Consider the following 57671-nt stretch of genomic DNA (forward strand, 5'->3'; position numbering starts at 1 on the left):
AGCAGGACGATAAGCAAAATGTCGCTCAGGGCGTGGGAGCAGCGACCCGCTACGCGAAAGTCCTGGACGTCGGCAAAATGGTGGTGCAAGTTCATCTGACGAAGGTACCATCCCAGCCAAAATCACCCTATTTGGTGCGGTAGCCCTAATTGCAGGTTTACCGCCACCGCTACGCTACCGGCACCCTCGACGCCTCCTTCACCCGGCTCCCCGGCCAGGATCCCAACGGGAACGTGCACAAGGCCGCAGCCACTTACGGCGTCCGGCTCCACGCCGGCACCAACCAGACGACGCGCATCGATACCAGCCGCTACGGCCCGGCATCCATCACCCCGTTCCCCACGACTATCCTGGCCATCAACCCCTACGCGCGCCTCGACCGGAAGTGGGTGGGCCTGGGCTACGGTCTTATGCTTGGCAACCTCGGCTACCACCGGGTCAGCTTCGGAGACGAGCAGAGCGACTTCGATTTGCAGGCTTCCCTGCGCCTGGGCCGCCGCGAAACGGTGTACGCCCTGGCCGAATACAACTACCTGGGCTACGGCTCGGCCAACCCCCAGCACCGGTTGGGCTTGGGCACCGGCTTCGGGGGCACGCGCTGGCAGGTGCTGGCCGGGGCCGCCACCGCCAAAGAATACGAAATACTGCCGACTCAGAGCCGCTGGTCGGGCTTTATAGAAGCGCAGGGGCAGTTTTCGGAACGCTGGCAGGCCAGTACGTTCTTCACCCTGGGCAACCCCAACCAGCAACAGGCGGGGATACGGCTGGGCTACCGGATTCCACGCCCCCGCAAGTAGGCTTTGGGTGGATGCTCGCCCCCGCTGCCAGGGGCGCGGGCTACGACTGATCTCCAGCACTTACTCTATTGGCTGGGTAGTCGCCAGGTACTGAGCGTGGCCGGGGCCTTCCAGTCGAGGACGTTGTAGGGGGCGACTGGGCGGCCGCCAGCCGGGCCAGCAGCAGCCCAAGCAACAGAAGTAGCGGAAGAAGTGGGGGAGTAGCGCGAAGCGTTGGCTTCGCGGGTGGGTGAACGGAGAGGTAAGGGCATCTTGCTTTTGCTGTGGGTGGCTTGGAATCTCCGCTTGGGTCACGTTGTATTTTTTAATTATATAGTTATATTGCCAAGGAAAACGAGAAAATCCGATGCAATAACTTTTACACTATTTATTCACAATTAAAAATATCAATATAATTTTTCCATGAATAGAATTATTAAAATCCATTTTCATCCAAATATTAAAATAATTAATTAAAAAATACAATCACCTTGTTTAACAAAACCCGAAACATACTCAAAAATTAAATTCACTAAACAAAAATCTAATGAAAAAACCCCTTCTTTCTATTACAGCACTTCTTTATGCTTTCGCATTGAAAGCTCAAACTGTAAATGATGTTCCATTAAAAGATATTGATGTCGAATATGTACAAATCGTTGGAACTTCTAAACTATTAAGCACAAAATTAACTATTGAGATTGATTTTGGGCAAAAGACAAAATTCTTTTCATCAGGAAAAGAAACAATAGTAAAAGATGCAGATGGCAAACCCGTAGACTTTAACTCAATGATTGACGCATTGAATTTCATGTCTAAAAACGGGTACAACTTTGTAAACGCATATACAATCACAGTAGCCAATCAAAATGTATATCATTATCTAATGAGAAATAAGAAGAGTAAATCTGAGTAAAAACATTAATAGTATATTTAGATTAAATAGCCATAAAAAATAGAAAACCTTTTACACTCCCCACCAAAAAGCCCCACCCGAAGCATGCAGCTTCCGGCGGGGCTTTTCGCTGTTAACGGGCCTGAGGTGCCGGGGGCAGCGCCCGGTTTTTTCGGGGCTGGCCGGCGGTTCTACCGCTTCGGGGAAGAGGCTTCCTGCGAAGCGGTAGAGATGCTTCGACTGCGGCTATGCCTTCGCTCAGCATGACCGTTTCTTTGTGACCGGCCGGGGCTAGATGTGCTCGGGCAGCAGGATGGAATCTTCGAAGTTGCCCAGGATGGCTTTTTCGCCTTCCGTGACGGCTTCCACCAGCAGGGCCCCGCCTACGAAGGCGCCCTTCCAGGATTCGCCCAGGCCGCCGAATACTTCCTCCCGGTCGCCGCGGGAACGGAGCTTGTTGAGGCCCACTTTGAAGGCGCGCACTTCCTTGGCGGTGCGGGCGGCCCACTTGGCGTCGTCGGAGGCCAGGGCGGCTACCAGGGCGCCGTTGCTGATGTTCATTTCGCCCACCAACTCCTCCACGCGGTCTACGAGCACGATGCTGTCGATGGGGCCAAAGGGCTCCTTGAAGTACAGTTCGCTCTGGCGCGGCAGGTTTACCAGGGCCCGGGGGGCGCGGTAGGCGCTGCGGTCCTGGCCGGGCAGGAACAGGCTGTCGTCTAATTTACCCTCGTAGATGGGCGTAGCGCCGGTTTTGAGCGCGTCGGCGTAGAGGCGGTCGAGGTCTTCGGCCTGGGCCCGGTTGATGACGGGCCCGAAAGCCAGGTCGGGCAGCTTATCGTCGGCCGAATCCACGAGCGTGGGGTTGCCCACTTTCAGGCCCTTGATGGTGTTCCAGTAGGTTTCCACGAACTGCGGGAACAGGCGGCGCTCCACCACGAAGCGCACGTAGGCCGTGCAGCGCTGCTTGCCGTAATCGTAGCCCTTCTTGAGCTGCTCGGCGAGGCCGTCCCAGTCGCTGTAATCCCAGATGCCGTAGGTGTTCACGCCTTCCATTTCCAGCATGTAGCGCTTGTCGTTCTGGGCCAGCGCGTCGGCGATGTTGCGGCCGTTGTAGCGGCCACCCACGAAGCTGAGGCAGTCTACGGCGTCGTTGCGCACCAGCACGTCGCTGAGCTCCCCGCCCGAGCCGCTGACCAGCGTCACGGGCAGGCCGCAGCGGCGGGCAATGGCGAAGGTCAGGCTCAGGGAAATGAAGCCGCCGTCGGTGGGGGTTTTGGCAATTACGGCGTTGCCGCACAGCGCCTGCACCAGCACCGCGTGCAGCAGCACCGACATGGGGTAATTCCAGGAGGCAATATTGCTCACCAGGCCCAGCGGCTTGCGCTTCCCGAGCATGCTCTCGATGTTGTCCACGTACCACTGCACGCCGTCGATGGCGCGGTCGATGTCGGTGAAGCCCAGCTTGTAGGTTTTGCCGATTTCCCATATCAGCAGCTTGCCCACCAGCTCCACGTGGGACTGTAGCTGATCGAGGCAGTCCTGGACGCGGCGCTTACGCTCCTCGAGGTCGACGGCGGCCCAGGCGGCGGCTTCTTTTTTGGCGGCCTGTACGGCGCGCAGGGCCGTGGCGTGGTCGAGCATGGGCAGCCAGCCGAGCTGGGTACCATCGATGGGCGAGATGAACTCGCGGGGCTTGCCGGGCTCCTGCCAGCGGCCTTCCATCAGGTTGAGGAAGCCGTTGCCATCGGCCGTAAAAATTTCGGGGGCGGCGGTTTTCGTCTGTTGCAGCAGGAAGCCAAACTCCACCTGCGGGGAAATCATTTTTGCCATGAGGAAAGAAAGTGTAGGGTTTCGGAGCGCGGCAACTGCGGCCCCAGGGAGAACGTGCGCGTCAAGGTAAGCGCTCCGGGCGATTTGCCCGCACGCGGACCAACAACAAACTGGAATTTCTACGGGTTTTAGTTGGACTACGCCGTTTCCGATAACAGTCTGGCTACCAGTTCCGGCGAGCCGATAAATAAGGGGCTGCGCTGGTGAAAATCTACGGGTTCCAGATCGAGCACCGGCCCCTCCCCCGTCTCGGCCCGGCCCCCGGCCTGCTCGATAAGGAAGGCCAGCGGGAAGTTCTCATACAGCAGGCGCAGTTTGCCGGCCGCGTTTTTGGCCGTGGGCGGGTACAGATAAATGCCGCCCGTGAACAGATTGCGGTGGTAGTCGGCCACCAGCGAGCCCACGTAGCGCCCGCTCATGCGCTGCTGCTTGCACTGGAGCAGGAAGTCGCGCACGTACTGCGGGTAGTCGAACCAGTGGCCCTCGTTGCAGCTGAACACCGGTCCGGTGGCCGGAATCGTGATGCGGGGGTGGGAAAGAAAAAATTCACCCAGCGAGTTTTCGTAGGTGAAGCCCGCCACCCCGTGGCCGGTGGTGTACACGAGCATCGTGCTGGAACCATACAGAATGTAGCCCGCCGCCACCTGCGCCCGCCCGCCCTGCAGAAAATCGGCCCGCGTGGCCGGCCCGCCCACCGCCGACACGCGCCGGTAGATGCTGAAGATGGTGCCGATGCTCACGTTCACATCGATGTTGCTGGAGCCGTCTAAAGGGTCCATGGCCACCACGTACTTGCCCTGCACGTTGCCCGTCTGGATGAGGTCGTCCTCTTCCTCGCTGAGGATGGCGCAGGCCTCGCCCCCGTTGGTAAGGGTCCGGATGAAGCGGATGTTGGCTTCCACATCGAGGCGCTGTTGCTGCTCGCCCTGCACGTTGTGCTGGCCCATGCTGCCGATAATGCTCGACAGACCGGCCCGGTTCACGTCGCGGTGCACGATTTTGCCGGCCAGGGCCAGGTCGCGCAGCAGCTGGCTCAGCTCGCCGGTAGCGAAACCGAACTCGGCCTGCTTGCGCATGATGTAGCGGTCGAGGGTGGTGCCCACCGGCTGGGCCAGGGTGTTTTCAGTGGAAAGGTTCATACAAGGAAACGGGTACGGGAAGCCTGATGGGTTAGCTGTTGTAGTGGCACCTAAGGAAGCGTGCACGCTTCGGGCTGGCGGTTCACCTCACGCCCCGGCCCCCTCTCCTCGGGGAGAGGGGGAGCCTTTTCCGGAGCTCTTGGCTGGCAGCCGTTGGGTATTGCCTTGCCTTAGGTGAAAAATCCATCCGCTATCGGCCGACAGCTACGTCTTCTGGCTTCCCCTCTCCCCGGGGAGAGGGGGCCGGGGGGGGTGAGGTGAATCGTCAGCCCGAAGCGGTAGAGCCGCTTCGGCTGCGCTCAGCATGACCCGTTCTTTGGCATATCACACTCCCCGAAATTCCCTATCACACCCCTTCATCGAGGCGGATTTTTTCCATGCGGGGGGCGAAGGCCTGCATCAGGGCCCAGGCCAGCAGGTAGGCCCCGCCGCAGATCCAGAACATGATGTAGTAAGCGTGGTCGAGCTGGCCGATGCTTTCGTAGTACACAAACATGCGCTTCTGCACCAGGGCCGAGAGCAGGATGCCGCCCAGGCCGCCGGCCATGCCGCCGATACCCGTGACGGAGGCCACGGCGCGGTTCGGGAACATATCCGAGACGGTAGTGAAGATGTTGGCGCTCCAGGCCTGGTGGGCGGCGGCGGCAATGCCAATCACGAGCACGGCCAGCCACATATTAATCTGGCCGAGCTGCTGGGCAAACACAATCGGGAATACGCAGAAGGCAATCAGCAGCATGCTGATTTTGCGGGCCCGGAAGGGCAGCATGCCGTTTTTGATGAGCTGGAGCGGAATCCAGCCCCCGCCCACGCTGCCGATGCTCGACAGAATGTAGACCACGGCCACGGGCAGCGCAATCTGGGTGCCGGTGAGGCCGTATTGCTTGTTGAGGAAGTCGGGCAACCAGAACAGGTAGAACCACCAGATGGGGTCGGTGAGGAACTTGCCAAACACGAAGGCGTAGGTCTGCCGGTAGCTCAGCAGCTTGAACCACGATACTTTGGGCTGCACTTCGAGGCCGGCCGTGGCCGGGTCTTCATCCTGGGTGATGTAGTCGAACTCCGATTTGGTGAGCCGGGCGTGGCGGGCGGGCACCTCGTACACCACCATCCAGAGGGCCAGCCACACAAACCCCAGGGCTCCGGTAATCACAAAGGCCCACTTCCAGCCGATGGATTCGGCAATAAACGGCACGGTGAGCGGGGCAATAATGGCCCCTACATTGGAGCCCGAATTGAAGATGCCCGTGGCCAGGGCCCGCTCCTTCTGCGGAAACCACTCGGCGGTGGTTTTGATGGCGGCCGGAAAGTTGCCGGCCTCCGTGATGCCCAGGGCGGCCCGCGCCACCGAAAAGCCCAGGGTGCTGCTCACAAACGCGTGCCCGATGGCGGCCAGGCTCCACAGCAACGTCGACAGCGCGTACCCGATTTTAGTGCCCAGCTTATCAATGAGCCGGCCCGCCCCCAGCATACCAATCGAGTAGGCCACTTTGAAGGCAATTTCGATGTCGGCGTAGTCGCCGGCGTTCCAGTTGAAGACCTTTTCGAGGTAGGGCTTGAGCAGGGAAATAACGGCCCGGTCGAGGTAGTTGACGGTGGTAGCGAAGAATACCAGCGAGCAAATCGTCCAGCGGTAGCGGCCCATGGTGGTGGCCGCCGACCCAGGTGGCGATATAGCGGAAGCAGTCTGTGACATGGCGCAAGCGGGAATTCGGGGGTGGGAAATACGAGGTTTGTCATCCTGAGCAGCGCGAAGGATCCTATCACGTCTGAACAACCGCTTTAATGGATTGAGCGAACGTGAAAGGTCCTTCGCGCTGCTCAGGATGACAAGGCAGGCGGCACGAACGTGAGCAGCTCGGCGGTGAGCTGGCGCAGGTGAGCGGGGTCGTCGTTTTTGAAGAGCTGGGAGCCCATGCCCACCACGTTCACGCCCGCCCCGAACCACTCTTTCAGACTGGCCTCGGTGGGCTCCACGCCGCCCGTCACCATCAGGGGCACGGTGGGCATGGGGCCGCGCAGGCTCCGGATGAAGCCCGGCCCCAGCACGTTGCCGGGGAATATTTTCACGATGGCCGCGCCCAGCTGGGTGGCCTCGTACACCTCGCGCACCGTCATGCAGCCGGGCAGCCAGGGCGCGCCGTGGCGGCCACACACCTCGGCCACCTCGGCAGTCAGGCAGGGCTGCACCACGAAGTCGGCCCCGGCGGCCAGGAACCGCTCAGCATCGGCAGCCGTGTAAATGGTACCGATACCCAGCAGCATCTCGGGGCAATTCGCGCGCACGAACCGCACCAGCTCCTCGAACACGCCCAGCGCCTGCGCCCCCCGGTTGGTGAACTCGAACACGCGCAAACCGCCCGCGTAGCAGGCCTGCACCACCCGGCGGGCGTACGCGGCCTCGGCGTGGTAGAACACCGGCACCACGGGGTAGCGCAGCACGGTTTCGAGAACATGGTCAGCGGAGAAACGGGGCATTTTGTTGGTTTTTGGTGAGTGGTTTTTGGTTTTTGGTGAGTGGTTTGGGGGGGGTGGTCGAACGGACCAAAAACCGAAAACCACCCACCAAAAACCAGTACCCTACCGCAGCAGCCGGCCGGTGGTGTTGCCGGCCACAATGTGGTGGACTTCGGCGGGCGTTACCACGTTGATGTCGCCCGAAATGGTGTGCTTGAGGGCCGAGGCGGCGGTAGCGAAGGTCAGGGCTTCGGGCACCGTGGGCAGGTGGAGCCGCCCGTAGATGAAGCCCGAAATGAAGGCGTCGCCCCCGCCGATGCGGTCCACCACGGGGTTGATGTCGAAGAACCCGGTTTCGTGGTAGTGCCCTTCGGCGTAGGCCAAGCCCTTGATGCGCTCATGGGAGGCGCTTTGGGTGGCCCGGCGGGTGGCAATTACCTGCCTGATGTTCGGGAAGCGGGCCATCAGCTGCTCGCTCATCGAGACGAAGCTGTTTTCGGCGCCGGCTTCGGGTTTGATGCCGAACAGGTCCTCGGCGTCGCCCTCGGTGCAGACCACCAGGTCGCAACCGGCCACCAGCTCGGGCATCACGTCCTGGGCGCGCTGGCCGTATTGCCACAGGTTGCGGCGGTAGTTTACGTCGGCTGAAACCGTGAGGCCCCGGCGGCGGGCGGCGGCAATGGCCTCGCGGGTGGCCTGGGCCGCCGAGGCCGAAATGGCGGGCGTAATACCGGTCCAGTGCAGCCATTGGGCATCTTTTAGAATTTCATCCCACTTAAACCACTCGGGTTGCAGGTTGGCGAAAGCCGAGTCGTAGCGGTCGTACACGATGCGGCTGGCCCGTAGCGAGGCCCCCACTTCGAGGAAGTACAGGCCCAGCCGCTCGCCCCGGAACACGCAGTGGCGCATGTCCACGCCGTGGCCCCGGAAGTGCTGGGCGGCGGCCTGGCCCACGGCGTTATCGGGGAAGCAGCCCACGTGCGCGGCCGGCACGCCCAAATGGGCCAGGGCCGCCCCCACGTTGGCGTCGCCCCCGCCGTAGGTTACGTCCAGGGAGCTGGCCTGCGACATCCGGTAGTGGAGCGGCGGCGACAACCGCATCATGATTTCACCAAACGTGACGACTTGTTTCATTGGTGGGGTTTGGGGCGGGAGGGGTKGGGTTGATGAGAAGCTAAGTCTAGTGCTAGCTCCCCTCCTTGGAAAGGAGGGGCTGGGGGTGGTTGATGTTGCCAGAACTGGTTCCAGCGCTGGTTCTTAAGAGGCTGTTCAACGATTGTCAACCACCCCCAGCCCCTCCTCATCTGAGGAGGGGAGCTGACGTTGCACTACACCGCTTCCGCGGCTTCCTTCACGTTTACTTTCTCGAAGCCGAAATAGGCCTTGGCATTGTAGTAGCAGATGTTCTGGATGATGCCGCCGAGCAGTTCCAGGTCGTCGGGCAGCTCACCGTTTTCCACATCGGTGCCGAACAGGTTGCAGAGCACGCGGCGGAAATACTCGTGGCGCGGGTACGAGAGGAAGCTGCGCGAGTCGGTGAGCATGCCCACGAACCGGCTCAGCAGGCCCATGTTGCTCAGGGCGTTGAGCTGCTTTTCCATGCCGTCCTTCTGGTCGAGGAACCACCAGCCGGAGCCGTACTGCACCTTGCCGGCCACCGAGCCGTCGTTGAAGTTGCCCGCCATCGTGGCCAGCAGTTCGTTGTCGGCGGGGTTGAGGTTGTAGAGGATAGTTTTGGCCAGCTTGTCCTGCTCGTCGAGGCGGTTGAGGAAGCGCGAGAGGGCGCGACCCTGGGCGAAGTCGCCGATGGAGTCCCAGCCCGTATCGGGGCCGAGCTGGCGCAGCATGCGGGCGTTGTTGTTGCGCAGCGCCCCAAGGTGGTACTGCTGGGTCCAGCCCTTCTCCCAGTCCATTTCGGCCAGCAGCACCAGCAGCGCCGATTTGAGCGTGAGAACCTCTTCGCTTGTCAGCTGCTGCCCGCCGCGCACCCGGGCAAACAGCGCCTGTACCTGGGCCGGGGTATAGTCGGCGGCGTAGAGCTGTTCCAGACCGTGGTCGGATAGGCGGCAGCCAAGGGCGGCGAAGTAGTCGTGGCGGGTGCGCAGGGCCGTTTCCAGGTCGGCGTAGGTGCGGATGTCGACGGCGGCGGCTTTGCCCAGCTTATCGAGGTAGGCGTTGTAAGTGGCAGCGTCTTCCACGGCCATGGCCTTATCGGGGCGGAAGGTGGGCAGCACCTGCACCGCGCAGCCGCTGGCAGCCAGGGCGCGGTGGTGCTCCAGCGAGTCGAGGGGGTCGTCGGTGGTGCAGAGCGTGCGCACGTTCATTTTGCGCAGCAGGCTTTGCACCGAGTATTCGGGCGTACGCAGCAGGGCGTTACAGTGGTCGTAGATGCGGCGGGCGCTTTCGGCATTCAGCAGCTCCGTGATGCCGAAGTAGCGCTGCAATTCCAGGTGGGTCCAGTGGTAGAGCGGGTTGCGCACGGTCTGGGGCACGGTGGCGGCCCACTGCTCGAACTTTTCCCAGTCGGAAGCCTCGCCGGTGATGTAGTGCTCGGGGATGCCGTTGGCGCGCATGGCCCGCCACTTGTAATGGTCGCCGGCGAGCCAGATTTGGGTGAGGTTATCGAACTGCCGGTCCTGGGCAATCTGGTCGGGCGGCAGGTGATTGTGGTAGTCGATAATGGGCATGGGCGCGGCGTACTGGTGGTACAGCGTGCGGGCCGTGGCCGTCTGGAGCAGGAAATCCTCGTCGAGGAAGGGCTTCATCATCAGCAGCGGATTTGAAAGGGTAGCCTCCCCGCAACAAGGCGGCAGGTGGGTAAAGGTATCAGGTTCAGCCCCCGCAAGACACGGCTTTTGGCGCTGAAATCCCGGTTTTTCTACGCAAACGTTTCCGGTAAACGCGGCCCGTACCCAACTTGTGCCTGCTCCCGGCTCCTTCCGCTACCCGCCCAGCTTCCGCCCCAGCCACAGCAGCGCGCTCAGCACCAGACTCACCACCACCATCGACACGATGGGCGCATAGAACCGGAAGCCCGGCCGCTCCACCCGAATATCACCCGGCAGCCGCCCGAACCAGCCCAGCAGGTTCCCGCCGCCCAGCCACAGCAGCGCCCCCAGCAGCATCAGGCCCAGGCCGACAAGGAAAAGGGTTTTACCGAGGTGAGGGGGCATAGTACTTTCCGTTAGCTCGTTTTACATCCATTCGAAGAACCGTTGCCACCAATTGAGAACTGGGTCTATACCTACCTGCTTGCCAGTATATTCCAGATTATATACCACTTCAGGCACGTATACATAACCGTGATTCGCCAGCAAACGGACTATAGTGGCTAATAGCAGCGGTGCTATTAGCTCTTCGTCCGCTAAAGCCACCAATTCCCCAAAATTACTGAAGCGTAAGACCTGATTTACAGAATTTTCATCTGGACCGGGTAGCAAAACCTGACTATGGAAAGGAGCATCTTGTATTGCACTGCCAGTTTCTACTGGTAGCTGCAGACCCGTTTCCATTTGCAGGACCGCTACAGTAAGCTGTAGCTTTCTAAGCTTAGGAAGATAGTCGAACCCAGTTGGATACTCCCAGTTCTTGGCAGTATCAAGTTGTTCCAACAGGCGCTGAAGCTGTTCATTGTTCATAATCACCCCTTATTATCAAACACCGGCTCAATCCGGCCATCGGCGCCGATTTGCAGCACGGCTTCGTAGCGGTTGCCGGTTTTGCTGGAGATGAAGCCGCGGATGACGCCGGTTTTGCCCTTGCGCAGGAGCTGGTTCATCTGGGTGTCGGTGAGGGTTTTGCCGCCCCAGGCGAAGGGCACGCGGAACTGGCAGTCCTCGCGGAAGCGGGAGCAGCCCCAGGCGCTGCTGCCGCGCAGCATCTGGCCCAGGCGGCACACGGGGCAGGGTATCTGGCCGGGGTTGGTGGCGGTGGTGGGCTTGCTTTCGGCGGCCCGGGCCAGTTCCAGGGTGCGGGCGGGCGTGAGCAGGATGGCCGCGTCGAACTTGTTGCCGTCGTCGTCCAGAAAACCCTTCATCACCTGGGTCCGGCCTTTTTTGAGCAGGTCACCGGCTTGCTTATCGGTGATTTTCTTACCCGCAAACTCCGTCGGCAGCCGGAACTGGCAGCCTTCCTTCCAGCGCGAGCAGCCAAACGCCGCCTTGCCCCGCAGCACGTGCCCGGAGTTGCAGACGGGACAAGGGCCTAAGCCCTCTTTAGTTGTTGGTTGTTGGTTGTTAGTTGTCAGGCGAGCGGGCGCGGCTTTGCCCGCCGGGGCTCCCCCTCTCCCCGAGGAGAGGGGGCTGGGGGGTGAGGTACCAGCCACGGTACTGATGGCGCGGCCGGAGCCGTCCTGCTTCACCTCCTGCACCATTTCGCGCACCAGCTGCTTGAGCTCCCCCAGAAACTGCGCCTGATCCAGCTCCCCGCCCTCAATCTGGCGCAGCTTCTTCTCCCACTGCCCCGTCAGCTCCGCCGACTTTAGGGTGGGATTGCGGATGAGGCCGATGAGCTCGACGCCCGTTGGCGTGGGCACGATTTTCTTTTTGTCGCGGATGATGTAGCCGCGCTTGAACAGGGTTTCGATGATGGCGGCGCGGGTACTCGGGCGGCCGATGCCGTTCTCCTTCATGGCCAGGCGCAGCTCGTCGTCGTCCACGTTGCGGCCGGCGGTTTCCATGCCGCGCAGCAGCATGGCCTCGGTGTAGTCGCGCGGGGCCTGGGTTTGCTTGGCATCGAGGCGGGGCTTATGGGGGCCGGATTCGTCCTTCACGAAGGCCGGCAGCACGGTACCCACCACGTCGTCATCGTCGTTGTTCGTTGCTCGTTTTTCGTTGTTCGTAACCGTTTGCTTCTCCGGGTCGCCGTAGACTTCGCGCCAGCCGGGGCTGAGAATCTGCCGGCCCCGGACCCGGAATATGAGGCCCGCCACGTCGGCCGTTACGGTGGTGTTCGACACCTCGCAATCGGGATAAAACGCGGCCAGGAAGCGGCGCACGATGATGTCGTACACCCGCTGCTCGTTGCCGCCCAGGCCGTTGGCGCTGGCTCCGGTCGGGATGATGGCGTGGTGGTCGGTGACTTTGTTGTTGTTGAACACCTTGGCGCTCTTGCGGATTTTGGCGGCCAGCAGCGGGGCCGTGAGGGTCGCGTACCCGCCCAGGCCGCGCAGAATACCGGCAATTTTGGGGTACTGGTCGTCGGGCAGAAACGTGGTATCCACGCGGGGGTAACTCACCACTTTCTTCTCGTAAAGGCCCTGCACGGTTTTGAGCGTGTCCTCGGCCGAGAGGCCCAGCTGGTTGTTGCACTGCACCTGCAAGGAGGTCAAATCGAACAGCGCGGGCGGACTTTCCAGGGCCTTTTTGATGATGACGCTGGTGACCGTGAGCGGCTGGCCGGTCACGCGGGCCAGGGCTTCGTCGGCTTCCTGCTGGGTCACAAAGTAGCCGCGGGCCTTGAGGCGGGCCTTTTCGTCGGGTTCGTCGTCGTCCTTGCCCGGCTTCACTACCGCTACGTGGCTGAACATCGTACTCCGGTACTCGGCCCGCAGCACCCAGTAGGGCTCGGGCCGGAAGTTCTGGATTTCGTGGTAACGGTCCACCAGCAGCGCCAGCGTGGGCGTCTGCACCCGCCCGATGCTGAGCACCTGGCGCTGGCCGGGCGCATACTTGAGTGTGAACAGCCGGGTGGCGTTCAAACCCAGCAACCAGTCGCCCACGGCCCGGCTTTTACCGGCCTGGTAAAGCGAGTCGAACTCGGAACCCTCGCGCAGGTTCTGGAAGCCCTGGCGGATGGCTTCCTCGGTGAGGGAGGAAATCCAGAGGCGTTTGGTGGGCTTGCGGTACTTGGCCTCCAGCAGCACCCAGCGCTGAATCACCTCCCCTTCCTGGCCCGCGTCGCCGCAGTTGATTACCTCGTCGGCGGCGGCCAGCAGGCGCTTGATTACCCCGAACTGGCGCACCACGCCATCGTCACGGAGCATGAGCTTGATGCCGAACTGCTCGGGCAGCATGGGTAAATCGTGGATGCTCCAGCGCTTCCACTCGGGGCGGTAGTCCTCGGGCTCGCGCAGCTGGCAGAAGTGGCCAAACGTCCAGGTGACCTGGTAGCCGTTGCCCTCGTAGTAACCGTCCATCCGGCGGTCGGCCCCGAGGACCTGGGCAATTTCACGGGCTACGCTGGGCTTTTCGGCAATGCAAACAATCATCGCGGATTTTGCGGATTAATCATGATTTCGCGGATTTCGGTCGGCCGCGCGGAATCAACAAAGATAGGCCGGGAAAAGATCGGGTGGAGTTCGTGTAACGGAGCAAGGTGGCTTCCTTGGTTGGTTCGCTTACCTTCGCTTGGTCTTCACGCACCACGCTATGCTCAACTCGCTTCGCATTCAGAACTTCAAATCCTGGCAGGATACCGGCGACATTCAGTTCGGCAGCATCACCGGCTTCTTCGGCACCAACTCCTCGGGCAAAACCAGCATCCTGCAATTCCTGCTGATGCTCAAGCAGACCGTGGAGTCGTCGGACCGGGCGCAGATTTTGAATTTGGGAGATGAGCGGTCTTATGTGGAGTTAGGTACTATGCATGATATTCTCCATAATCATGATGAATCAGAGAATATAAGATTTGCCTTGGGATGGCAGGAAGAGGCAGGTTCAGAAGACTATAAAAAATACCATTTTTCACAAAACACACCTTACGTATTTTCAGCTAATATCAAGACACGAAGCAATAACATATACCTAGAAGAATTTTTCTATAAAATACATGATTTGACATACAGAATATACAGAGAAAATACCAATTATCGAATGATTGTCACCAACAGAAATTATAAGTCATTCTCCGAACAGATGATTGGCAAAATTGACAAGTTTTACTATGCCCCATTCCTTAGTAACGATTATTTCGTAGAAGTCGAACCCCAATTAGCAACTGCTTACACATCATTTAACTGGTTTTTTGGGTCAATATTCTATTTAGGCCCTTTGCGGGCAAATCCAAAACGTTTATACGTATGGGGCGGAAGTAATACTGATGATGTTGGAAAAGAAGGGGAGAAAACAATAGCCGCGATTCTAGCGTCAAAAAACCAAAATAAAGGAACATCTGATAATATTTTAGATCTCGAACAACACGTAGCCTACTGGCTCAAAGAGCTCGGACTGATTCACTCCTTCGAAGTACGCCCAATTGCGCCTAATCGCAAGGAATACGAGGTGCGCATCAAGCGCACCGCTGAATCGGCTGAGGTGTTTTTGACGGATGTGGGCTTTGGGGTTTCGCAGTTGCTGCCGGTGCTGGTGCTGCTGTTTTACGTGCCGGAGGGCTCGACTATCATTCTGGAGCAGCCGGAGATTCATTTGCACCCGGCCGTGCAGGCGGGGCTGGCCGACGTGTTTATCGACGCCATCAAGCGGCGCAACGTGCAGATTATCCTGGAAAGCCACAGCGAGCATCTGTTGCAGCGGTTGCAACGGCGGCTGGCCGAAGAAGCATTGCCCACCGACCAGGTGAAGCTCTATTTCACCGATTTCGTGGGGGCCGCTTCCACCCTCACTCCGCTCGACCTGGACGAGTACGGCAATATCCGCAACTGGCCCAAAAACTTCTTCGGCGATACCATGGGCGAAGCCGCCGCCATGATGGAAGCCGAGATGAAGCGTAAAATGCAATCCTAAGCAGCTGATGCATTTTCTGATCGACACTAACGTACCGCTCGTCGCCAACGGCGCGTCAGCCGCCGGTCCCAGGTGCGTACTGGCAGCCGTGGAGCGGCTTAGGCAATTGCAGCAGCACGAGATTCTGGTGCTGGACGATTCGTTTCTGATTCTTCGGGAATACCAAAACAAGCTCAGCCCCAGCGGCCAGCCCGGCGTGGGCGATGCCTTCCTGCAATGGGTATTGCGCAACCGCGCAAATCCCCAGCACTGCGAATCCGTGCAACTGGAACCTGACGCAGAAAGAGGCTTCGCCGCCTTTCCCGACGACCCTGAACTGGCCGACTTCGACCCCTCTGACCGTAAGTTCGTGGCAACATCGCTCACCCACCCGGCCCGGCCAGTCATCGTGAATGCCACCGATACCGACTGGCATCACCACCGGGAACCGCTGGCGCGCAGCGGCATCCAACTGGAGTTCATCTGTCCGGAGGAAATGGTCCGTCTGCGGTAAGCCTGTAGCGTCCCGGGCCTTCATGCCGCGCTCATGCGGGCCGGTGTAGGTTGGGGCATCGTTTCACTTTTGCTGTTCCGATTATGAAAAAGCTACTGCGGCCCGCCGCCGCCCTGTGGCTGCTGGTTTCCGCCGCCGAGGCCGGTCCGCGCCATCTTTAATTCCGGCAATTTCTGCGCCGCCCACCCCATCCTGCTGCCCACCGTGGAAGTGGATGCGGTCCATCCGGCCCATTCCCCCGCCCTTCGCGCACTCCCCTCCCGCGCCACACCGCCCCGGCCGCGCGACACTAGCCGCGTCCGTACTCAGCCACTCCCCTCTTCACGCAAAAATCCCCCGACTGCACGCAGTCGGGGGATTTTTTGTGGTTGATTCGCCCGCTAAGCGGAGCCCGCCAAGGTCAGTTTACAGCTTGATCGTCTTCCGGGAAACCACCTGCCCGTTTACGGTTACGGCCGCCAGGTAGAGGCCGGCGGGCAGGCCCGCGCCATCGACGGCCACCGAGTGCGTGCCGGCGCGGTAGGTTTGGTTGCTCACCACGGTGCGCACTTTGCGGCCGGTTTCGGTGAACAGCTCCACGCTCACGGTGGCGGCGCTTTTCACCTCGAAGGCCACGTCGAAGCTGCTCTCGAAGGGTACCGGGCTCAGGCGCACTTCGGGGGTGGGCTGGCTGGTTCCGCCGCGCACGCCCAGGGCAATGCCGAAGTCGGTCAGCGTCAGGAATTCGGCCATGATGGGCGTGAGGGCGGTATTGTCGAGCAGGCCCCGGCCGCTAATTTTGGCGGCGTAGGTGCCCGTATTGTCATCGGCGCCTACCCACACATCCTGGGGCGTGTGGTTGCCGGGCGTGGCCCCGCCTTTGGTGCCGTTGCCGTTGGTGAGCGGGTTGGAACCGTAGGCCACCACGATGCGCTTAGCCGTGGCCGAAGCCGGGGCGGGGTACATTTTGCCCTGGAAATCGGCCAGCACATACTCGGGGTACCAGCCGTTTTTGCCGCCGTCGCCGCGTACGATGCCGGTGGGCGTGGCGTAACCCGCCTCCGCAGCCACCGACTTGGTAATCTGGCCCGAGTAGGTGCGGATTTTGGTGCCGTTCTTCTGGGCGTCGGCCTCGTCGTGGAGGCCCGTGATGGTGAAACCACCGCACTCGTGGTCGGAAGTCGTCATCAGCAGGGTGCGCTGGGTGGCATCGGCCATCAGGGCGCGGCCCTCGGCCAGGGCGTAATCGAAGGCCATTACCTCCTTAATCATGTAGTCGGAGGCGTAGATGTTGCTGGTGCGGGGCGTGCTGGGGGTAGCCCCGTAGTTGGCCTCGCCGCCGCCCTGGTAGGCGGGCTTGTCGGCGTCTACGGTGTACACGTTGTTGCTGGGGCCGGCCACCACCGTAATGCCGCCGGTGTTGGCGTGCTCCAGGTGGTCGATGCGGCCGGCTTCCACAATCAGGAAGAAGCCCTTGGTGCCGCTCTTGGCCTTGAGCACCTCAATGGCCGCCTTGGTCATGTCGGCCAGCGAAGGTTCCCAGGCGGCCGAGGTCTGGCGGTCCTGCTCGAAGCTGGCGTGGGAGGCGTTGAACAGGCCCAGCAGCTTCTTGCCGTTCGGTCCGAAGTCGGTGGCTTTGAGGTTGAGCAGGGCGTCGCGGCTGTTCACGAAGGCGTAGCCCCGGTTGTCCACGGCGTACTTCACCAGGTCCACGTCATCGGCCCGCCGGCCGCCCCCGATGGTGGCGGGCTTGCCGGTGGCGGGGTTGGTAATGGGGTTGCCGGCGGCGTCCTTCACCGTGGCGTAGGCGCTGACGGTATTCTTGGGCAGGAAGTGGCGGGCTCCCCCGCCCAGAATTACGTCCAGCTCCACGCCTACTTTGGGCGTGGGCAGCTGCCAGTCGCGGTTGGCCTGGTAGCGGAACGAGGCCGTGGGACTGGCGTTGAAAATCCCCTCGTACTCCGCCTGGGTGGAGGCAATGTACTGGGCCGCGATGTAGTCCTCCAGGTCGCGGTACCAGATGTGGCTGGCGAAGGCGGCCGGGGTGGCGTGGGTGATGCGGGCCGTGCTCACGATGCCTACCGCGTAGCCCTGCTTCTTGGCCGCTTCCAGAATGGTTTCAATGGACTGCCCGTTGGTGGGGTCCAGCGAAATCACCTCGTTGTCCTGCTTGCCGCGCTTGCCGCAGGCGTACACCGAAGCCCCGGGGGCCGAGTCGGTAATCCAGGAGTTGAGCGAGTGGGTGGTAACGGTGGCGTTGTACTTCATCTTGTCCAGGCTCAGCACCTGGAAGTTGGCATCGGTGTTGAAGCGCTTGCCATCCTGGCCCTGGCCCATAGCCATGCGGGCGGCCGTTTTGGGGGCCAGCCCAAAGCCGTCGCCGATGTAGAGGATAACGTTGCTGTTCTGCTGGGCCCGGGCCGGCAGGGCGGCGGCGGCGCTGAGCAGGGTGCAGGTGGCGAGTAAAAATCTTGCTTTCATGGGGAAAGGGGGTAAAGGAGATGAGGTGCGTTGGCAGGTGGATTATCCGGCCGTAAAAGTGGGGCGCTCATGTGACCCCAACATCACCCCAACATCACGCCTGCATTATAGAAATCCTGTTTTTGGCCTATCCGGTAACACAATGATTACAAACCGGCTACCCGCCCCCACCCTACCTTTGCCAGCAACTTTCCGCCGGTTTTCGCCCCCGGCTTCCGCGCCCTTATCCTCCTCGTATGCCTGCCTTCGTCGCCGCCCGCCACTCGTTCCGCCTGCTGTTCTTACTCCTTCTATTCAGCTATGCCCCCAAGCTGCACGCCGGCGGGCCGCGCCGCTTCGCGTTGCCCGCCGGCCAGTCGCCGGTGGCGGTGCTCACGGCCGGCCGCCAGACCTACCTCGTCACGGAACAAGGCGTGTTCCAGTGCCGGGGCCGCCAGTTGGTACCGCGCTACCAGAGTGCCGTGCCCATCCGCTGCGCCCTGGCCACCGACTCGGTACTCTGGCTGGGCACCGACCAGGGCCTGCGCGGCCTGAACCCGCGCACCGGCCGCAGCCGCCCCGCCCTGCTGCCCGCCCCCATCGCCCAAGCCCCCATCACCACCCTGTTCCAGGGTCCCGACGGGGCGCTGTGGACCGGCGTGCCCGGCTACGGCGCCTACCGCCAGCCGGCGGGCGGCGCGTGGGAGGCCGCGCTCAGCATCCCGACCGTGAATGCCGGCCTAAGCACAGTGGCCGACAGCGCCGTCTGGCTGGCCACCAACATCGGGCTCTACCGCCAGCAGCACGGCCAGTGGACGCGCTACAACGAAGAAGGCGTGGGCAACCACGACATTCCCGACAACATAGTGGAACGGCTGCTGCCCGATAATGCCGGCAACCTGTGGGTGTTGATGTCGGAAGGCATCAGCGTGTTTCCCGGCGCCGACCAGGAAGAGGGCGCGGAGCTGCCCACGGTGCGCTTTATCGGGCGGGCGGGCAACGCGGTGTACGGCGTGGCCCAGCTGCCGGGGCAGGGCCACGTCTTCGCCACGGGCATGGGCCTGCTGCTGCTGCCCAGCCAGTCCGCCGACGCGCTGGCCAGCCTGGCAACGCCCGCCACCGACCGCGTAGAAAGCCCGCAGCGCCTCGTGCCCCTGCGGCTGGCCCGCACCCCGGCCACGCCTACGCTACTTCAGGTGGACGCCCGCCGGCGAATCTGGCTCGCCGGCCCCGAGGCCCTCACGGTCTGGAACGGCAAGCAGTTCCGCCAGGCCGTGCGCGCGGCGGCACAGTAATTTGCTAAACCCAAGCCGTGCGGCAGGATATTCTTGTACAAGTATTATTCAGAAAGTAAAAATACTTGTACAACCTGGGCAGCTGAGTTGTACAAGTATTTTTACTTTCTGAACAATACTTGTACAACCCCGAACCGGGCGCTTGCGCCGGAAACGCCTGCTCTGCTCTGCTCTGCTCTGCTCACTGGGGCGTCAATTAACTGAGCGTGTAAATGCGCATTCAAACCTACGCAAGCAGCCCCCGCCGGTAACAGATGGTTCTGCTACCAGCGGGGGCTGCTTGGGTGATGCCCAGGAATAGATAGGCTATTCTTTGGGCGAACCGGAGGTGGGGCGGGGCATTTCGTACTCGCCGACCCGCCCGAATTTGCGCTCGTGCTGGATGCCTTCGTCCTCGCCGTAGGGGTGGCCGCCGAAACCGTGGCGCATCATGGCAATGGCCTTGGCCCAGGTGGGGTCCTGGTCGCGGGAGGCAAAGAGCTGCATCACCGACTGGGCAATAACGGGGATGGGCACCTCCATGCGCAGGGCGTCGGCTACCAGCCAGTTCACCTCGCCGGTGTCCTCGATGTAGCTGGGTACGTCGAAGCTCTCGTGCTGCTCGTCGTACATCTTTTTCATGAGTTCCACCAGCCAGGAGCGTACCACCGAGCCGTTGTTCCAGAGGCCCAGAATGGCGCTGATATCGAGCTTATCGCGGAAGTGGGTGAGCATGCCCATGCCCTCACCAATGGCCTGGAGCATGCCGAACTCGATGCCGTTGTGCACCAGCTTCACGTAGTGGCCCGAGCCGGCGGGGCCGGTGTGCAAAAAGCCCTCGGGCACGGAGGTTTCCACGAAAAAGTCCTTGAGCTGACGCACGGCCGCCTCCTCACCGCCCACCATGTAGCAGGCGCCCGTGCGCGCGCCGGCGGGGCCGCCGCTGGTACCGCAGTCGAGAAAGTAGATGCCCTGTTGCTTCAGCCGTTCGGCCCGCCGGATGGAGTCGCCCCAGTAGGAGTTGCCCCCGTCCACGATAATGTCGCCCTCCTCGAAATGGGGCAGCAGCTGGTCGATAAGGCCATCGACGGCGGCCCCGGCCGGAATATAGAGGAACACCTTGCGCGGGCGCTCCAGCCCTTTGGCCAGCTCCTCGATGGTCATCACGACGTGCAGGTTGTCGGCTTCCAGGTCGGGCCGGGGGCGGATGTCCATGCCCACTACGGGGTAGCCTTTTTCGGCGGCCTGCTGGGCCAGGCCCGCGCCCATTTTGCCAAGGCCGATAACGCCAATTTGAGTCTTTTTCATCGGTGAATGAGGGAAGTAGTGAATGTATAAACGGTCATTCCGACGAAGGAGGAATCTGGATCAAAAAGTTGAACGACACCGTCCGATGCTGTTACCCCAGATTCCTCCTTCGTCGGAATGGCAAACAGCTTACCGCCGGGTGGCAATAACGCGGGCGGGGGCGCCGTCGGCCCCTTCAATTTTGAGGGGCAGGCAAATCATATCGTACTCGCCCGGCTCGGCGTGTTGCAGGGCCAGGCCCTCGATAACGCTGATGCCGGCTTCGAGCAGGATGTGGTGGGTGTCGGCGGGGCCGACGGAGAGGTAGTCCACGCCCACGCACACCACGCCCTGGTCGCGGAGCCAGGTGGCGGCGTCGGCCCGTACCCGCACGAAGTCGGGGTTGAAGGGTTCGGTGGCCCACTGGCGGCGGGAGTTGCGGGTTTTGAACAGCACCCGGCTGCCTTTCTCAAGCTTCAGGTGCTCGATTTCAGCCTGCGTGATAAACTGCGGGTCCTGGATTTCCACCACCAGCGCCGGCCCGATAAGCGTGGTCAGGTCGAGGGTGGTCACGTCGGCGCCGTTGGCCAGGAAATGCAGGGGCGCATCGACGTGGGTGGCCGTGTGCACACTCAGGCTCATTTCCGTCACGTTGGCCGCGTCGCCGGCGGCAATGCTGAGCGTTTTTTTGATGCGAACCGGCGCGTTATCGGGCCAGTAGGCCATGCCATCGAAAATCGTCGTCGTGATATCAAGCCAGTTCATAGTTAGGGATTAGGGATTAGGGATTAGAAAGCGAACGTCATTCCGAGCGCAGCCGAGGAATCTCGCGTGCTGACGTTGAATTGGTAACCATGATGGTAGCATTACTCTGGCAACATCAGCACGCGAGATTCCTCGACTACGGCTGCGCCTGCGCTCGGAATGACGTTCTTTCTTCACTGACAATGCACTGCCCCCCCGCCCCTCACTCCCCGCGGGGCTGCATGAGTTTGGCGATGAGGCCGGTCCAGCCGGTTTGGTGGCTGGCCCCGAGGCCCGCGCCGGTGTCGCCGTGGAAGTATTCGTAGAAGAGCAGATTGTCGCAGAAGTGCGGGTCGGTCTGGAGCTGTTTGCAGTTGCCGAAGGCGGGGCGCTGGCCGTTCTCATCGCGCAGAAACAGGCGGGTGAGGCGTTCGGTCAGGGCTTCGGAAATTGCCAGCAGGGTGCAGTAGGTTCCCGAGCCGGTGGGGTATTCCACCTCGAAATCGGGGCCGTAGTAGTGATAAAACCGCTGCAACGACTCCACGATGAGGAAGTTCATGGGCATCCAGACGGGGCCACGCCAGTTGCTGTTGCCCCCGAACAGGGAGGTGGTCGATTCGCCCGGCTCATAATCAACCACCGCATTCACCCCGTCTTCGGTGCTGAACACGAACGGGTGCTCGCGGTGGTAGCGCGAAAGGGCCCGCACGCCGTGGTCGGAGAGGAATTCGGCCTCGTCGAGCATGCGGTACAGCAGCCGCTTCATGCGGTGGCCGCGCAGCAGACTCAGCAGGTGGGTCTGGCCCTTGCCCGGCTCCTGCCAGCGGCTGACCAGGGCGGCCAGCTCGGGGCGGTTATCCAGGAACCAGTTGAGCCGGTACACGAACTGGGGCACGTCCTGGAGGGTGGCCTCATCGAGCACCTCTACCGCAAACAGCGGAATCAGGCCCACCATGGACCGGATGCGCAGCGGGAAGCGGCCGTGCTCGGGCGTGTTGAGCACGTCGTAGTAGAAGCCGTCCTCCTCGTCCCACATGTCAATCTTCTGGTCGGCCATGTTGGTCATGGCCTGGGCGATGTAGAGGAAGTGCTCGAAGAATTTGCTGGCCAGGTCCTGGTACACGGGGTTGGTGCGGCTCAGCTCCAGGGCCATGCGCATCATGTTGAGGGCGAACATGGCCATCCAGGCCGTGCCGTCGGCCTGCTCAATGTAGCCGCCGGTGGGCAGCGGGGCGCTCCGGTCGAACACGCCAATGTTGTCGAGGCCCAGGAAACCGCCCTCGAACACGTTGCGGTTGTCGCGGTCCTTGCGGTTCACCCACCAGGTAAAGTTGAGCAGCAGGCGGTGGAAAACGCTTTCCAGAAAGGCCGTGTCGCCCGGGCCGCCGCGCTGCTTCTGGTCCATCTTGTACACCCGCCAGGTGGCGTAGGCGTGCACCGGCGGGTTCACGTCGTCGAGCTTCCACTCGTAGGCCGGCAGCTGACCGTTGGGGTGCATGTACCAATCGCGGCACAGCAGCCGGAGCTGACTCTTGGCGAATTCAGCGTCCAACATAGCCAGCGGGATGCAGTGGAAGGCCAGGTCCCAGGCCGCGTACCAGGGGTATTCCCACTTGTCGGGCATCGAGATGATGTCGGCGTTGTTGAGGTGCTGCCAGCCGTGGTTGCGGCCCGACTGGCGACGGGCGGGCGGGGCCGGCAGGGCCGGGTCGCCGCGCAGCCACTGGGCCACGTCGTAGTAGTAAAACTGCTTGCTCCAGAGCATGCCGGCAAAGGCCTGGCGCTGCACGAGGCGGGCATCGGGGTTTTCGAGGTCCTTTTGCAGGTCCTGGTAGTAGGCATCGGCTTCCTGCTGGCGCAGCTCCAGCAGCCCGGCAAACTCCTCAAACGGGTTAGCCAGGCCCGGCGCGGCCAGGCGCAGGCGCACTGTGCGGCTTTCGCCGGCCGGAATGCTCAGCTGGTAGTGCACGGCCACCTTGGTGCCGATGTGGGTCGGGTTTATGGCCTGCGGCTGACCGTGAAGCAGGTAGTTGTTGATGCCGTCTTTGCAGTACGGCGTGGCGTTGGGAGCCTGGTAGAGGGTTTCGGCGTTGGTTTCGTTGTCGCAGAACAGCAGGTTGGGGTCCTGGCCGGCGGGCTGCTCGTAGTAGAGCTGCAAAGCGGGCAGACTGGCGTGGTCGAGGGCCACGGCCGCGCCTTCGGCCGGGCATAAGGTCGGGCGGTACTCCTCGTAGCCCCAGGCCCAGGTGTTGCGAAACCAGAGCTGGGGCAGCACGTGCAACGGTGCCTCCTGGGGGCCGCGGTTATGAACGGTGAGTTGGAGCAGCAGGTCGTCGGGGCCGGCTTTGGCGTACTCGATGAAGATATCGAAGTAGCGGTCTTCCTTGAAAATGCAGGTATCGGCCAGCTCGAATTCTGGCTTATCACGGCCCCGGCGGGCATTTTCCTGCACCAGCCAGTCGTAGGGAAACGCGTGCTGCGGATACTTGTAAAGCATCCGCATGTAGCTATGGGTGGGCGTGTTGTCGAGGTAGTAGTAGAGCTCCTTCACGTCCTCGCCGTGGTTGCCCTCCGGCCCCGCCAGGCCGAACAGGCGCTCCTTCAGAATCGGGTCCTGCCCGTTCCAGAAGGCCGGGGCCAGGCACAGCAGCTGCTTTTCGTCGCAGATGCCACCAATGGCTTCCTCGCCCCAGCGGTAGGCGTAGCTGCGGGCCATCTCGTGGGTGGTGTAGCGCCAGGGCTGCCCATCGGCCGAGTAGTCCTCGCGCACCGTGCCCCACTGCCGGTCCGACACGTAGGGCCCGAACCGGTGCCAGGCCGCCTTCCCGTCCCGCAATTCCTGCTGCCGCTGCTGCTCCTGGTTCATTCGTTGGATGGTGTTGGGTAGTGGGCGTCAGTTGTCAGTTGTCAGTTGTTAGTTGTTGGTTGTTGGTTGTCCGTTGTCAGTTGTTGCTTGTCCGTTGTCAGGGAGAACCAACAACTGACAACGGACAACTAAACGCCTCAGCCATTATCCGCAAAACCCGGATACAGGGTCATGCCGCCGTCGGCGAAGATGCTGGTGCCGGTCACGTAATCGGCTTCGTCGGAGGCGAGCCAGACGGCTACTTTGCCGATGTCGGAGGGCTGGCCGATGCGGCCGTAGGGAATGAGCGTGAGCAGGTCGCGCTCCTCCTCGGGCGTGTCGCGGGCCGTCAGGTTGATGGGGGTGGCAATGGCCCCGGGCGCAATGCTGTTGATGCGGATTTTGTGGGGTGCCAGCTCCTGGGCCATGCTTTTCATCAGCAGCATAATGCCGCCCTTGCTGGTGGCGTAGTTCACGTGGCCGGCCCACGGAATGACTTCGTGCACCGAGCTCATGCAGATGATTTTGCCCAGGGCCGCCGAAATTTCGGGCTCGGGGCCGCGGCGCAGAAACTCGCGGGCCGCCTCGCGGGCGCACAGAAACTGGCCGGTCAGGTTCACGTCAATCACCTTCTGCCACTGGGCCAGGGTCATGTCCACGAACTTGGCATCGACCTGAATACCGGAGTTGTTGACCAGGATGTGCAGGGTGCCGAACTGCTCCCGGATGTGGTCGAACATGCGCAGCACGTCTTCTTCCTTACTCACATCGGCCTGAAACGGAATGGCTTTGCCGCCGGCTTCGGTAATTTCCTTCACCACGGCCGCCGCTTCGTCGGCACTGTGGGCGTAGTTGACGATAACGCTGGCGCCTTCGGCCGCCATGGCCTTGGCCACGCCCGCCCCGATGCCGGAGCTGCCGCCCGTGATGAGGGCAATTTGGTTCTTGAGTCGTTGGGCGGATGCGGGGGTAGCCATATGCAAAGGGAAAAGTAGTTCCCTAAGCTAGACTGTCCTTTCCGCCCTTTGGTTACATGAACGTTTGGTGAAGCACTGGCTGTCAGCCGGTAAGCGAGCAAAATAGCCCGAATTATTATTAACCCCTCGTCTCACGGCCGGTAAGGGGAGGGATGCAGGGGGTAGTCTGTCATTMCGGCAATMCGCTTGATGCGCGGATTGTCGGAATGACAGACTACCCCCTACTCCACCGTGAGCACGATTTTGCCGTTGGCGTGGCCGGTTTCGCTGTAGCGGTGGGCGGCGGCGGTTTCGGCTAAAGGGAAGGTTTTGTCGATGATGACGCGCAGGGTGCCGGCTTGCAGCCAAGCCGAAATCAGGGCCAGGTCGGTGCCACGCTCCTTGGCCAGAAACACGTGGGCCGATTTAGTGGAGAAGGCCGCTGCCAGCTTGTCGGTGAGCACGGTGGCCGGGTCGGGGGTGGTGCTCACGTAGCGGCCGTTGCGGCGCAGGGCCTGCTGGCTGGCCACGAAGCTGCTCTTGCCCACGGCATCGAAAATCACGTCGTACTGGCTCAGATTGAGGGCGTAGTCGTGCTCGTCGTAGTTGATAACGTGGTCGGCCCCCAGGCTGCGCACCAGCTCCAGGTTTTCGGGGCCGCAGGTGCCGGTTACCTCGCCCGCGCCCAGGGCCTTGGCTATCTGCACGGCAAACGAGCCCACCCCGCCCGAAGCGCCGTTGATCAGCACCCGGTCGCCGGAGAGCAGCTGGCCGTGGTGGTGCAGGGCCTGCAAGGCCGTGAGGGCGGCCAGGGGCACGGCTCCGGCCTGTTCGAAGCTCAGGTTTTCGGGAATGAAGGCTGCCACCGGCTCAGCCAGCAGGGCGTATTCGGCGTTGGCCCCGCCGGTACCGTCGTTGGGCATCCCGTACACCCGGTCGCCCACCCTGAAGCGCGTGACGTTGCTGCCCACGGCGGCCACCTCCCCGGCCACGTCGCGGCCCGGAATTTTGGGAAACTTCTGGCCCGTCATGAGTTTGAGGTCGCCCTGGCGCACTTTCCAGTCGATGGGGTTGACGCTGCTGGCCCGCACGCGCACCAGAATCTGGTGGGCCTTGGGCGTGGGCGTGGGCTGCTGGCCATAGCGCAATACGTCGGCCGAACCGTACTCTTCAAAATAAATGGCGTTCATCAGCTAGGGTGTAGGGAAAGGTCACTTCTGAATTTCTTACGCAAACCACGGGGGGCGGCGTTGCCCAAAAACGGCTTTTCGGCCCTCCGGGGGCTACAAAAAAACCACCGCACCCAACGGGCACGGCGGTTCCACACATCGAAAGCGCACTCCCCTCAGACTACGCCCGATGATGCCGGGAAAGACAGATGCCTAGTCTGCCTGCTGGTTTTGCCGGGCCACCCGTTGCTCCCCTTTGCGGGGCTTTTCCGGTTCCGACTGCTCATCGGTCAGTTCGGGTTTGCCGGCCGTCAGGCTGGACTGGTCAGTTTCCTGCTCCACTACCTGGGCCGCGTACTGCTGCGCGCTGGTGCCGTAGATGTGGTTGAGCTCGGAAATCATATCGTCCTCCACGTCCAGATCGGTCAGCAGGCCTTCCTTGATATCGTACACCAAGCCGTGCAGACGCGGGGGCTTGCTGGTCTTGCGCGCATTCTGGATGATGCTGGTTTTGGCCAGGTTGCGCACCTGTTCTATCACGTTCAGCTCCACGAGGCGGCGCAGGCGCAGGTCGTCGTCGCTGATGCGCAGAAACTCCATTTCGTGCACCCGGATAACGTCGCGGATGTTGGTCAGCCAGTTATCAATGAGGCCGTACTGCTTGTTGCTGGCGGCCGCGGCCACGCCCCCGCAGCCGTAGTGGCCGCACACGATGATGTCCTGCACGCCCAGCACTTCCACGGCGTACTGCAACACCGAGAGCATATTGAAATCGGTGTGCACCACCATGTTGGCAATGTTGCGGTGCACGAACATTTCGCCCGGACCGGTGCCGGTAATGGCCGAGGCCGGCACCCGCGAATCGGAGCAGCCGATGAACAGGTACTTGGGCTGCTGCCCATCGGCCAGGCGGTTGAAAAAGTCGGGGTCGGCAGCGCGCTGCTCTTTCACCCATTTGCGGTTATTGTCCAGAATTGGTTCGATGCCTTTCATGGGGGGGGGTGCGGAGTTGGGTAGCAGAAAGTGGAAAAGGAAGTTCGGGCGTTTTCGCCCGGCGGGTACGGCGCGGGGGCCACTGCGGGAAGGCACCCGCAACGGCTTCAGAAGGGTAGTGGCGGCGCTTGCTGCTAGTGGCCCATTACTTCCACCTGGGGCACGTTGCGCAGCTCCAGACTGATGCCGCGCTCGGGGGCCGAGAGGCGGAAATTTTCAATGGCCTCCAGCACATCGTAGTCAATAAACGACGAATCGGAGCCGTCGATAACGACCGTCGAATCCAGCGGCAGCTCGTCCAGCGCCTTGATGATGCTGGCTTTGTTAAGAAACGATACCTGCTCGGAAAGGTGCAGCACAATTGGCCCCGGTGCCTGGCCCGGCTCAGCAGGCTTGCTCAGGAAGTAGGCCGAGTCGTAGTTGGCTTTCAGGATGTAGAAGATACCGACTACCAGGCCCAGCACCACGCCCTTGAGCAGGTCGGTGAACAGGATGGCTACGATGGTGATAATAAAGGGCAGAAACTGCTGCCAGCCCAGCTTCCACTGCGTGCGGTAAAGTGCCGGATTGGTCAGCTTGTAGCCGATAACGAGCAGGATGGCCGCCAGGGCCGAGAGCGGAATCCGGTTGAGGACCGGCCCCAGAAACAGCAGGCTCACCAGTAGCAGCAGGCCGTGGAAAAAGGCCGACATGTGGGTTTGCCCCCCGGAGTTGATGTTGGCCGAGCTGCGCACGATAACGGCCGTCATGGGCAGGCCCCCGAGCAGGCCGCTGATCATGTTGCCGGCACCCTGGGCCAGCATTTCACGGTTGGTGGGCGTGGTGCGCTTGTGGGGGTCGAGCTTATCGACGGCCTCCACGCTGAGCAGCGTTTCGAGCGAAGCCACGATGGCGATGGTAAAGGCCACGGTGTAGGTAGCGGGCCGGCTGAAGGCGCTCCAGTCGGGAGCGGTAATGAGTTGGGCCGCATCCTGCAACGAGCTGATGCGCGGCAGGTGCACCATATGATCGGGCCGGATGCTGAGCCCGGGGGCCAGCGAGTCGAAAAACAGGTTGAGCAGGATGGCCACCACCACTACCACCAAGGCCCCTGGCACCAGCTGGGCCACTTTGCTGCGCTTGCTGAGCACTTTGTCCCAGACGAGCAGCACCACCAGGCACACCAGCCCGATCAGGGCCGGACCGGGCCGGAAATTCTCCAGGGCATTCCCGATTTCGCTGAACGTGTTGCGGCCGTCGATCTGGGAAAAGGACAGGTCCTCGAAGTAGTCGCTGTCGATACCCAGAAAGTGCGGAATCTGCTTGAGAATCAGGATCAGACCAATGGCGGCCAGCATGCCCCGGATAACGGAGGTGGGAAAATACAGGCCAATGATGCCCGCCCGGGCCACGCCCAGCCCAATCTGAATAACGCCGGCAATGACGGTGGCGGCCAGCACGGCCTCGAACGAGCCCAGCGTGCCGATGGCGGCCACGATGATGGCCGTGAGGCCGGCGGCCGGGCCGCTCACGCTCAGGGCCGAGCCGCTGAGCCAGGACACCACCACGCCGCCCACGATGCCGGCAATAACGCCCGAAAGCAATGGCGCGCCCGAGGCCAGCGAAATGCCCAGACACAGCGGCAACGCCACCAGAAACACGACCAGACCGGCGGGCAGGTCTTTACTAAAAGAAGAGAACGGGGAAGGCATACGGCCAGCCGGACCCGTAGCAGGGGTTGGCTTGGTTGCCAGGGGAGTGTTTGGCATCACAGGAGGGGAGTAAGCGTAGATCAGGCAGGCCGCTTGGACCGGATTATGCCAATGGTACACTCCCTTCGTTAAGACCCCATTAAAAGGAAGTTAAAATTCCATTAAAGCCCTTCAAAACACTAACAATCAGTTAAATAAACAAGCAGCTGCCGGACTATTATTTTTACGCTAGGCCGATGCCGACCGGTTATTACGGCCGGCGCGGCGGGTGGCGCTAGCCGGCTCCGGCAAGTGTGCTGCTCCGGCGGCGGGCAGCTCCAGCGTTACGGCAGTACCCTGGCCCAGTTCGCTTTCCACCCGGATCAGGCCCTCGTGCAGCTCCATTATTTTGGCCGTAAGCGGCAGCCCGATGCCGTGGCCGGGCACGGTGCGCACGGCCTCAGCCCGGAAAAAGGGCACGAACACCTGCTGACGGTCGGCGTCCGTCATACCCAGGCCCTGGTCCTGAACGGTGAGCCGGACCCACTGGCGGCTGGCGGCCAGCGTGGCCACCACCGGGGCCGTGCTGCCCACCGAGAACTTGCAGGCATTTTCCAGGATGTTGAGAAACGCCGACAGCAGCAGCGCCTCGTTGCCGAGCACCCCGAAAGGCGTCTGGCGGGGTGCGTCGGGGGTTTCGGCGAAGTCGAGGTCGATGCGGCAGGTGGGGTGGCGGCGGTACACTTCCTCATGGGCCTGGAGCAGCAGCTCGTCGAGGCGCAGCAGGGTGCGTGGCACCTGGGAAGGGTCGTCGGAGGCGCGGGCAATCTGGAGCAGGCCGTTGGTGAGGTCCTTGAGCAGGCGGGCCGCATCGAGGGTGCCCTGCACTACGCGGCGGTACTCGCGGGGGGTGCGCTCCTGCTGCAACAGCGCCACCTCCAACTGCCCGATGATAGCGGCCAGGGGCGTGCGCAGCTCGTGGGAGGCGTCGCGCACGAAGGTACGCTGGCCGGCAAAGGCCGTTTCGAGGCGGTTGAGCAGACTGTTGAAGCGCTGGGCCAGCAGCGAGACTTCGTCCAGCCCGTCGGCCTGACTCAGGCGGCGGTGCAGGTCGGAGGCCGTGATGCTGTCGACTTCCCCAATGATGCGCTTCATGGGCTGCAGGGCCTGGCCCGCGAAAAACCAGCCTCCAATGCCCACCATCACAAACGAGCCCAGCAGCCCGAAGGTGAGCACCGTGAGCAGGTTGCCCAGCTTGAGGCGGCTGTCCGAGTCGACCGACGACGCCACTACCACGAAGTCGCCCCGCGCGGCGTCGCGGTAGAGCAGGCCCACGGTTTGCCGGAACCGGTCTTCGAGCAGCACCTGACGGCCGTCGCGACGCACGTTGCGCAGCAGCGGGGCCAGCGCCGCCTCGCGGCCGGCCCGGCCTTCCTTGAACACCACTTTGTTGCGGGCATCCAGCACGCGCACTTCCTCCTCGGGCAGGGTACGGTAAAACTGGCGCAGGTAGCGGCGGTAGGATGCGCGGCGGCTTTCATCTTCCCGGCGGGTGCCATCCAGGTACACATGGGCCACAATCCGGGCCCGGGCGAACAGGCTTTCGGTGAAAGCCTCCCGCCGCGACTGGTAGGTAAAAAAGTAGATCACGGCCGAAAACAGCAGCAGCGTCATCACCAGAATAAACGCGAACTGCAACGTAAGCCGGGTACGAATGGACATTATTATGAATTATGAATTATGAATTATGAATTATGAATTATGAATTATGAATTATGAATTATGAATTATGAATTATGAATTTAATGTGTATTGATAACGGGGAACAGGGTTGCATTTTGGGTGAATTTATTTTTGGTGAATTGATTAACTGGTTGCTTATGAGCGGCTGGGTTTGGGGTTGCGTTGTTAGAGGCCCTTGGAGGTCATGATGCTGCTGTTGATGATTTTCAGGAGCTCGGTGTTTTAAGTGGCGAGGGAATCAAAGAGATGGGCGAGCAGGTAGTCGTTGTCGTGGAGGAGGCGGAGCCAGTAGTTTGTTTCGCGCGCTTCTTTGGCGGCAATGGGGAGTTTGTGAATGAAATCGGCTTTTGGGGCACCGGCAATGGCCTCCTCCACATTTGCGCCGATGGAAGTGCCGCTACGCAGCAGCTGCTTCGCCAGCACGAACTCCCGCTTCTCCAAACTCAGATACTTATACGCCTTCACAATCCGCGAAGCAAACTCATACCACTTGTCCCGAACAACATTCTCTCTCATAAAAACAGGCGTTTAGAACAGCTAATTCATAATTCATAATTCATAATTCATAATTCATAATTCATATTACTCCTCTTTCATCACGTAGCCCATACCGACCAGCGTGTGAATGAGTTTGGGAGTGAAGTCTTTGTCGAGTTTTTTGCGCAGGAAGTTGATGTAGACGTCGATGACGTTGGAGCCGGTATCGAAGCTGGTTTCCCAGACGTGTTCCAGGATATCGACCCGCGAAACAACGCGGTTCTGGTTGCGCAGCAGGTAATCGAGCAGGGCAAACTCCCGGGCCGTGAGCTGAATAGCCTGGCCGGCCCGCTGCACCACTTTGCCCACGGGGTCGAGGCTGAGGTCGGCGAGGCGGAGCACGAGGTCGGCCGAAGGCGCGTCGTGGCGGCGGCGGGTGAGGGCCCGGATGCGGGCCAGCAGCTCCTGAAAGGCGAAGGGCTTGACCAAGTAGTCGTCGGCCCCGGCGTCGAGGCCGCGGATTTTATCGTCGGTTTCGCCCAGGGCCGTGAGCATGAGGATGGGCACGCTGGAGTCGTGGGCGCGCACCTGCCGGCACACTTCCAGTCCGCTCAGCCCCGGCAGCAGCGTATCGAGAATGAGCAGGTCGTAGGCCGTTTGCTGGGCCAGGCGCAGGCCCAGCAGCCCGTCGGCGGCCAGGTCCACGCTGTGGTGCTGTTCCGTGAGGCCCTGGTGCAGAAAGGCAGCCACTTTAGGTTCGTCTTCGACGAGCAGAATTTTCATGGGGAAGCTATACGCAGGTTCGGACCGCCAAGGTAGGAGCCCGTCGCTGAATGCCGGCCGCCGGGTGCACGAATCAGAAAAAACGGCCTGTGAACAAGCCAATCTAACAATCCAAAAAAATATACGAATAATTTAAATATAACTTGACTTTGCGGCTTGCATCCAATAAGTTTATGAAAATATTCTATAGACGTGCGTTCGTCCGCATAAATGCCCGGGCGGCTTTTTCTGCCTCTGTCCCCTTCTCTCTCTCCCTCCCTCCCATCTGCCCTATGCGCCTGCCTCTCTCCCTCCGCCTGCTGCTGTTGCTATTGCCCTTGCTGAGCGGACTGGGCGGCTGCGTTTCGCAGAAGAACCTGCCCTACCTGCAAGGCAGCAACTACAACACCCGCACGCCGGTAACGGTGGAAAATGTGCGCCAGCAGTACCGGATTCAGCCCGGCGACGTGCTCAGCATCCGGGTGCAGAGCGTGCAGCCCCAACTCAACGACCTGTTCAACACCGTGGACACCCGGGCCGTATTCAACGGCGACCCGGGCAACCTGTACCTGACGGGCTACTCCGTGGATGAGGCCGGTGCCATCAACCTGCCCACGGTAGGGGTAGTGAAAGTGCAGGGCCTGCTGGTGGAAGAAGCCCAGGCCCTGGTGCAAAAGCAGCTCACCCGCTACGTGAGCAACTCCAACGTGCTCGTCAAGCTGCTTTCCTTTAAGGTGACGGTGCTGGGCGAGGTGCGCGCCCCGGGCCGTTATTTCGTGTACAACGCCCAGTGCACCGTGCTTGAAGGCCTGGGCCTGGCCGGCGACCTGACCGAATTCGGCAACCGCCAGAACGTGAAGCTCATTCGCCAGTCGGCCAAGGGGTCGGAGGTGGTACTCATCGACCTCACCGACCCCGGCCTGCTGGCCTCGCCCTACTTCTACCTGCTGCCCAACGACGCCCTGTACGTGGAGCCCATGCCGGCCCGCGCGGCCCGCGGCAACGCCAACAACCTGGCCCTGGTATTCGCCGGCATTTCCTCGGTCGTTCTCATTCTCAGCTATTTGAGAGTGTTCTGATCCGGTTTTTAGTTGTCGGTTGCTGGTTGTCAGTTGTCAGGACCGCCCACCGCTGAACGGCCTTAGCAGCCCAAATCCAACAACCGACAACTAGCACCTGACAACCGACAACTAGCACCTGACAACTAATCATCAAGTCTCATGGAACCACGCCCCTCCTCCGCCGCCGACGACCTCGACCTGCACGAGTTGTTTTTCCGGCTCCGGCAGCGCTGGCCGCTGTTTCTGGTGAGCCTGCTACTGGCCGGGGCCATGGCATTTCTGTACCTGCGCGTGAAGCAGCCGGTGTACGCCTTCCGCGCCACCCTGCTGCTCGGCGACCAGGGCACGGGCTCCAAGCAGGCCCAGGAGCTGCTCAAGATTCTGGAGGTGAAAGACAAGGGCTCCAAGATGGAGGATGAAATCGGGCTGCTGACCTCCGCCGACATGGTGCGCCAGGCCCTGGACCGGCTACCCTACGAGGTGGCCTACTTCGCGGCCCCCAAAACGTGGCTCAACTCTTATAAGGATGTGCAGGTGCAGGAGCGGCCCCAGGGGGCCATGCCCTTCCGCCTGCTGCCCGACCCCAACGCGCCCCAACTCACCGACGTGCGCATTTACGTGGAGCCCCGGCCCGACGGGCAGTTCCGGGTACGAGCCGAGGCCGACAAGGGGCGGCTCTTCAGTCTGCCCACCGGGGAGCTCATCCGGGAGGTACTCAACCCCCACATTGATAAAGTGGTGCGGGCCGGCGACACGCTGCGCACGCCCCTGTTCACGGCCGTGCTGCTGGCCGAGCCCGGCTACCCCACCGACGACGACCAGCAGGAACGCTACTTTGTGCTGTTGCACGACGCGGGCAGCCTCACCAGTGAATACCAGCAGCACTTGGCCGTGCGCCCCATCGACCGGGAATCCCGGATTGTGGAGCTGAGCAGCAAGGGCGGGGTGCCCCAGAAGGAAATTCAGTTTCTGGATACGCTCATGAGCGTGTATGTGCAGAACGATTTGCGGGCCAAAAACCAGACGGGCCAGAAAACAGTGACCTTCCTCGACAAGGAAATCGGCCACCTCTCTGACTCGCTGCGCCGTTCTACGGCCGCGCTCAGCACATTCCGGGCCGCCCGGGGTGTGGTAGATGTGGGGGCGCAGTCGGCCAGCGGGATTCAGCAGCAGGGCGAGTTGCAGATGCAGCGGGCCCGGGTGAGCACCAACCGCAAGTACTACCAGAACATGCTCGCCTACCTCCGCTCCCACCAGGGCGCGGGCCAGCTGGCGGCCCCCACCAGCGTGGGCATCGACGACCCGGTGGTGAACAACCTGATTCTGCAACTCACCGACCTGAACAGCCAGCGGGCCGTGCTGGGCATGAATGCCAGCCTGGAAAACCCGATGGTGACCATTCTCGATGAGCGCATCCGGGTGGCCAAGGAAAGCCTGACCCAGACGCTGGCCAACATGAGCCGGGCCGCCGACATTGCCCTGCGCGACCTGGACGGCCAGCTGGGCCGGGTGCAGAGCACCATGAGCCGGATGCCCGAGAACGAGCGGCAGCTGGCCACCCTGCAAAGCAAATCCGACTTCAACGACAAGAACTACCAGTTCCTGATTGAGAAGCGGGCCGAGGCCGCCATTGCCCTGGCTACCAACGCCACCGACAAGAAAGTAGTGGACGTGGCCAGCATGAACGGCGACGGCCCGATGGCCCCCAAAAAAAGCTTCGTAGTACTCATGGCCCTGCTGGCGGGGCTGCTGATTCCGACCGGCATCACGCTGCTGCTCGACAAGGCCAACCGCCGCATCCAAAGTAAGGAAGACCTCTCGCGCATCACCACCATCCCGATTCTGGGGGTAGTGGCCCACGGCACCAAGCAGGACAAGGAAAACATGCTCCGCGACCCCAAAGGCCCCATTGCCGAGTCGTTCCGCTCCATCCGCGTGAACCTGCAGTACCTCTCGGCCGGCCTCGATAAGAAGGTGGTGGGCGTGACGTCCTCGGTGCCAGGCGAGGGCAAGAGCTTCTGCGCCGTGAACCTGGCGGCCGAAATTGCCCTCAGCGGCCGCCGCGTGCTGCTGCTGGAGTGCGACCTGCGCCGCCCCACCGTGGCGGGCTATTTTGGGCTGGAAAGTACCTGCACCGAGCACGGCCTGAGCACCTACCTGATGGGCCTGAGCACCTTCGACGACTGCCGCCACGAGTCGGGCGTGCGCAACCTCGATGTTATCTGCTGCGGCCCGATTCCGCCCAACCCCACTGAGCTGCTGGAAGGCGCCCGCATGACGGAGCTCATGGCCCACCTGCGCCAACACTACGACTATGTACTGGTAGACACCCCGCCCACGGGCTACGTGGCCGAGTTCTTCATGCTGCTCCACCACCTCGACGCCAACATTTACGTGGTGCGCCAGAACTACACCGACAAGGGCCTCATCAGCCAGATCAACGAGCTGCACCAGGAGAAGAAGATCAAGCAGATCTACATGATCATCAACGACATGCACTTCACCAAAACCTACGAGTACCGCTATAAGGAAAAAGCCTACACCTACGGGTATTAGCAGCGAATGAGCTGGTGAATGAGCTGGTGAATGAATGCAGAACGTCATTCCGAGCATTCTGCGCATCAAGCAGAGACGAAGTGGCGCCGAGGAAGCTCGCGTGCTGATGTTGCGCCAACTAATTCAACGTCAGAACACCATTCAGCCTAACGGCAAGAATTACCATTGCACGCGAGATTCCTCGGCTACGCTCGGAATGACGTTCTGTTTGCCCACTCATTCACTCATTCCTCTAGTCACTCCTTCACCAACTCATTCCCCTTCCTCGCTCCTGCCCAGGGCAAACGCATGAACAAATCGTCGAATACATTTGCCGCGTTTGAAGGCCCTTCAGGAAGGAGCGAGCCTAAGAATGGATTGCGCAAAAGTGCCCTCACTCATCAGAAACGCCAGGGCTTCCTGTTCATGCGTTTGCCCTGGCTCCTGCCCCTTCCCGCCGCATTCCACACCTTTTTAACTCTCGGATGGCTTCATGGCATCTTCTGCTCCTAACCTTACTGCTGCCGCCGTTCACGGCGTGAAATGGACCACGGCCGCTACCGTCATCACGGCCGTGCTCCAGATTGGCTACACGGCCACGATGGCCCGGCTGCTGAGTCCGGCCGCGTTTGGGCTGGTGGCGCTGGCGGGCGTGATTCTGCGCTTCGGCTCCTACTTCGCCCAGATGGGCATGGAGCAGGCCATCATTCAGAAGCCCGACCTGACCCGGGCCGATATCCGGGCCGCTTTCACTTCTTCGCTAGGGCTGGGCGTGCTGTTTGCGGGGCTGCTGGTGCTGGGCGCGCCGCTGGCCGCTGGCATTGTGCAGCAGCCCGAGGTGGTGCCGGTGGTGCGGGTGCTGGCCGTGGGCATCTTCCTGACCGGCCTCAATGCCACCGCCCTCAGCCTGTTGCGCCGCCGCATGCAGTTTCGCACGCTGGCCTCCGTAGAAGTTATCAGCTACGTGGTGAGCTACGGGGCCCTGGGCATCGGGCTGGCTCTCCGGGGCTACGGCGTCTGGAGCCTGGTGGCCGCCACTTTGGGCCAGGGCCTGCTGCTGACCATTCTTAGTTACGCAGCCGAGCGCCACGACATTCGCCTGCTCTTCGACTGGGAAACCTACCGGCCCCTGGTGGCCTACGGTAGCCGGATGTCGGCCATCAGCTTCCTCGAATTCGTGACCGGCTCCCTCGATACGCTGCTGATCGGGCGGCTGCTGGGCGCGGCGGCCCTGGGCATTTACAGCCGGGGCTGGATGCTGATTGGCCTGCCGGTGTACCTGCTGACGACCAGCGTTTCGAAGGTGGTGTTTCCCTCCTTTAGCCAGGTGCAGGCCGACCGCCCCCGCCTGCGCACCGTGTACCTGGGCAGCATCACCCTGATTGCCGCCCTCGTAATTCCGATTTGCGCCGGCGCGGCCGTGGCGGCCCCGGAAATCGTGCGCGTGATGCTGGGACCCGACTGGGCGGCGGCCMCGCCCATTCTGCGGGTGGTGTGCGCCGCGTTTGCCCTGAGCATGGTCACGATGTTTGCGGGCGTGGTCTGCGACGCCACGGCTACGCTCACGCCCAAGCTCTGGCTGAACCTGTTGTACGTGGTGGTGCTCACGGGGCTGTTTTACGGCCTGAGCCGCTACGGCCTGCTGGGCGTGGCCGCCGCCGTGGTGCTGGGTGAGGTGGTGCGCACGGTGCTTTACCTGCTGCTCATGCGCCGGGTGCTGGCCGTTACGGTGGCCCAGGTGCTGGGCTCCTACGGGCCGGGCCTGTTGAGCGGAGTGGCCGTAGCCGCCGGCATTGCCGCCGTGCGCCTGCTGCTGCCCCCCGGCACGGTGCCCGCCGTAGTGCTGCTACTGGCTGAAATGCTGACCGGCGCCTTGCTGGTGCTGGGGCTGGCCGTGGGCGCCCCACCCGCCCGCCTGCGCCAGGTACTGCGCCGCCTGCTGGGCCGCCTGCACGACGCCGACGCCCCGGCCGGCCGCCTCAGCCAGCTGCTGGCCGCCTACGCCCGCCGCCTGGCCCGCCTCGATGGCGAAACCACCCCCGTTCCCACGCCCGCCCCGCTCCGCCGCCCGCATCCCGCCCTGCTGTCCGACCCCGAAACCGAACTCGTATAGCTATGCGCCTTCTCTACGACCATCAGGCCTTTACGCTCCAGGATTTTGGGGGCGTCTCGCGCTACCACCACGAACTGCTCTGCCACGCCAACTGGGAGTCGGAGCTGGCCGTGGCCCTGAGCAACAACCTCTACCTGCGCGACGGGCAGCATTCCCGCCACCGCACCTTCCTGCCCGACTCCAACCTGCCGGCCCGCTGGCGCGTGATTCGGTATTTCAACCAGCGGGCCTCGCGGCAGGCGTTGCGGCGGAACGCCTTCGATGTGTTCCACCCCACCCTGCTCGACGACGACTACTTCCTGCCCCAGCTGGCCCCGGAACGCCCGTTGGTGGTTACCATTCACGACATGATTCCGGCGCTGTTCCCGGCCCACTACCCCGACCGCGACGATACGGCCCTGCGCAACATTCTGCAACGGGCCAGCCGCATCATCACCGTCTCGGAGCACACCCGGGCCGATGTGCTGCGCCTGCTGCCAGTGGAAGCCAACCGGGTGCGGGTAGTCTACCACGGCTACACCGAGCGCGAGTACCCGGCCGGCGGCCCTACGCTGCCCGTGCCCGCCCGCTACGTGCTGTTTACGGGCAGCCGGGCGCTCTACAAGAACTTCGGCTGCCTGGTAGAAGCCCTGGCGATGTTACCCGAGTCGGAGGCGGCGGGGTTACACCTGGTTTGCGCCGGGGGCGGCCCTTTTACAGCCTCGGAGCAGGAGTTGCTGGCCCGCGTTGGCTGGGCCAGCCGCACCCACCAGTTCGGGCCGGTTTCCGATGCCCAGCTCTCCGAATTGTACCGGGGGGCGCGGGCCTTCGTGTTTCCGTCGGAGTACGAGGGGTTCGGGCTGCCCATTCTGGAGGCCTACGGGCAGCAGTGCCCGGTGCTGCTGAGCGAGGCTTCCTGCTTTCCCGAAATTGCCCGCGACGCGGCCCTCTACTTCCCCCCCGACCAGCCCGCCGCCCTGGCCCGGCAGCTGGGCCGGGTGCTCCACGATGAGCCCCTGCGCCGCCAGCTGGTGCAGCTGGGCCAGCTGCGCCTGCTCGACTTCACCTGGCAGCACACCGCCCGCCGCACCCGCGCCGTGTATGAGGAGGCCTTGCAGGAAGCCGCTGGCCCGACGTCGTTTTCTTCCACCCCCCTGTCGGCTCTGGAGCTATGAAAATCAGTCTGCGTTTCCGTCATGTGCTGCCGCTGCTGCTGTTCCTGTTCACTGACCGGGCCTTCACCGAATTTTTGTTTCCGGATGAGCAAGACCCCGTGCTGGGCCTGTACAGCTACGTCCTGATGGGCCTGGCACTCCTGCTCGTTGTCTGGTATTTCCGGTACCTGAGCCCGGTGATGCGGCGCTGGCTGCTGCTGGTGACCGTGGCCATCGGGGCGCTGGCCCTGGAGTCGTACAACGGCTGGGGCTCCCCGATGGTGTACCCCCACTTATTTGCCAAGCTCACCATTCTGTTTTCCATTTTCGGCCTGTTTGCTTACTACCGCCGCTACGAGCTACCGGCCGGGCAGCTGATGGCACTCGTGCTGGGAGGGCTGCTGCTCAACCTGGCCCTCTACCACCCCGATGCGCTGAGCCTCTCGGCCTTTCTGGAGAATGAGCGCGGCTTTCAGGTTACTTCGGCGTTGCTGCTGCTCTTCGTGGGGCTTTACTATTTCAACCAGTACCTCAAGCTGGGCGGGCTGGTGCGGCTGGCCGTGTTCTTTCTGATTATGGGCCTGATTGTATTCCTGCAGCACCGCACCGTGTGGCTGGCCGCCGCGCTGGCCCTGGCCCTGAACGGCCTGCTCATTGCCTTCGGGCGGGTGGAGGGCGTGCGCTTCACGGCCCCGCGCCTGGTGCCCATGCTGCTGCTGCCGCTGGTGGTGGGCGGCCTGGGCGGCGTGGCCGTCGTGCTCGATAATCCGCAGGTGCTGCAACGGCTGGAAGAAAGCGTGGGCGACATCCAGAACGCCGACAAGCAGGGTACCGGCAGCTGGCGCCTGCACCAGCTTGAGTCCTACCAGCCTTTCGTGGAGGAAAACCCCACCCTGGGTATGCGCCTGGAGGGGTTTGAGCTCCCCATTCAGTTTTACGGCGAGGACGACCAGCCCATCTGGCAGGACCACACCGGCCACCACTTCCACAGCTTCTACCTCGATAGGCTGTTTTACTTCGGTATCCTCGGGTTGCTGCTGGTAGTGGTCGTGCCCGTGGGCCAGCTCATCCGGCGGGTGCGCCAGCCGGTGCCCCTGAGCCCCCCGGCCGCCGCCCTGGTCTGCTTCACGAGCTGCACCCTGCTCTACGGCTTCTCCTACGATTGGCCGCCCTTCCTCTACGCCATCATCGGCCTCACGCTGGCCCAGGCTGCCCCCCTGCCCTACGCGGCGGTGGCCGGCTTTAAGGCCGCCCGCAATGCCGCCAACGGCGCGCCGCAACCAGTGCCCCAGCCCGTTCCGCTTACCTCGCCCGCTTCCTATGCCGCACTCTGCTGATACTGCCCCCGCTCTGAGCACAGCCGTGCTGCTGCTTATCTTCAACCGCCCCGCTACCACCCGGCGCGTGTTCGAGGCCGTGCGCCGGGCCCGGCCGCCCCGTCTCTACGTAGCCGCCGACGGCCCCCGCCCCGCCTACCCCGACGATGCTGCCCGCTGCGCCGAGGCCCGCACCATCGTGGCCGCCGTGGACTGGCCCTGCCAGGTGTTCACCCTGTTTCGGACTACCAACCTGAACTGCGGAGTGGGGCCGGCTTCGGCCATCGACTGGTTTTTTCGCCAGGAAGCGGAGGGCATCATTCTGGAAGACGACTGCGTGCCCCACCCTACTTTTTTCCGGTTCTGCGAGGAGCTCCTGGCCCGCTACCGCCACGATACCCGCGTGATGCACATCGGGGGCAACAATTTCAGCCGCGAAGCCCGCCGCCCCCAACCCGCCGGGGCTGATTCCTACTACTTCTCCAACCAGGTGAACAGCTGGGGCTGGGCCACCTGGCGGCGGGCCTGGCAGCACTTCGACTTTCTGCTCACCCAGTTTCAGCGCCTGCGCGACGAGGGCCAACTGGGTAGTTTGTACAGCTCCCGCCTCGAAAACCGCTACCGCCTCGGCAAAATTGCGGGCGTGCTGGAGTTGCCGAGCCCGCCCCACGTCTGGGATTACCAGTGGCACTTCGCCATCGTGGCCCACTCAGGCCTGTGCGTGGTGCCGGCCGTGAACCTGGTGGGCAACATCGGCTTCGGCGACGACGGCACCCACACGCTGGACGCCGCCGATGAGTTTGCCGACGTGCCCACCCGGGAGCTGGCCTTTCCGCTCCATCATCCCGACTTCGTGCTCGCTGACCGCCGCCGCGACCGGCAACGGTTCCGCGAGTTTCTCTGGGGCCGGGTGGCGGCCAAGCTCCGCCGCTCCCTTCGCCCCCGCTCTTCCGCTCCCACTCCCCTCCCGCTGCCGGCTTCCGGGCCGGCGTCGGCCCCCGCTCACTCTCATACCCAACTCGCATGAACGTTTTACTTTCAGCCTACGCCTGCAACCCGGCGCACGGCGGCGAAGATGGGTTCGGTTTCAACTGGACCTGGCAAACGGCCCGCCACGGCCACCGCGTGTGGTGCATCACCAACCCCGACGGCCGCGACGGCATTGAACCCTTCATGGCCGAGCATGCCCGGGAGTTGCCTCCCGAGCAGCTGCAATTCGTGTATGTGAAGGTGCCGGGCTGGGTGCAGTACCTGCACCGCTGGCAGTTTGGCGTGTACCTGCACTACTTGGTGTGGCAGTACCTGGCCTGGAGAAAAGCCCGGGTGCTGAGCCGCACCGTGGACTTCGACTACGTGCACCACGCCACCTACGGCAGCCTGCAAATGGGCTCCTGGATGTGGCGGCTGGGCAAGCCCTTGGTTTTCGGACCCGTGGGCGGGGCGCAACGGGCGCCCACCGCTTTCCACCGCTACATTCCCGATTGGTTTAAGTCGGAAACCATGCGCAACGTGGTGGGCTGGCTGCTGATGACCTTCGACCCGAACGTGCGCCAGACCCTGCGCCACGCTACCACCGTGCTGGCCACCAACTCCGAAACGGCCGACCTGGCCCGCCACCTCGGCGCGAACCGGGTGGATTTGTTTCTGGACTCGGGCCTGCCCCAGGAATTTTTCCCGGAGTCGTTTCCGGAGCGAAAGCCCGCGCCGGTGCTGCGCCTGCTTTGGCTGGGGCGGCTGTTTCCGCGCAAGGGCCTGCTGCTGGCCCTTGATGCCCTCACGCGCGTGAATCCGGCCGTGCCCTTCCACTTCACCATCATCGGCGACGGCCCCCAGGGTGCGGAGCTGCCCGGCTGGCTGGCCGAGCACGGCCTGACGGAGCGCGTGACCTGGCGCGGGGCCGTGGCCTGGAGCGAGGTGCGGGCCGCCTTCCTGAGCCACGATGCCTTCCTGTTCGGCAGCCTGCGCGACTCCTTCGCCTCCCAGTTTCTGGAAGCTATGGCCACCGGCCTGCCCGTCATCACCCTCGACCACCAGGGCGCCCACGACTTCATTCCGGCCGCGGCGGGCATTAAAGTGCCCGTCACGACGCCCGAAGCCACCGCCCTGGCCCTGGCCCAGGCCGTGGAATGGTGCCACCATCACCCCATCGAGCTCCGGGAAATGGGCCGGGCCGGCTACGAATTCGCCCTCACCCAAACCTGGCAGGCCCGCACCGGCCGCCTGCTCCAGCTTATCACCCCCCTGCTGCCCCGCCGCTCCGAGTCGGAAGTCTCGGAAGCCCTGGATGAGGACTTCGCTGGTTCCCACCCGAACCTGGCCCGCGCCTGACTTTTTGAGCCGCCAGCTCCCAGCCACCAGCTACGCACGTCAGCCGGTCAGCTTGATACTTGCGGCTTGCGGCTTGCGGCTTGCGGCTTGCGGCTTGCGGCTTGTACCTGAAAATCTTCAACTCCCATGCTCTACCTCGTTATTCCGGTTTTCAACCGCAAAGAGTTCACCCGCGCTTGTCTGGAGTCGTTGCGGGTCCAGACGAATCCGGCGTTTCGGGTGGTGGTGGTGGACGATGGCTCCACGGACGGTACCGGCGCGATGCTGCGCACGGAGTTTCCGGAAGTGCTGATTGAGGAAGGCGACGGCAACCTGTTCTGGACGGCCGGCGTGAACCAGGGTATCCGGCGGGCGTTGGCGGAGGGGGCCAGCCGCGTGCTCACCCTCAACAACGACGTGCTGACTGCTCCCGATTTTGTGGCCCAAATGCTGGCCACCGCCGAGGAGCACCCCACCGCCGTGCTGGGCGCCCTGGAGCTGGACGCGGCTACCGGCGAGCCCGTGTACGGGGGCGAAACCCTGGACTGGCGCACCAACACCCGCCGCGACCTGCTCGCAACCCTGCCCGCCGACCAGCGCCGGGGCCTGCACCCGGTTACTTACCTGCCCGGCCGGGGCTTGCTCATTCCGCGCCAGGTGCTGGAAACCATCGGCCTGTTCGATGAAAAGCGCCTGCCCCACTACCTGGCCGACTACGACTACACCAGCGTGGCCCGCCGCCACGGCTTCCCGGTTTACTGCAACTACGACGCCCGCCTGAGCACCTACCCCGAGGAAAGCGGCCAGGAAATTACCCGCCGTCAACGCAGCCTGCGGGGGTATTACCAGCACCTGTTCGGCATCCGCGGCGGGGGCAACCTGCGCAATTTTACCCATTTCAGCCTCAAAAACTGCCCCCGACCTTACCTGCCTTACTTCTTGCTCAACGGCTACGCCCGCCGGCTGGTGGGCTATTTCCTGCACTAACCTGCCCCCCGGGGCGGCCGGCTCCTCCCAATCCTACCCGCCATGTTCCTGTTCTATGCCGCATCCATCCTTGAATTGCTGACTCTGCTGTTGCTCAGCACCTCCTGCTCGGTACCGGTTGCTTCGGGCGGGGCCGAGCTGGTTATTCGTCGGGGCGGCACCTACTCCGGCCGCTACGAAAGCACCAGCTCCGACCGCCCCTGCATTCTGATTGCCACCACCGAGCCCGTGGTGCTGGACGGCTGCGAGCTGCGCGGCCCCGGCCGCCTGATTGATGCTACCGCCGGCGGGGCCCGCCTCACGGTGCGCAACTGCCGGGGCTTCGGGCGGCTACCCACCGCCGACAACCGCGCCCGGGGCCGCTTCCTGGAAATCAACCACGGCGTGAGCCTGCGGGCTGAGCACAACTACCTGGAGCACACGGCCGGCCTGCTGGTGTTCCGCTGGCAGGGCAGTGGCGCGCCCGACGAGTCCATCACCATCCGCTACAACCAGGCCCGTAACATCGATGGGCGCTTTCGCAATGGGGGCGGGGCCAAGGTGAGCTTCGTGCAACTCAACGAAGTGCACGGGCTGGAAAACGTGGCCATTGGCTGGAACGAAGTGGTTAACCTACCCGACGAAAGCATGGTGGAGGACAACATCAACCTGCACAACTCTTCCGGCACCGCCCGCCGCCCCCTGCTAGTGCACGACAACTACATCCAGGGCGCCTACCCGGTACCGGCCACGGCGGCCATCTTCACCGGCTCGGGCATTACCACGGATGGCGACGCCTCCTCCGCCCTCACCACCACGGCCTACGTGCAAGCCCACCACAACACGGTGGTGAGCACCTGCAACGCGGCCATGAACATTGCCGCCGGCCACCACAACTACTTCCACCACAACTGCCTGATCACCAGCAGCCTGCTACCCGACAGCACCCGGCTGCGGGCCACGTATGCCGCCACGGCCATCTTCAACGCCTACGACAAGCCCGAAACTGTGTTCTTCGCCAACCGCATGGAGGCTAATACCATCGGGTTTGTGAGCTGGGGCCGGAACAGCCCCCTGTCCGACCGCCACGATCTGAGCACCGATGCCTGCGCTACCTGCACCGGCACAGTGCATTTACCCAACCCCATCACGCGCCAGCAGGAAAGCGCGGCCCACGCGGCCTGGCTGGCCCGCTTGCACCGAAGGGCCCAACACGTAGGCCCCGCAAACAGTACCTCCACCGGCCGGCCCGCCCTGCGGTAGGCGAAGACGGCCGGCTGCTGGCCATTACGCAGTCTGCAAATACTAACTACTTAGCTAACTGATCCTTATAGTGTATATTATTTTGGCATTTCCCGGTTCACTGAAAAACGGCCCGTCGGTATCCGGCGGGCCGTTTTACGTATATGACGCCCTAATCATTAATTTAATAATACAATTTACTGAAACAGCCGGAGCGTTTGTATATTAAAATCGCTTTCTATATTTGTCACGAACCTCAGGCATCAATCTGGCACTTTTCAAAGTTCACGATTGATCGGATTCCTTCAAAACAGTCTGTAGCCGGCGTAAAGCGGTATTTGAATTGGACTGGTAAGAAGAATCAACTGTTCAGCGGGTTGTACGCAACCCCTGGTGGCTGCAGATGGAGTTGTGCGGAGTGATAAATGGGTTTGCCACTGTTCTTTAAAGCTTTTCCTGGAGTTAACTGAATTTTCCCAGTAACTCCTGCCCCCGTTGTCAGGCAGAGTCAGCGGCCGTTTCCGGCGGTGGCCAAGCAGCCCTGACAGGAGTGAACTGAGCTCAGCAAAGGACGTTTTCACAAATAGCACGAATTTCATCCGGCCGTCGGGAACGATTTGACAAAGAGGAATGGTTTAGCGAACATTCCTATATAGGATTTCTTCATTACAGGCTCGCAGAATGCAAAAAGCCCTCGGACCAAATTTCCCCCTGATGACTAAAAGCACCCCCGCTAGCAACCGCCGCTTGCTGTTCCCAGCAGCCGCCCTTTTGCTGCTGAACCTGCTGCCGGCCCCGAGCCAGGCCCAGGGCCAGTACCCCACCAACATCACCTACGCCGCCCCCATTACCATCACCCAGGGCGGTACGTACACGGGCAACTTCCGCAGTACCGATTCCAACACGCCCTGCATCCGCATCCAGACCACCCAGCCGGTAACCATTACGGGCTGCGTGCTGGTAGGAGCCGGCGACCTGATTGACGCCAAAAACGGCGGCTCCTCGCTGGTTATTACCAACAACAAGGGCTACGGCATTCAGCAAAGCCAGGACAACCGCCGCCACGGCCGCTTCCTGGAGGTCAACTCCGGCCGCTCGGTGCGGGTGGAAAACAACTACTTCGAGCACACTTCGGGCATTGCCGCCTACCAGTGGGGTGGCGACGGCTCGGCGGCCCAGACGCTGACCGTGCGTTACAACCAGGCCAAGAACATCGACGGCCGCTTCCGCAACGGCGGGGGCGAGTACGTGCAGTTCTGCGGCCTGAACCAGGTGCGCAACGTGGGGAATATGGACATCGGCTGGAACCAGGTGATGAACGAGCCCAACAACAGCCTGGTAGAGGACAACATCAACTTCTACAACTCGGGCGGCACCCAGCAGAGCCCGGCCCGGGTGCACGACAACTACGTACAGGGGGCCTACCCCTACCCGGCCAACGGCAGCAAGTTTACCGGCACCGGCATGACCACCGACGGGGATGGCTCCTCGCCCACCACCACGGCGGCCTACATTGAGGCCTACAACAACCAGTTCATTTCGACCTGCAACGCAGCCATGAACATTGCCGCCGGCCACGACGTGCACTACCACGACAACCGCATGATTACCAGCGCCCTGCTGCCCGACGGCTCGGCCCTGAACGCCACCTATGCGGCCACGGCCATTTTCAACGCCTACCAGCAGCCGGGCAACGTGTTCTACGGCAACGCCACCACCAACAACACCATCGGCTTCGTGAAGCAGGGCTACAATGTGCCCTTTGCCAACCGCCACGACCTGAGCAGCGGGGCCTGCTCCAACTGCACCGGCACCAACCACCTGCCCAACCCCATCACGCTCCAAACGGAGCAAGGCGAGCGGAACCTGTGGCAGCAGAAGCTTCAGCAGAACAACGTGAAAATCGGGGCCGACGGCACCAATACCGGCACCACTTCGCCAGCTCCCGCTCCCGCACCAGCCCCGGCACCAGCCCCGGCACCAGCCCCGGCTCCGAACAACACGCCGCCGGTTATTCTGGCCGGTCCTTCGGGTGCCACCTTCCTGCGCGCCGTCAACATCAATGGCACTGCCGTGAAGCTGGATAACAACCAGTGGGAAGCCGCCAGCGGGGCCGCCAACTTCACCGTTACGGGCACCAACTTCAGCAACACCGCCAGCACCCTGGAGCCCGCCGTTGACGCTACCCGCGCCGGTATGCTGACTTCCGCCGTGGGCGGAACCAACGTGGGCGCTACCATCGGGGGCCTGAGCAACGGTACGTACAGCGTGTACGCCTACATCTGGGAAGACAACAACGCCGAAACCACCGATATTGTGGTGGAAGGCCAGACGGTGAAAGCCGGCTACAACACCGGCGCGGCCGGCCACTGGGAGCGGGTGGGTCCTTTTAAAGTAGACATCACCGACGGCGACTTAGCCCTGACAACCTCGGGCGGGCACCCCAACCTGTCGGGCGTGGAAGTGTGGAAGCACGCGGCCGCCGCCAACCAGGCCCCGACCGTGAGCCTGGCCGCCGCCAGCAACTCGGTAACGGTGAACACGGCCCTGGCCCTGACGGCCACCGCCGCCGACGCCACCACCACTTCGGCCGCCATCAGCGTAACGGTTACGGCTCCGCCGGTAGTCACTACGCCACCCACGAACTTCCCGGGTCCCTCGGGCGCTACGTTCCTGCGCGGCGTTAACATCAACGGCACGGCTACGAGCCTCGACGGCAACCAGTGGGAAGCCGCCAGCGGAGCCGCCAACTTCACCGTTACGGGCACCAATTTCAGCAACGCCGCCAGCACCCTGGAGCCCAGCACCGATGCCACCCGCGCCGCTATGCTGACCTCCGCCGTGGGCGGAAACAGCGTGGGTGCTACGCTTAGCGGCCTGAGCAACGGCTCGTACAGCGTGTACGCTTACATCTGGGAAGACAACAACCCTGAAACCACCAACCTCGTCATCAACGGCACCACGGTGCGCTCGAACTACAATACCGGCGCGGCCGGCCATTGGGAGCGGCTTGGCCCGTTCAAGGTGGACGTAACCGGGGGCAGCATCGCGCTCAGCTCCTCGGGCGGGCACCCCAACCTGTCGGGCGTGGAAGTGTGGAAGCACGCGGCCGCCGCCAACCAGGCCCCGACCGTGAGCCTGGCCGCCGCCAGCAACTCGGTAACGGTGAACACGGCCCTGGCCCTGACGGCCACCGCCGCCGACGCCCACCACGTTCTTCCGGGCCATCAACCTCAACGGCTCGGCCCTTACGCTGGATGGCAACGCCTGGCAGGCCAGCTCGGCCGGCGGGTACTCCACCAACGGTCAATCCTTCGCCAACCAGGGCGTGACGCTGACGCCGGCCACCACCACGGCCCGGGCCCAGATGATCCGCTCGTCGGTGTACAGTAAAAAGCTCACCTTCACGATGAACAACGTGCCTAACGGGGACTACGAAGTGTACGCCTACCTCTGGGAGGATAACCGCGCCGAAACAGTGAGCCTGAGTCTGAACGGGCAGTCGGTGCTGAGTAACTACAACACCGGCTCAGCCGGCACCTGGAAAAAGGTTGGCCCCTACGCCGTGACGGTAACCAATGGAACCATCAGCCTGAACGGCAGCGGCGGCGACCTGAACCTTTCGGGCGTAGAAGTGTGGAGCAAGAAGAGTGGTACGGCCTTTCAGCTCAACCCCTTCCGGCCCACTACCGCCGCCCTGGCCGCCACGCTGGCCCCGGCCACCTCGCCCCTGACGACGGCCCTGCGCCCGGCCCGGAGTGCCGCCCTGGTGGCTCCGGACCGCCAGCGCGTAACCGAGCGCCAGCTGTAGGCCCGATGCCTTAACGGCCCGGCCGCAGCCCGGCCAATCTTCACCCAAAAGCCAGATTCCGTTGCGGAGTCTGGCTTTTGGCTTTTTGGGCAGCAGCAGCCTGGAGGGAGCATCCAGGCATTATTTTTTACTTATTCAATATTTAAAATAAATATTTCAGTAAATAAGGTTGGATATGTAATTTATAATGCAATAATTTGTGATAAAAGTTCTATGCACCATTCTGGTGCCTCTCTTCTTGTTTTACGTCTCATTTCGCATTTCTATGAAGCGCGCACTCATCACAGGCATCACGGGCCAGGACGGCTCCTATCTGGCGGAATTGCTGCTGAGCAAGGGCTATGAGGTTCACGGCATCAAGCGCCGCTCGTCCATGTTCAACACCGAGCGGATCGACCACCTCTACCAAGACCCCCACGAGCAGAACGTGCGCTTCAAGCTGCACTACGGCGACCTGAGCGACGCCACCAACCTGATCCGCATTGTGCAGGAAGTGCAGCCCGACGAGATTTACAACCTCGGGGCCATGTCGCACGTGAAGGTGAGCTTCGATACGCCCGAGTACACGGCCGACGTGGACGGCATCGGCACGCTGCGGCTGCTGGAAGCCATTCGCATTCTGGGCCTCACCCACAAAACACGCATTTACCAGGCCAGCACCTCCGAGCTCTACGGGCTGGTGCAGGAAGTGCCCCAGCGCGAAACCACGCCCTTCTACCCCCGCTCGCCCTACGCCGTGGCCAAGCTCTACGGCTTCTGGATTACGGTGAACTACCGCGAGGCCTACGGCATGTATGCCTGCAACGGCATCCTCTTCAACCACGAAAGTCCCCAGCGCGGCGAAACCTTCGTGACCCGCAAGATTACCCGCGCCGCCACCCGCATTGCCCTGGGCCTGCAGGACAAGCTTTACCTGGGCAACCTGGATGCCAAGCGCGACTGGGGCCACGCCCAGGACTACGTGGAAGCCATGTGGCGCATGCTCCAGCAGGACCAGCCCCGCGACTACGTAATTGCCACCGGCGTAACGACCACCGTGCGCGAGTTTGTGCGCCTGGCCTTCCGCGAAGTGGGCATCGAGCTGGGCTTCAGCGGCGACGGGGCCGAGGAAACGGCCTTCGTGGTGGCCTGCCACCACCCCGATTACCAGCTGCCCGTGGGCCAGGAAGTGGTGGCCGTGGATGCCGCCTACTTCCGCCCTACCGAAGTGGAGCTGCTCATCGGCGACCCGACCCGGGCCAAAACCGAGCTCGGCTGGGAACCCCGCTTCGATTTGCCGGCCCTGGTGCAGGACATGATGCAGGCCGACCTGCGCCTGTTCCGCCGCGACGCCGTGCTGCGCGAAGCCGGCCACCAGATTATGTACCACGACGAATAGCAACGCGCCGGATGGAGGGGCCGCACCAGCCCCCTCGTCAGCACCTGACCGCGCCTGCTTCAGCCTACTCTCTCACTCTCTCCTCAGCACACCGTAAACATGATACATCCTGACGCCCGAATATACGTGGCCGGCCACCGGGGCATGGTGGGCGCGGCCCTGGTGCGCCGCCTGCAAGCCGCGGGCTACCACAACCTGGTGGTGCGCACCTCCCAGCAGCTCGACCTGCGCGACTCCGCCGCCGTGGAGGATTTCTTCGCCCTCGAAAGCCCCGAGTACGTGCTGCTGGCGGCCGCCAAAGTGGGCGGCATCGTGGCCAACAACACCTACCGAGCCGATTTTCTGCACGACAACCTCATGATTCAGAGCAACGTGCTGCGCGAGAGCCAGCGCCGGGGCGTGCGCAAGCTGCTGTTTCTGGGCTCCTCCTGCATCTACCCCAAGCTGGCCCCCCAGCCCATCCGGGAGGAATACCTGCTCACGGGGCCGCTGGAAGCCACGAACGAGCCTTACGCCATTGCCAAAATTGCCGGCCTCAAGCTCTGCGAAGCCTACCGCGCCCAGTACGGCTGCAACTTCATTTCGGTGATGCCCACCAACCTCTACGGCCCCGGCGACAACTACGATTTGCAGACCTCCCACGTGCTGCCGGCCCTGCTGCGCAAGTTCGCGGAGGCCGCCGCCCGGGGCCTGCCCCAGGTGCAGGTGTGGGGCACGGGCACGCCCCGCCGCGAATTCCTGCACGTGGATGATCTGGCCGACGCCTGCCTGCACCTGCTGCTCACCTACGACGGAGCCGCGCCCGTCAACATCGGGACCGGCCGCGACATCAGTATTCAGGAGCTGGCCGACCTGGTGGCAGAACTCACGGGCTACACCGGCGAAATTCTGTTCGACTTCTCCCGGCCTGATGGCACCCCGCGCAAATTGCTGGACGTGAGCCGCCTGCACGCTCTGGGCTGGCAGCACCGCACCGGGCTGCGCGCGGGCATCACGGCCGTGCTGGCGTCCAGCGAATGGCGGCAGGCGGCCATCCGCTACGCCGAGCCCCACCTGGTCTGAAACGCCTTATTCCGATGTATTATCCCCGCTGCTATGCACGACGCACTAACCCGGGTTCAGCGCAAGGCCGGCCGCTGGCTGCGCGAATGGACGCCTCATCTGGTACAGTACCGCCCCGTAGGCGTACATCCGAGCAGCCGCGAGCTGGCGGCGCACCCGGGCAGTGGCACGGCCTACTTCGGGGTGGTGCCCGGCTACACCTCCTACCTGGTTATTCCCGACGATTTTTACGCCCTGGCCTCCGAGTACACGGGCCTGCACGGCAAGCCCCACCGCCAGGAAAAAGTGCCGCCCGCGTTTGTGGTCGAGCTCACCAACGGCCGCGTTTATGCCGACAACTTCGAGAGCGTAGCCATCATATCCGCCGACGGCCGGCTGGTCGGGGACGTGTCGTTTCAGTACGACCACCGGCAAATGCAGCTGTGCGCTCCTCAGGACAACAACATTTTCCGGCAGGCTTACTTTCAGACGCCCGTTGACGTGCCCGGTACCGTGTGCAGCCTGCTGTCGGGGGGGGGGGCGGCCAGCGGCAACTACTACCACTGGCTCATCGACTCGCTGCCCCGCCTGCACCTGGTGCGGGAAGCCGGCCTGCTCAGTGCCGTGGACTACTTTCTGGTGTATGATAAAACGAAGTCGTTTGTGCGCGAAACCATGGCGGCCCTGGGCATCGGGGCCGAGCGGCTGCTGGATGTAGCCACCCAGCCCCACCTGCGGGCCCGCCGGCTGCTGGCTACCTCCAACGTGCGGGGCCACCTCACCCACACCCCCAACTGGGCCTTCGACTTTCTGCGCCGCAGTCTGCTGCCCCCGCCCCCGGTGGAGCGCCCGTTCAGCCCCAACATCTACATCAGCCGCCGCGACGCGCCCGGCCGCCGGATTCTCAACGAGCCCGCGCTGGAAGAGTTGCTGCGCGAATACGGCTTCGAAACCCACGTGCTTACGCCCTACTCCCAGGCCGAAAAAACGGCCCTCTTCGCCCAGGCCCGGGTGGTGGTATCGGCGGTGGGGGCCGGGCTGGCCAACCTGGCTTTCAGCCCGGTGGGTGCCCAGCTCATCGAGCTGTTTCCGCCCAGCTTCGTGGTGGCCGACTACCTGGAGTTCACCGCCCGCCTGGGCATCGGGCACCAGTTTTTGGTGGGCACTTCGCCCCAGGCCAGCACCTCCCGCACCAACGCCCAGCGCGACGACCTGCTGGTGGACCTGGCCGCGTTTCGGCCTCTGCTGGAGAAAGCCCTGGCCCGCACCGCTACGCTGGTCTGAGGCCCCGGGCGGCCTCCCGTACGCATTGCTTCCCGCCTTTTTTGCCCCTGCCTATGCCTTCCGTTTTGCTTTCCCTCGTTACCTGGAACAGTGCCGATACCATTGAGGCCTGCCTGCAATCGGTCCTGGCGCAGTCCTACGCCGGGTTTGAGGTATGGGTGGTCGATAACGATTCGCAGGATGACACCCGTGCCCGCGTGGCCGCGCTGGCCGCCACCGATGCCCGCCTGCACCTGCACGCGCTGCCCACCAACACGGGCTTCTGCGGGGGCCACAACTACGCCCTCGACCGCACCCTGCACGAGCTGGTGCTGCTGGTGAACCCCGATGTGGAAATGGCGCCCGATTACCTGGCCCGGGCCATTGCGGCCATTCACCAGCATGCGCGCATCGGCACCGTGTGCGGCCTGCTGCTGCAAAGCCGGGAGCCCGACCCGCGCATCGACAGTGCCGGCATGGTGGCCCGGCCCGACGGGCGCTTCGGCCTGCGCCTGCACGGCCAGCGCCTGAGCCAGGCCGGCCCCCTCACCACCACGGACGTAGACGGGGCCGATGGGGCTTTGCCCCTGTTCCGGCGGCAGTTTATTGATGATTTGCGGGTGGAAGGCGAGTTTTTCGATTCCCGGTTTTTTGCCCACAAAGAAGACTGGGATATTGCCTGGCGGGGCCGCCTCTACGGCTGGCGCACGGTGCTGGAACCCGGTTGCCGGGCCTTGCACCCGCGCCAGTTTCTGCCCGCCAACCTGCAACTGCGCCGCCGCCTGAGCGGGGCCATCAAGGCCGATGCCGTCAAGAACCAGTGGCTGCTGCTGCTCAAAAATACCACGCCCCGGCAGGCTCCCGGTTTGCTGCTGCGCGCCCTGCCCCGGCAGCTGGCCATTGTGGCCTATTCGCTGCTGGCCGAGCGCGCTTCGTTGCGGGCCGTGCGCTACCTCTGGCAGCACTGGCGCGCCGTGCTGGCCACCCGGCGCGTAGTGCAGCAGCGGGCCAGCCGGGGCTGGGCTCCCGCGCCAGCGGCGGCGGCGGCGGCGCCCCTGCTCAGCATCTGCGTGCCCACCTACCACCGGCCCGAAATGCTGGCCCGCGCCCTGCGCTCGGTGGGGCCGCTGCCACCCGAAGTGGAGCTAGTGGTATCCGACAACTCCACCGCCAACGATTTTGGCGGGCAGGTAACGGCGCACGTTTTGGCTGCCCAGCCGGCCACCCAGTGGCGTTACTACCGCAACCCGCCCGGTGGCACCAGCGCTACCAACTGGGTGGCCTGCGTGGAGCGCGCCCGGGGCGAGTACCTGCTCATGCTCCACGACGACGATTACCTCCGGCCCGGTGGTCTGGCCGCCATGCTGCGCGTGCTGCACCGCGTGCGGGGCCAGCAGCACGCGGTGCTGTTCGGGGTGGATGTGGTAGATGCCCGGCGGCAACTAGTGCAGCAACAGACGCCGGCGCGGGAGCAGTATCTGGCCCCGGCTACGGCCGTCGAGTTTCTGCTCTCCAACTCCTCCCTGGTGCGCATACCGGGGATGGTGGTGAGCCGGGCCGCGTACGAAAGCACCGGCGGCCCCGACCCCACCCAACTCACCACCGACGACACCGACCTCTGGCTGCGCGTATTCGCCCAGACCGGCGTGTACCGCGTGCCCCTCACCACGTGCGCCTACACCGTGCACGAGGGCGCCGATACAACGGGCGTTTTCAACGAGCAGACCATTGAGCTGCTGCTGCGCATTTTCCAGAAAGCCGGGGCGCTTGAGGTGTTGCCCGCCGCCCGCCTGCACAAGGCCCGGGGCCACTTCTTCGCCCAGTTTGTGCTGGCCGGGGCCTACCGTTCCCTGCGCCTGCACGATCCCACTGCGGCCCACCGGATTCTGCGCCTGCTGGAGCTGCCCGAGCTGCGCCGCCAGGGCTTGCCGCTCCGGTGGCAGCCGGTTCACCTGCTTCTGCGCCTGCTCCTGCGCCTGCGCTGGACTCCGCCCCAGCCCCGGTCGCTGGCTTGGCTCACGCCCACCAGCTAAGCTGGCGGCGCTGAACGCAAACACCCCCGGCCCCTGTTGCGGCTCCATGTGTAACCACCATACGCCCGCCCAAAAGCTGCAACGCTTCCTCTTCTACCTGCTCGCCGGCCTGCTCGTGCTCGGCAGCCAGTTCTTCATCTGATTAGCAGAACCTCAGCAACCTTGGCAAAGGCGTGTTGCATCTTGCCGTGTTGCAAAAAATCATGCAACACGGCAAGATGCAACACGCCTTTGCCAAGGCTGTAGTCGGCCAGGACGCAAAGCCAGCCGGGTTGCCGCACAGAACACAGTCCGGTAGGTGTTTTGGGCGGCGCTACCGTTCTGGAGCAGTTATTCTACAAACTGACGCCCGCTAGGCGGCCCAATGGCCACCTAGCGGGCGGTCTGTCGGCCAAGTCTTTTGAGCACTGCTACCGGATCAGTTGTACTTGCGGTACACCACTTTCAGCGGGCGGCCCTCCAGGTAGTTTTCCACGCCATTATCCAAGGCCAGGCGGTAGATGGCCAGCACCTCGTGCAGGCTGTCCACGGTCTGGTCGATAAGGCTGTCGGTCATGGAGTAGTTGGTGATGAAGGACGGGCAGAGCAGGCCGCGCCGGGTGGTTTCCTGGAGAAACAGGGCCCGGAGCGCCTGGGAGGGCTGCCCCTGCTGGTCGCGGGTGGCGTAGGTGAGGCAGCAGGGCCGGCCCAGCAGCTGCACGTAGGGCTCCAGCTGGTGGCCGGCAATGGCCTGGTTGACGCCCAGCGCCAGCCGCGCGCCCAGCGCGTGCAAACGCTCCGTCACGGGTTCCTGCTGATACACCTGCATCACGGCGCGGGCGGCAGCCAGGGCGTGGGTTTCGGCTCCGTAGGTGGTCGAGAGCAGGAACACCCGCTGCCGGGCATGATCGAGGCCACCGAGTTCCATCAGCTCGCGGCGGCCGGCCAGGGCGGCCACGCTGAAGCCGTTGGCCAGGGCCTTGCCAAAGGTAGAGAGGTCGGGCTGCACGCCGTGGCAGTGCTGGGCCCCGCGCCGGTGCCAGCGGAAACCGGTAATGATTTCGTCGAAGATGAGCACTACCCCTTCGCGGCGGCACAGGGCCTGCACGCCGGCCAGGTAGCCGGGGGCGGGCGGCTGGTCTTTTTCCACTTCCAGAATCACGGCCGCCACCTGTCCCGGGTGGGCAGCCAGCAGCGCTTCCAGCCCCGGCAAATCGTTGTAGCGAAACGAACGGCTCAGGTCCCGGATGGCCTGCGGAATACCCGCATCAAGGGGCGTGGTGCCCATAAACCAGTCATCGACCGAGAAAAACGGGTGGTCCTGGCACACGGCTACCAGGTCGCGGCCGGTGTAGGCGCGGGCCAGCTTGAGGGCAGCACTGGTGACATCGGAGCCGTTTTTGGCAAACTTCACCATGTCGCCGGCCCCGGTGCAGGCCAGGAACTCCTCGGCCGTTTCCAGCTCCAGCAGGGCCGGCCGCCCGAAGTTGGCCCCCAGTTCCAGCTGGCGCCGGGCGGCCCGCACCACCGGCGCGTAGGCGTGGCCCAGCGTGACGGAACGCAACCCGGCCCCGAACTCCACGAACTGGTTGCCATCCACATCCCAAACGTGCGCCCCCTGCCCCCGCACGATGTAGGGAGCCATGAACTCGGGGAACTGGTCGTCGCCCTTGGCATAGGTGTGCGCCCCGCCCGGAATGGCGCGGTTGAAGCGGCTTTTCAGGGCGTTGGCGCGCGTGAAGTCGCGGGGTTGGTGGGCAAATGAAGCCGCAGCGGCAATTGGTGCTTCGGGAGCAGTACCCGGCAGAACGGCGAGATAGTCAGACATGAAGGCGGCTTCTAAGAGGAGAGTAAGGCTTCTTCATCCATTGATTACCCACCCGCTGCCACCGCCGCCAGCAGCCCGGCGGCTTCCAGGGCGTGCGCGGCGCGGTGCAGCAGCGGCAGCGGCAGGTTGGCTTGGGCGGCCACCGCCAGCAGGCTGGCCGAGCCGTCGGAGAGGTTGAGCAGCCAGAGCAGGGCCATCTGCCAGTCGGCCCCCTCCTGGCCGCCGCCCACGCCCTTGTACAGCCCGCGCCGGCCCAGCTGGGGCTCGCCGAAGGGGCTCAGGTTGCGGTAGATGCGGTTATGTTCGAGGGCGGCGCACACGGCCTGCACCAGCGCCAGGCTGCCGGCCAGCTCGGCCGGGCGCACAAAATCGGGTGTGTCGGCGGAGGTGTGGTACTCCGGGAATTCGCCGAAGGGCGTGCGCGAGAGGCAGCCCACCGGCAGGTTGAAGCCTGGCGAGCCGTACTGGCGCTCATCGTAGCCGTAGGGCAGCCAGGGGCGCACCTCGTGGGGCGGGCCGGCATCGCGCAGCACCAGGGCCACGGCCTGGTCGATTTCGGCGGTGCGGCGGCGGCTTTGCTTGTAGGTGAACTGGCCGGGGCCGCCCAGCAACGTGAGCACCAGCCCGTGCCGGATGCGGGCCACGGCCGCCGGGTTGCGGCTCAGCCACACGATGGAGCCAATGGTACCCGGCCCGAACACGAACCGGTAGGTGTAGCGGCGCGGTTCGCGGGCCAGCCACCGCGCCAGGCCCACGGCCACCACCAGCCCCGAAAGGTTGTCGTTGGCCAGCGAGGGGTGGCAGCAGTGGCAGGACAGCAGCACCTCTTCTTCGGTCGCGCCCGGCAGCACCAGCTCGCCGTAGGTCAGGGAGCCGGCCTCGTCCAGGGTGCTGTCGATGCCAATTTCGTAGTGTTCGTCGAGGAGCTGCTCGCGCTGGCGGTGGCTGAGGCAGAAGCCCCAGTTGGGCTGGTAGTAGCTGGTGCGGTACGGAATCAGGTCGGGCTGGTCGGGCAGCGAAAACAGGTGCTCCTCCAGTTCCTGGCGCGTTACCCAGCCATGCTTGGGCTGGCTGTATTGCAGCACGTGCAGGTTGTGGGCCCGAAAATCGATGACCCGCTCCCCGGCCGCGTTCTTCACCCACGCATCCCGGATGTTCCACTCGACGGGCACCGTCCAGTCGAGGGCCGGCGTGCCGCTGGGCACCTCGTGCACCACCAGCGCGGGCAGGTACTCGCCCACCACGGCCAGCGTCTGGCGCACTCCGTCGCCGGTAATGCTGCGGCAGATGGGGTAGAGCCGCGCCAGCAGGGCGTGCATTTCCTCCCCGGTCAGGGCCGTAGCGGAGGCAGCGGAAGAAGGGGCGGTAACAGGCACGGGGGAGGTGGAATGAGTGACTCGGTGGATGAGTGGATGGGTGGATGAGTAGATGGGTGGATGAGTAGATGGGTAGAGTGCCTATCGACCACCCACTCAGCGAGTCACTCATTCACCGCATCACCCCAGCAAAACCTTGCGCAGATGGAAGGCTTCGGCGTAGCGGGTGGCGCTCTGAATGCCGCGCAGGCGCGGCAAAGCCCGGAACGTTTCGTCGTCGTACCAGTGCTTGCCGGCCTGGGTTGGGAAGGCAGTTTGCAGCAGACGCAGCTTCTCGGCCAGTACCTCGGCGGGCAAGTCCACGAAGGCGGCCGGGTTGCCCAGGTCGCCGTCATACTTTGGAATTTCATATTCCAGAATCAGGTGATTCCGGAAGGTGTTCCAGGTCAGCTCCGACACCAAGCGGTGGTCCTGGTGCAGGTCGTGCTGGTAGTGGGTAAGAATCAGGTTCGGTTCGAATTGCTTAAGCTGCTCGTAGTGCTGCCTGATGACGGCCCGCTCAGCCGCTAAAGAACCGTCGGCGAAGCGGTGTACCGTTACGGTGGCTTCTACCGGGCCGGGCGCGGCGGCCAGAAACAGGGCCGCGCTGGCCGCCGCTTCCCGGGCCCGCTCCTCGGTGGCGGCCCACACCACCCAGTGCACCGCCGCCACCCGG

44 protein-coding genes (1 of these 44 running past the window's edge) are annotated in these 57671 nt (G+C 63.1%); 20 read left to right on the top strand and 24 right to left on the bottom strand.

The window, feature by feature from the left end; all coding sequences use genetic code 11:
- Positions 1 to 149 precede the first annotated feature (149 nt).
- Positions 150 to 797 (top strand): hypothetical protein, encoded by a 648-nt coding sequence (locus tag D0T11_RS16240; RefSeq protein ID WP_119656857.1) that lies wholly within the window; start codon positions 150 to 152, stop codon positions 795 to 797.
- A 65-nt stretch (positions 798 to 862) separates the two neighbouring features.
- Here the strand turns inward: D0T11_RS16240 and D0T11_RS22195 are convergent, their stop codons facing one another.
- On the bottom strand, positions 863 to 1048 hold the full coding sequence (locus tag D0T11_RS22195; protein WP_147374695.1) for a hypothetical protein: 186 nt from the start codon (positions 1046 to 1048) through the stop codon (positions 863 to 865).
- Between the two features lie 275 nt (positions 1049 to 1323).
- On the opposite strand from D0T11_RS22195, the gene D0T11_RS16245 reads away from it, so the two are divergent.
- Entirely contained in the window at positions 1324 to 1692 is a 369-nt protein-coding gene (locus D0T11_RS16245) for a hypothetical protein (protein WP_119656858.1), read from the top strand.
- A gap of 270 nt (positions 1693 to 1962) precedes the next feature.
- On the opposite strand, the gene D0T11_RS16250 is transcribed toward D0T11_RS16245, so the two are convergent.
- The 9 genes from D0T11_RS16250 to D0T11_RS16290 form a co-directional block, all read right to left on the bottom strand.
- Positions 1963 to 3504 (bottom strand): aldehyde dehydrogenase family protein, encoded by a 1542-nt coding sequence (locus tag D0T11_RS16250; RefSeq protein ID WP_119656859.1) that lies wholly within the window; start codon positions 3502 to 3504, stop codon positions 1963 to 1965.
- Positions 3505 to 3641: 137 nt separating this feature from the next.
- Positions 3642 to 4643 (bottom strand): class 1 fructose-bisphosphatase, encoded by a 1002-nt coding sequence (fbp, locus tag D0T11_RS16255; protein ID WP_119656860.1) that lies wholly within the window; start codon positions 4641 to 4643, stop codon positions 3642 to 3644.
- A gap of 346 nt (positions 4644 to 4989) precedes the next feature.
- Entirely contained in the window at positions 4990 to 6339 is a 1350-nt protein-coding gene (locus tag D0T11_RS16260; RefSeq protein WP_119656861.1) for an MFS transporter, read from the bottom strand.
- 125 nt (positions 6340 to 6464) lie between these two features.
- Positions 6465 to 7121, bottom strand: a complete 657-nt coding sequence (locus D0T11_RS16265) for a beta/alpha barrel domain-containing protein (protein WP_119656862.1) — start codon at positions 7119 to 7121, stop codon at positions 6465 to 6467.
- 102 nt (positions 7122 to 7223) lie between these two features.
- Positions 7224 to 8234, bottom strand: a complete 1011-nt coding sequence (locus D0T11_RS16270; protein ID WP_119656863.1) for a sugar kinase — start codon at positions 8232 to 8234, stop codon at positions 7224 to 7226.
- A 194-nt stretch (positions 8235 to 8428) separates the two neighbouring features.
- Positions 8429 to 9868: a glucuronate isomerase gene (gene uxaC / locus D0T11_RS16275; protein ID WP_220473737.1), complete on the bottom strand. Its 1440-nt coding sequence runs from the start codon at positions 9866 to 9868 to the stop codon at positions 8429 to 8431.
- Positions 9869 to 10042: 174 nt separating this feature from the next.
- A complete protein-coding gene (locus D0T11_RS16280) occupies positions 10043 to 10273 on the bottom strand; it encodes a DUF2905 domain-containing protein (protein WP_119656864.1) in 231 nt (76 codons plus the stop codon).
- 21 nt (positions 10274 to 10294) lie between these two features.
- Complete coding sequence (locus D0T11_RS16285; protein ID WP_119656865.1) at positions 10295 to 10738, bottom strand: hypothetical protein; 444 nt, start codon at positions 10736 to 10738, stop codon at positions 10295 to 10297.
- 2 nt (positions 10739 to 10740) lie between these two features.
- Positions 10741 to 13308 carry a type IA DNA topoisomerase gene (locus D0T11_RS16290; RefSeq protein ID WP_119656866.1) on the bottom strand — a complete coding sequence of 856 codons (2568 nt, stop codon included), beginning with the start codon at positions 13306 to 13308 and terminating at the stop codon, positions 10741 to 10743.
- 160 nt (positions 13309 to 13468) lie between these two features.
- Between D0T11_RS16290 and D0T11_RS16295 the strand changes: the two genes are divergently transcribed.
- Together D0T11_RS16295 and D0T11_RS16300 are read left to right on the top strand one after the other, a co-directional pair.
- On the top strand, positions 13469 to 14782 hold the full coding sequence (locus D0T11_RS16295) for a DUF3696 domain-containing protein (RefSeq protein WP_119656928.1): 1314 nt from the start codon (positions 13469 to 13471) through the stop codon (positions 14780 to 14782).
- A 7-nt stretch (positions 14783 to 14789) separates the two neighbouring features.
- Positions 14790 to 15275: a hypothetical protein gene (locus tag D0T11_RS16300; RefSeq protein ID WP_119656867.1), complete on the top strand. Its 486-nt coding sequence runs from the start codon at positions 14790 to 14792 to the stop codon at positions 15273 to 15275.
- Between the two features lie 405 nt (positions 15276 to 15680).
- Here D0T11_RS16300 and D0T11_RS16305 read toward each other — a convergent pair whose 3' ends face one another.
- Complete coding sequence (locus tag D0T11_RS16305; RefSeq protein WP_119656868.1) at positions 15681 to 17735, bottom strand: alkaline phosphatase; 2055 nt, start codon at positions 17733 to 17735, stop codon at positions 15681 to 15683.
- Positions 17736 to 17971: 236 nt separating this feature from the next.
- Between D0T11_RS16305 and D0T11_RS16310 the strand changes: the two genes are divergently transcribed.
- Positions 17972 to 19009: a hypothetical protein gene (locus D0T11_RS16310; protein WP_119656869.1), complete on the top strand. Its 1038-nt coding sequence runs from the start codon at positions 17972 to 17974 to the stop codon at positions 19007 to 19009.
- Between the two features lie 306 nt (positions 19010 to 19315).
- On the opposite strand, the gene D0T11_RS16315 is transcribed toward D0T11_RS16310, so the two are convergent.
- The 10 genes from D0T11_RS16315 to D0T11_RS16360 all read right to left on the bottom strand — a co-directional run bounded on the left by D0T11_RS16315 (position 19316) and on the right by D0T11_RS16360 (position 31655).
- A complete protein-coding gene (locus D0T11_RS16315) occupies positions 19316 to 20296 on the bottom strand; it encodes an NADP(+)-dependent, decarboxylating phosphogluconate dehydrogenase (protein ID WP_119656870.1) in 981 nt (326 codons plus the stop codon).
- A 129-nt stretch (positions 20297 to 20425) separates the two neighbouring features.
- Positions 20426 to 21040, bottom strand: a complete 615-nt coding sequence (locus D0T11_RS16320; protein WP_119656871.1) for a cyclase family protein — start codon at positions 21038 to 21040, stop codon at positions 20426 to 20428.
- A 202-nt stretch (positions 21041 to 21242) separates the two neighbouring features.
- A complete protein-coding gene (locus tag D0T11_RS16325) occupies positions 21243 to 23885 on the bottom strand; it encodes an MGH1-like glycoside hydrolase domain-containing protein (RefSeq protein ID WP_119656872.1) in 2643 nt (880 codons plus the stop codon).
- A 137-nt stretch (positions 23886 to 24022) separates the two neighbouring features.
- A complete protein-coding gene (locus tag D0T11_RS16330; RefSeq protein WP_119656873.1) occupies positions 24023 to 24841 on the bottom strand; it encodes an SDR family oxidoreductase in 819 nt (272 codons plus the stop codon).
- 221 nt (positions 24842 to 25062) lie between these two features.
- The gene (locus D0T11_RS16335; protein WP_119656874.1) at positions 25063 to 26010 is read right to left on the bottom strand and encodes an NAD(P)-dependent alcohol dehydrogenase; all 948 of its coding nucleotides are present in this window, start codon (positions 26008 to 26010) and stop codon (positions 25063 to 25065) included.
- Between the two features lie 192 nt (positions 26011 to 26202).
- Entirely contained in the window at positions 26203 to 26982 is a 780-nt protein-coding gene (locus tag D0T11_RS16340; protein ID WP_245990943.1) for a carbonic anhydrase, read from the bottom strand.
- Positions 26983 to 27116: 134 nt separating this feature from the next.
- Positions 27117 to 28673, bottom strand: a complete 1557-nt coding sequence (locus D0T11_RS16345) for a SulP family inorganic anion transporter (RefSeq protein WP_119656875.1) — start codon at positions 28671 to 28673, stop codon at positions 27117 to 27119.
- A 228-nt stretch (positions 28674 to 28901) separates the two neighbouring features.
- Positions 28902 to 30374, bottom strand: coding sequence for a sensor histidine kinase (locus D0T11_RS16350; RefSeq protein WP_119656876.1), 1473 nt, complete (start codon positions 30372 to 30374; stop codon positions 28902 to 28904).
- A 243-nt stretch (positions 30375 to 30617) separates the two neighbouring features.
- On the bottom strand, positions 30618 to 30911 hold the full coding sequence (locus tag D0T11_RS16355; RefSeq protein WP_119656877.1) for a four helix bundle protein: 294 nt from the start codon (positions 30909 to 30911) through the stop codon (positions 30618 to 30620).
- A 66-nt stretch (positions 30912 to 30977) separates the two neighbouring features.
- A complete protein-coding gene (locus D0T11_RS16360; RefSeq protein WP_119656878.1) occupies positions 30978 to 31655 on the bottom strand; it encodes a response regulator transcription factor in 678 nt (225 codons plus the stop codon).
- A gap of 272 nt (positions 31656 to 31927) precedes the next feature.
- Here D0T11_RS16360 and D0T11_RS16365 point away from each other — a divergent pair, with 272 nt between their 5' ends.
- From D0T11_RS16365 to D0T11_RS16435, 15 genes are all read left to right on the top strand, one after another.
- The gene (locus tag D0T11_RS16365; protein ID WP_245990948.1) at positions 31928 to 32713 is read left to right on the top strand and encodes a polysaccharide biosynthesis/export family protein; all 786 of its coding nucleotides are present in this window, start codon (positions 31928 to 31930) and stop codon (positions 32711 to 32713) included.
- Between the two features lie 141 nt (positions 32714 to 32854).
- The gene (locus D0T11_RS16370) at positions 32855 to 35251 is read left to right on the top strand and encodes a GumC family protein (RefSeq protein ID WP_119656879.1); all 2397 of its coding nucleotides are present in this window, start codon (positions 32855 to 32857) and stop codon (positions 35249 to 35251) included.
- A 472-nt stretch (positions 35252 to 35723) separates the two neighbouring features.
- Positions 35724 to 37343: a lipopolysaccharide biosynthesis protein gene (locus tag D0T11_RS16375; RefSeq protein ID WP_119656880.1), complete on the top strand. Its 1620-nt coding sequence runs from the start codon at positions 35724 to 35726 to the stop codon at positions 37341 to 37343.
- A gap of 2 nt (positions 37344 to 37345) precedes the next feature.
- The gene (locus tag D0T11_RS16380) at positions 37346 to 38497 is read left to right on the top strand and encodes a glycosyltransferase family 4 protein (protein ID WP_119656881.1); all 1152 of its coding nucleotides are present in this window, start codon (positions 37346 to 37348) and stop codon (positions 38495 to 38497) included.
- On the top strand, positions 38494 to 39813 hold the full coding sequence (locus D0T11_RS16385) for an O-antigen ligase family protein (protein WP_119656882.1): 1320 nt from the start codon (positions 38494 to 38496) through the stop codon (positions 39811 to 39813). The genes D0T11_RS16380 and D0T11_RS16385 overlap by 4 nt, the downstream gene beginning before the upstream one ends.
- Complete coding sequence (locus D0T11_RS16390; protein ID WP_182888454.1) at positions 39797 to 40819, top strand: nucleotide-diphospho-sugar transferase; 1023 nt, start codon at positions 39797 to 39799, stop codon at positions 40817 to 40819. The genes D0T11_RS16385 and D0T11_RS16390 overlap by 17 nt, the downstream gene beginning before the upstream one ends.
- Positions 40816 to 42120, top strand: a complete 1305-nt coding sequence (locus D0T11_RS16395) for a glycosyltransferase family 4 protein (RefSeq protein ID WP_119656883.1) — start codon at positions 40816 to 40818, stop codon at positions 42118 to 42120. The genes D0T11_RS16390 and D0T11_RS16395 overlap by 4 nt, the downstream gene beginning before the upstream one ends.
- A gap of 126 nt (positions 42121 to 42246) precedes the next feature.
- Positions 42247 to 43086: a glycosyltransferase family 2 protein gene (locus tag D0T11_RS16400; protein WP_119656884.1), complete on the top strand. Its 840-nt coding sequence runs from the start codon at positions 42247 to 42249 to the stop codon at positions 43084 to 43086.
- 42 nt (positions 43087 to 43128) lie between these two features.
- Positions 43129 to 44328, top strand: coding sequence for a hypothetical protein (locus tag D0T11_RS16405; protein WP_119656885.1), 1200 nt, complete (start codon positions 43129 to 43131; stop codon positions 44326 to 44328).
- A gap of 693 nt (positions 44329 to 45021) precedes the next feature.
- Positions 45022 to 47700 carry a hypothetical protein gene (locus tag D0T11_RS16410; RefSeq protein WP_119656886.1) on the top strand — a complete coding sequence of 893 codons (2679 nt, stop codon included), beginning with the start codon at positions 45022 to 45024 and terminating at the stop codon, positions 47698 to 47700.
- Positions 47636 to 48118, top strand: coding sequence for a hypothetical protein (locus tag D0T11_RS16415; protein WP_119656887.1), 483 nt, complete (start codon positions 47636 to 47638; stop codon positions 48116 to 48118). Before D0T11_RS16410 ends, D0T11_RS16415 begins: the two co-directional genes overlap by 65 nt.
- A 265-nt stretch (positions 48119 to 48383) precedes the next feature.
- Positions 48384 to 49496 (top strand): GDP-mannose 4,6-dehydratase, encoded by a 1113-nt coding sequence (gmd, locus tag D0T11_RS16420; protein WP_119656888.1) that lies wholly within the window; start codon positions 48384 to 48386, stop codon positions 49494 to 49496.
- Between the two features lie 102 nt (positions 49497 to 49598).
- Positions 49599 to 50558: a GDP-L-fucose synthase family protein gene (locus D0T11_RS16425; protein ID WP_119656931.1), complete on the top strand. Its 960-nt coding sequence runs from the start codon at positions 49599 to 49601 to the stop codon at positions 50556 to 50558.
- Between the two features lie 33 nt (positions 50559 to 50591).
- Positions 50592 to 51821: a glycosyltransferase family 61 protein gene (locus D0T11_RS16430; RefSeq protein ID WP_119656889.1), complete on the top strand. Its 1230-nt coding sequence runs from the start codon at positions 50592 to 50594 to the stop codon at positions 51819 to 51821.
- Between the two features lie 53 nt (positions 51822 to 51874).
- On the top strand, positions 51875 to 53833 hold the full coding sequence (locus tag D0T11_RS16435; protein WP_119656890.1) for a glycosyltransferase: 1959 nt from the start codon (positions 51875 to 51877) through the stop codon (positions 53831 to 53833).
- Between the two features lie 418 nt (positions 53834 to 54251).
- On the opposite strand, the gene D0T11_RS16440 is transcribed toward D0T11_RS16435, so the two are convergent.
- The 3 genes from D0T11_RS16440 to D0T11_RS16450 form a co-directional block, all read right to left on the bottom strand.
- On the bottom strand, positions 54252 to 55640 hold the full coding sequence (locus tag D0T11_RS16440) for a glutamate-1-semialdehyde 2,1-aminomutase (protein ID WP_119656891.1): 1389 nt from the start codon (positions 55638 to 55640) through the stop codon (positions 54252 to 54254).
- Positions 55641 to 55684: 44 nt separating this feature from the next.
- On the bottom strand, positions 55685 to 57016 hold the full coding sequence (locus tag D0T11_RS16445) for a DUF4910 domain-containing protein (protein WP_220473738.1): 1332 nt from the start codon (positions 57014 to 57016) through the stop codon (positions 55685 to 55687).
- 120 nt (positions 57017 to 57136) lie between these two features.
- On the bottom strand, positions 57137 to 57671 hold the 3' portion of the coding sequence (locus D0T11_RS16450; protein ID WP_220473739.1) for a PIG-L deacetylase family protein. The gene runs 155 nt beyond the window's last position; 535 of the gene's 690 nt are visible here — the last part of the coding sequence; its start codon lies beyond the right edge, outside the window; it ends in the stop codon at positions 57137 to 57139.

The organism is Hymenobacter rubripertinctus (assembly GCF_003583925.1).
In the GTDB taxonomy this organism is placed as follows: Bacteria; Bacteroidota; Bacteroidia; order Cytophagales; family Hymenobacteraceae; genus Hymenobacter; species Hymenobacter rubripertinctus.

Coding starts and splice junctions, on each gene's coding strand:
- D0T11_RS16430 (WP_119656889.1), top strand. CDS start 50,592: ATGCACGACGCACTAACCCGGGTTCAGCGCAAGGCCGGCCGCTGGCTG.
- gmd (WP_119656888.1), top strand. CDS start 48,384: ATGAAGCGCGCACTCATCACAGGCATCACGGGCCAGGACGGCTCCTAT.
- D0T11_RS16270 (WP_119656863.1), bottom strand. CDS start 8,234: ATGAAACAAGTCGTCACGTTTGGTGAAATCATGATGCGGTTGTCGCCG.
- D0T11_RS16310 (WP_119656869.1), top strand. CDS start 17,972: ATGCCTGCCTTCGTCGCCGCCCGCCACTCGTTCCGCCTGCTGTTCTTA.
- D0T11_RS16295 (WP_119656928.1), top strand. CDS start 13,469: ATGCTCAACTCGCTTCGCATTCAGAACTTCAAATCCTGGCAGGATACC.
- D0T11_RS16305 (WP_119656868.1), bottom strand. CDS start 17,735: ATGAAAGCAAGATTTTTACTCGCCACCTGCACCCTGCTCAGCGCCGCC.
- D0T11_RS16245 (WP_119656858.1), top strand. CDS start 1,324: ATGAAAAAACCCCTTCTTTCTATTACAGCACTTCTTTATGCTTTCGCA.
- D0T11_RS16280 (WP_119656864.1), bottom strand. CDS start 10,273: ATGCCCCCTCACCTCGGTAAAACCCTTTTCCTTGTCGGCCTGGGCCTG.
- D0T11_RS16370 (WP_119656879.1), top strand. CDS start 32,855: ATGGAACCACGCCCCTCCTCCGCCGCCGACGACCTCGACCTGCACGAG.
- D0T11_RS16250 (WP_119656859.1), bottom strand. CDS start 3,504: ATGGCAAAAATGATTTCCCCGCAGGTGGAGTTTGGCTTCCTGCTGCAA.
- D0T11_RS16435 (WP_119656890.1), top strand. CDS start 51,875: ATGCCTTCCGTTTTGCTTTCCCTCGTTACCTGGAACAGTGCCGATACC.
- D0T11_RS16290 (WP_119656866.1), bottom strand. CDS start 13,308: ATGATTGTTTGCATTGCCGAAAAGCCCAGCGTAGCCCGTGAAATTGCC.
- D0T11_RS16410 (WP_119656886.1), top strand. CDS start 45,022: ATGACTAAAAGCACCCCCGCTAGCAACCGCCGCTTGCTGTTCCCAGCA.
- D0T11_RS16440 (WP_119656891.1), bottom strand. CDS start 55,640: ATGTCTGACTATCTCGCCGTTCTGCCGGGTACTGCTCCCGAAGCACCA.
- D0T11_RS16320 (WP_119656871.1), bottom strand. CDS start 21,040: ATGAACTGGCTTGATATCACGACGACGATTTTCGATGGCATGGCCTAC.
- fbp (WP_119656860.1), bottom strand. CDS start 4,643: ATGAACCTTTCCACTGAAAACACCCTGGCCCAGCCGGTGGGCACCACC.
- D0T11_RS16340 (WP_245990943.1), bottom strand. CDS start 26,982: ATGAAAGGCATCGAACCAATTCTGGACAATAACCGCAAATGGGTGAAA.
- D0T11_RS16325 (WP_119656872.1), bottom strand. CDS start 23,885: ATGAACCAGGAGCAGCAGCGGCAGCAGGAATTGCGGGACGGGAAGGCG.
- D0T11_RS16395 (WP_119656883.1), top strand. CDS start 40,816: ATGAACGTTTTACTTTCAGCCTACGCCTGCAACCCGGCGCACGGCGGC.
- D0T11_RS22195 (WP_147374695.1), bottom strand. CDS start 1,048: ATGCCCTTACCTCTCCGTTCACCCACCCGCGAAGCCAACGCTTCGCGC.
- D0T11_RS16350 (WP_119656876.1), bottom strand. CDS start 30,374: ATGTCCATTCGTACCCGGCTTACGTTGCAGTTCGCGTTTATTCTGGTG.
- D0T11_RS16300 (WP_119656867.1), top strand. CDS start 14,790: ATGCATTTTCTGATCGACACTAACGTACCGCTCGTCGCCAACGGCGCG.
- D0T11_RS16365 (WP_245990948.1), top strand. CDS start 31,928: ATGCGCCTGCCTCTCTCCCTCCGCCTGCTGCTGTTGCTATTGCCCTTG.
- D0T11_RS16390 (WP_182888454.1), top strand. CDS start 39,797: ATGCCGCACTCTGCTGATACTGCCCCCGCTCTGAGCACAGCCGTGCTG.
- D0T11_RS16285 (WP_119656865.1), bottom strand. CDS start 10,738: ATGAACAATGAACAGCTTCAGCGCCTGTTGGAACAACTTGATACTGCC.
- D0T11_RS16380 (WP_119656881.1), top strand. CDS start 37,346: ATGCGCCTTCTCTACGACCATCAGGCCTTTACGCTCCAGGATTTTGGG.
- D0T11_RS16355 (WP_119656877.1), bottom strand. CDS start 30,911: ATGAGAGAGAATGTTGTTCGGGACAAGTGGTATGAGTTTGCTTCGCGG.
- D0T11_RS16330 (WP_119656873.1), bottom strand. CDS start 24,841: ATGGCTACCCCCGCATCCGCCCAACGACTCAAGAACCAAATTGCCCTC.
- D0T11_RS16315 (WP_119656870.1), bottom strand. CDS start 20,296: ATGAAAAAGACTCAAATTGGCGTTATCGGCCTTGGCAAAATGGGCGCG.
- uxaC (WP_220473737.1), bottom strand. CDS start 9,868: ATGATGAAGCCCTTCCTCGACGAGGATTTCCTGCTCCAGACGGCCACG.
- D0T11_RS16265 (WP_119656862.1), bottom strand. CDS start 7,121: ATGCCCCGTTTCTCCGCTGACCATGTTCTCGAAACCGTGCTGCGCTAC.
- D0T11_RS16385 (WP_119656882.1), top strand. CDS start 38,494: ATGAAAATCAGTCTGCGTTTCCGTCATGTGCTGCCGCTGCTGCTGTTC.
- D0T11_RS16400 (WP_119656884.1), top strand. CDS start 42,247: ATGCTCTACCTCGTTATTCCGGTTTTCAACCGCAAAGAGTTCACCCGC.
- D0T11_RS16360 (WP_119656878.1), bottom strand. CDS start 31,655: ATGAAAATTCTGCTCGTCGAAGACGAACCTAAAGTGGCTGCCTTTCTG.
- D0T11_RS16260 (WP_119656861.1), bottom strand. CDS start 6,339: ATGTCACAGACTGCTTCCGCTATATCGCCACCTGGGTCGGCGGCCACC.
- D0T11_RS16345 (WP_119656875.1), bottom strand. CDS start 28,673: ATGCCTTCCCCGTTCTCTTCTTTTAGTAAAGACCTGCCCGCCGGTCTG.
- D0T11_RS16405 (WP_119656885.1), top strand. CDS start 43,129: ATGTTCCTGTTCTATGCCGCATCCATCCTTGAATTGCTGACTCTGCTG.
- D0T11_RS16335 (WP_119656874.1), bottom strand. CDS start 26,010: ATGAACGCCATTTATTTTGAAGAGTACGGTTCGGCCGACGTATTGCGC.